This window comes from Bifidobacterium sp. LH_743, assembly GCF_056355775.1.
In genome coordinates this window covers 1-57,671 of the sequence record NZ_JBKESZ010000008.1, presented here as the reverse complement: position 1 = coordinate 57,671, position 57,671 = coordinate 1, and the positions used below count along the sequence as shown (strand labels likewise).

At 60.9% G+C, this 57,671-nt stretch carries 51 protein-coding genes (1 of these 51 running past the window's edge); 17 read left to right on the top strand and 34 right to left on the bottom strand.

Annotation, left to right across the window (positions count from 1 at the left end; translation table 11 throughout):
* Together AC1ATL_RS08920 and AC1ATL_RS08915 are read right to left on the bottom strand one after the other, a co-directional pair.
* Positions 1 to 186, bottom strand: partial view of a Bax inhibitor-1/YccA family protein gene (locus AC1ATL_RS08920; protein WP_432622744.1) — the 5' portion only. Its footprint begins 651 nt before the window's first position; 186 of the gene's 837 nt are visible here — the first part of the coding sequence; its start codon is at positions 184 to 186; the stop codon falls past the left edge of the window.
* A 105-nt stretch (positions 187 to 291) separates the two neighbouring features.
* Positions 292 to 858: an Ltp family lipoprotein gene (locus tag AC1ATL_RS08915; RefSeq protein ID WP_476569954.1), complete on the bottom strand. Its 567-nt coding sequence runs from the start codon at positions 856 to 858 to the stop codon at positions 292 to 294.
* A gap of 236 nt (positions 859 to 1,094) precedes the next feature.
* Here AC1ATL_RS08915 and AC1ATL_RS08910 point away from each other — a divergent pair, with 236 nt between their 5' ends.
* The 3 genes from AC1ATL_RS08910 (at position 1,095) to AC1ATL_RS08900 (ending at position 5,306) form a co-directional block, all read left to right on the top strand.
* On the top strand, positions 1,095 to 2,378 hold the full coding sequence (locus AC1ATL_RS08910; RefSeq protein WP_476569989.1) for a sensor histidine kinase: 1,284 nt from the start codon (positions 1,095 to 1,097) through the stop codon (positions 2,376 to 2,378).
* A complete protein-coding gene (locus AC1ATL_RS08905) occupies positions 2,375 to 3,067 on the top strand; it encodes a response regulator transcription factor (RefSeq protein WP_476569953.1) in 693 nt (230 codons plus the stop codon). The genes AC1ATL_RS08910 and AC1ATL_RS08905 overlap by 4 nt, the downstream gene beginning before the upstream one ends.
* Positions 3,068 to 3,197: 130 nt before the next feature.
* Positions 3,198 to 5,306: a GmrSD restriction endonuclease domain-containing protein gene (locus AC1ATL_RS08900; RefSeq protein ID WP_476569952.1), complete on the top strand. Its 2,109-nt coding sequence runs from the start codon at positions 3,198 to 3,200 to the stop codon at positions 5,304 to 5,306.
* Between the two features lie 58 nt (positions 5,307 to 5,364).
* On the opposite strand, the gene AC1ATL_RS08895 is transcribed toward AC1ATL_RS08900, so the two are convergent.
* Positions 5,365 to 6,024 (bottom strand): response regulator transcription factor, encoded by a 660-nt coding sequence (locus AC1ATL_RS08895; protein WP_476569988.1) that lies wholly within the window; start codon positions 6,022 to 6,024, stop codon positions 5,365 to 5,367.
* A complete protein-coding gene (locus tag AC1ATL_RS08890) occupies positions 6,024 to 7,244 on the bottom strand; it encodes a sensor histidine kinase (protein ID WP_476569951.1) in 1,221 nt (406 codons plus the stop codon). Before AC1ATL_RS08890 ends, AC1ATL_RS08895 begins: the two co-directional genes overlap by 1 nt.
* A 190-nt stretch (positions 7,245 to 7,434) precedes the next feature.
* Here AC1ATL_RS08890 and AC1ATL_RS08885 point away from each other — a divergent pair, with 190 nt between their 5' ends.
* The 4 genes from AC1ATL_RS08885 to AC1ATL_RS08870 all read left to right on the top strand — a co-directional run bounded on the left by AC1ATL_RS08885 (position 7,435) and on the right by AC1ATL_RS08870 (position 11,811).
* A complete protein-coding gene (locus AC1ATL_RS08885; protein WP_476569950.1) occupies positions 7,435 to 8,430 on the top strand; it encodes an ABC transporter ATP-binding protein in 996 nt (331 codons plus the stop codon).
* 45 nt (positions 8,431 to 8,475) lie between these two features.
* The gene (locus tag AC1ATL_RS08880) at positions 8,476 to 9,723 is read left to right on the top strand and encodes an ABC transporter permease (RefSeq protein ID WP_476569949.1); all 1,248 of its coding nucleotides are present in this window, start codon (positions 8,476 to 8,478) and stop codon (positions 9,721 to 9,723) included.
* Entirely contained in the window at positions 9,710 to 10,999 is a 1,290-nt protein-coding gene (locus AC1ATL_RS08875) for an ABC transporter permease (protein WP_432622730.1), read from the top strand. Before AC1ATL_RS08880 ends, AC1ATL_RS08875 begins: the two co-directional genes overlap by 14 nt.
* Before the next feature lie 137 nt (positions 11,000 to 11,136).
* Positions 11,137 to 11,811: a sugar O-acetyltransferase gene (locus tag AC1ATL_RS08870; RefSeq protein ID WP_432622727.1), complete on the top strand. Its 675-nt coding sequence runs from the start codon at positions 11,137 to 11,139 to the stop codon at positions 11,809 to 11,811.
* Here the strand turns inward: AC1ATL_RS08870 and AC1ATL_RS08865 are convergent.
* The 13 genes from AC1ATL_RS08865 to AC1ATL_RS08805 form a co-directional block, all read right to left on the bottom strand.
* Positions 11,801 to 12,193, bottom strand: coding sequence for a VOC family protein (locus AC1ATL_RS08865; protein WP_476569948.1), 393 nt, complete (start codon positions 12,191 to 12,193; stop codon positions 11,801 to 11,803). The two genes, AC1ATL_RS08870 and AC1ATL_RS08865, sit on opposite strands and share 11 nt — an antisense overlap.
* Before the next feature lie 392 nt (positions 12,194 to 12,585).
* On the bottom strand, positions 12,586 to 15,285 hold the full coding sequence (gene acnA / locus AC1ATL_RS08860) for an aconitate hydratase AcnA (RefSeq protein ID WP_476569947.1): 2,700 nt from the start codon (positions 15,283 to 15,285) through the stop codon (positions 12,586 to 12,588).
* Between the two features lie 78 nt (positions 15,286 to 15,363).
* A complete protein-coding gene (locus AC1ATL_RS08855) occupies positions 15,364 to 17,838 on the bottom strand; it encodes an HAD-IC family P-type ATPase (RefSeq protein WP_476569946.1) in 2,475 nt (824 codons plus the stop codon).
* A gap of 154 nt (positions 17,839 to 17,992) precedes the next feature.
* Positions 17,993 to 18,586 (bottom strand): sugar ABC transporter substrate-binding protein, encoded by a 594-nt coding sequence (locus AC1ATL_RS08850; RefSeq protein ID WP_476569945.1) that lies wholly within the window; start codon positions 18,584 to 18,586, stop codon positions 17,993 to 17,995.
* Positions 18,583 to 19,848 carry a class I SAM-dependent RNA methyltransferase gene (locus tag AC1ATL_RS08845; protein ID WP_476569944.1) on the bottom strand — a complete coding sequence of 422 codons (1,266 nt, stop codon included), beginning with the start codon at positions 19,846 to 19,848 and terminating at the stop codon, positions 18,583 to 18,585. The genes AC1ATL_RS08850 and AC1ATL_RS08845 overlap by 4 nt, the downstream gene beginning before the upstream one ends.
* Positions 19,848 to 20,591, bottom strand: a complete 744-nt coding sequence (locus tag AC1ATL_RS08840; RefSeq protein ID WP_476569943.1) for a DUF3159 domain-containing protein — start codon at positions 20,589 to 20,591, stop codon at positions 19,848 to 19,850. The genes AC1ATL_RS08845 and AC1ATL_RS08840 overlap by 1 nt, the downstream gene beginning before the upstream one ends.
* A 25-nt stretch (positions 20,592 to 20,616) precedes the next feature.
* Complete coding sequence (locus tag AC1ATL_RS08835; protein WP_476569942.1) at positions 20,617 to 21,477, bottom strand: DUF3710 domain-containing protein; 861 nt, start codon at positions 21,475 to 21,477, stop codon at positions 20,617 to 20,619.
* A 98-nt stretch (positions 21,478 to 21,575) separates the two neighbouring features.
* A complete protein-coding gene (locus tag AC1ATL_RS08830) occupies positions 21,576 to 22,436 on the bottom strand; it encodes an exodeoxyribonuclease III (RefSeq protein ID WP_476569941.1) in 861 nt (286 codons plus the stop codon).
* 71 nt (positions 22,437 to 22,507) lie between these two features.
* Positions 22,508 to 24,517, bottom strand: a complete 2,010-nt coding sequence (locus tag AC1ATL_RS08825) for a dipeptide ABC transporter ATP-binding protein (RefSeq protein ID WP_476569940.1) — start codon at positions 24,515 to 24,517, stop codon at positions 22,508 to 22,510.
* Positions 24,518 to 24,535: 18 nt separating this feature from the next.
* Complete coding sequence (locus tag AC1ATL_RS08820) at positions 24,536 to 25,495, bottom strand: ABC transporter permease (protein WP_476569939.1); 960 nt, start codon at positions 25,493 to 25,495, stop codon at positions 24,536 to 24,538.
* A 23-nt stretch (positions 25,496 to 25,518) separates the two neighbouring features.
* Positions 25,519 to 26,445, bottom strand: coding sequence for an ABC transporter permease (locus AC1ATL_RS08815; RefSeq protein WP_432622705.1), 927 nt, complete (start codon positions 26,443 to 26,445; stop codon positions 25,519 to 25,521).
* 261 nt (positions 26,446 to 26,706) lie between these two features.
* Complete coding sequence (locus AC1ATL_RS08810) at positions 26,707 to 28,341, bottom strand: peptide ABC transporter substrate-binding protein (RefSeq protein ID WP_476569938.1); 1,635 nt, start codon at positions 28,339 to 28,341, stop codon at positions 26,707 to 26,709.
* 300 nt (positions 28,342 to 28,641) lie between these two features.
* Positions 28,642 to 29,568 carry a tyrosine recombinase XerC gene (locus AC1ATL_RS08805; RefSeq protein WP_476569937.1) on the bottom strand — a complete coding sequence of 309 codons (927 nt, stop codon included), beginning with the start codon at positions 29,566 to 29,568 and terminating at the stop codon, positions 28,642 to 28,644.
* A 150-nt stretch (positions 29,569 to 29,718) separates the two neighbouring features.
* Here AC1ATL_RS08805 and AC1ATL_RS08800 point away from each other — a divergent pair, with 150 nt between their 5' ends.
* Genes AC1ATL_RS08800 through AC1ATL_RS08790 form a run of 3 tightly spaced genes read left to right on the top strand, consistent with a single transcriptional unit; the run spans position 29,719 to position 33,669 of the window.
* A complete protein-coding gene (locus AC1ATL_RS08800) occupies positions 29,719 to 30,540 on the top strand; it encodes an ABC transporter ATP-binding protein (RefSeq protein WP_432622699.1) in 822 nt (273 codons plus the stop codon).
* Positions 30,537 to 33,377 (top strand): ABC transporter permease, encoded by a 2,841-nt coding sequence (locus AC1ATL_RS08795; protein ID WP_476569936.1) that lies wholly within the window; start codon positions 30,537 to 30,539, stop codon positions 33,375 to 33,377. Before AC1ATL_RS08800 ends, AC1ATL_RS08795 begins: the two co-directional genes overlap by 4 nt.
* Before the next feature lie 34 nt (positions 33,378 to 33,411).
* Positions 33,412 to 33,669, top strand: a complete 258-nt coding sequence (locus AC1ATL_RS08790) for a DUF6725 family protein (protein ID WP_476569935.1) — start codon at positions 33,412 to 33,414, stop codon at positions 33,667 to 33,669.
* A 137-nt stretch (positions 33,670 to 33,806) separates the two neighbouring features.
* Here the strand turns inward: AC1ATL_RS08790 and AC1ATL_RS08785 are convergent, their stop codons facing one another.
* From AC1ATL_RS08785 to infC, 14 genes are all read right to left on the bottom strand, one after another.
* Positions 33,807 to 34,844, bottom strand: a complete 1,038-nt coding sequence (locus AC1ATL_RS08785; protein WP_476569934.1) for a prephenate dehydrogenase — start codon at positions 34,842 to 34,844, stop codon at positions 33,807 to 33,809.
* Positions 34,841 to 35,821, bottom strand: a complete 981-nt coding sequence (locus AC1ATL_RS08780; protein ID WP_476569933.1) for a prephenate dehydratase domain-containing protein — start codon at positions 35,819 to 35,821, stop codon at positions 34,841 to 34,843. The genes AC1ATL_RS08785 and AC1ATL_RS08780 overlap by 4 nt, the downstream gene beginning before the upstream one ends.
* 64 nt (positions 35,822 to 35,885) lie before the next feature.
* The gene (locus AC1ATL_RS08775; RefSeq protein ID WP_476569932.1) at positions 35,886 to 36,440 is read right to left on the bottom strand and encodes a hypothetical protein; all 555 of its coding nucleotides are present in this window, start codon (positions 36,438 to 36,440) and stop codon (positions 35,886 to 35,888) included.
* Positions 36,441 to 36,594: 154 nt separating this feature from the next.
* Positions 36,595 to 38,529: a translational GTPase TypA gene (gene typA / locus AC1ATL_RS08770; RefSeq protein ID WP_476569931.1), complete on the bottom strand. Its 1,935-nt coding sequence runs from the start codon at positions 38,527 to 38,529 to the stop codon at positions 36,595 to 36,597.
* A 134-nt stretch (positions 38,530 to 38,663) separates the two neighbouring features.
* Positions 38,664 to 39,944, bottom strand: a complete 1,281-nt coding sequence (locus AC1ATL_RS08765; RefSeq protein ID WP_476569930.1) for a cysteine desulfurase family protein — start codon at positions 39,942 to 39,944, stop codon at positions 38,664 to 38,666.
* 17 nt (positions 39,945 to 39,961) lie between these two features.
* Positions 39,962 to 40,846, bottom strand: a complete 885-nt coding sequence (nadC, locus tag AC1ATL_RS08760; RefSeq protein ID WP_476569929.1) for a carboxylating nicotinate-nucleotide diphosphorylase — start codon at positions 40,844 to 40,846, stop codon at positions 39,962 to 39,964.
* A gap of 27 nt (positions 40,847 to 40,873) precedes the next feature.
* Positions 40,874 to 42,598: an L-aspartate oxidase gene (gene nadB, locus AC1ATL_RS08755; RefSeq protein WP_476569928.1), complete on the bottom strand. Its 1,725-nt coding sequence runs from the start codon at positions 42,596 to 42,598 to the stop codon at positions 40,874 to 40,876.
* Positions 42,595 to 43,875, bottom strand: coding sequence for a quinolinate synthase NadA (gene nadA / locus AC1ATL_RS08750; RefSeq protein ID WP_432622681.1), 1,281 nt, complete (start codon positions 43,873 to 43,875; stop codon positions 42,595 to 42,597). The genes nadB and nadA overlap by 4 nt, the downstream gene beginning before the upstream one ends.
* A 120-nt stretch (positions 43,876 to 43,995) precedes the next feature.
* On the bottom strand, positions 43,996 to 44,808 hold the full coding sequence (locus tag AC1ATL_RS08745) for an NUDIX hydrolase (protein WP_476569927.1): 813 nt from the start codon (positions 44,806 to 44,808) through the stop codon (positions 43,996 to 43,998).
* A 183-nt stretch (positions 44,809 to 44,991) separates the two neighbouring features.
* Complete coding sequence (locus AC1ATL_RS08740; protein ID WP_011743425.1) at positions 44,992 to 45,831, bottom strand: ParA family protein; 840 nt, start codon at positions 45,829 to 45,831, stop codon at positions 44,992 to 44,994.
* 99 nt (positions 45,832 to 45,930) lie between these two features.
* Positions 45,931 to 46,884, bottom strand: coding sequence for a site-specific tyrosine recombinase XerD (gene xerD / locus AC1ATL_RS08735; protein WP_476569926.1), 954 nt, complete (start codon positions 46,882 to 46,884; stop codon positions 45,931 to 45,933).
* Positions 46,885 to 47,034: 150 nt separating this feature from the next.
* Positions 47,035 to 47,418: a 50S ribosomal protein L20 gene (gene rplT, locus AC1ATL_RS08730; protein ID WP_003810697.1), complete on the bottom strand. Its 384-nt coding sequence runs from the start codon at positions 47,416 to 47,418 to the stop codon at positions 47,035 to 47,037.
* A gap of 54 nt (positions 47,419 to 47,472) precedes the next feature.
* Entirely contained in the window at positions 47,473 to 47,667 is a 195-nt protein-coding gene (gene rpmI / locus AC1ATL_RS08725) for a 50S ribosomal protein L35 (RefSeq protein WP_003810699.1), read from the bottom strand.
* Positions 47,668 to 47,685: 18 nt separating this feature from the next.
* A complete protein-coding gene (gene infC / locus AC1ATL_RS08720) occupies positions 47,686 to 48,384 on the bottom strand; it encodes a translation initiation factor IF-3 (protein ID WP_026646166.1) in 699 nt (232 codons plus the stop codon).
* 356 nt (positions 48,385 to 48,740) lie between these two features.
* Between infC and AC1ATL_RS08715 the strand changes: the two genes are divergently transcribed.
* From AC1ATL_RS08715 to ybaK, 3 genes are all read left to right on the top strand, one after another.
* Positions 48,741 to 49,502 carry a thiamine diphosphokinase gene (locus tag AC1ATL_RS08715; protein WP_476569987.1) on the top strand — a complete coding sequence of 254 codons (762 nt, stop codon included), beginning with the start codon at positions 48,741 to 48,743 and terminating at the stop codon, positions 49,500 to 49,502.
* A 150-nt stretch (positions 49,503 to 49,652) separates the two neighbouring features.
* Positions 49,653 to 50,708 carry a type I glyceraldehyde-3-phosphate dehydrogenase gene (gap, locus tag AC1ATL_RS08710; protein ID WP_476569925.1) on the top strand — a complete coding sequence of 352 codons (1,056 nt, stop codon included), beginning with the start codon at positions 49,653 to 49,655 and terminating at the stop codon, positions 50,706 to 50,708.
* A gap of 161 nt (positions 50,709 to 50,869) precedes the next feature.
* Positions 50,870 to 51,376, top strand: coding sequence for a Cys-tRNA(Pro) deacylase (gene ybaK / locus AC1ATL_RS08705; protein WP_476569986.1), 507 nt, complete (start codon positions 50,870 to 50,872; stop codon positions 51,374 to 51,376).
* An 89-nt stretch (positions 51,377 to 51,465) separates the two neighbouring features.
* Here ybaK and AC1ATL_RS08700 read toward each other — a convergent pair whose 3' ends face one another.
* Positions 51,466 to 52,470 (bottom strand): 4-hydroxy-3-methylbut-2-enyl diphosphate reductase, encoded by a 1,005-nt coding sequence (locus AC1ATL_RS08700; RefSeq protein ID WP_476569924.1) that lies wholly within the window; start codon positions 52,468 to 52,470, stop codon positions 51,466 to 51,468.
* 184 nt (positions 52,471 to 52,654) lie between these two features.
* Here AC1ATL_RS08700 and AC1ATL_RS08695 point away from each other — a divergent pair, with 184 nt between their 5' ends.
* Positions 52,655 to 53,605 carry an aldose 1-epimerase family protein gene (locus AC1ATL_RS08695; RefSeq protein ID WP_476569923.1) on the top strand — a complete coding sequence of 317 codons (951 nt, stop codon included), beginning with the start codon at positions 52,655 to 52,657 and terminating at the stop codon, positions 53,603 to 53,605.
* A gap of 116 nt (positions 53,606 to 53,721) precedes the next feature.
* Positions 53,722 to 53,796 (top strand): 50S ribosomal protein bL37, encoded by a 75-nt coding sequence (locus AC1ATL_RS08690; protein ID WP_003817083.1) that lies wholly within the window; start codon positions 53,722 to 53,724, stop codon positions 53,794 to 53,796.
* Positions 53,797 to 53,898: 102 nt separating this feature from the next.
* Here AC1ATL_RS08690 and AC1ATL_RS08685 read toward each other — a convergent pair whose 3' ends face one another.
* Both AC1ATL_RS08685 and AC1ATL_RS08680 read right to left on the bottom strand, forming a co-directional pair.
* Positions 53,899 to 54,159 carry a hypothetical protein gene (locus AC1ATL_RS08685; RefSeq protein WP_476569922.1) on the bottom strand — a complete coding sequence of 87 codons (261 nt, stop codon included), beginning with the start codon at positions 54,157 to 54,159 and terminating at the stop codon, positions 53,899 to 53,901.
* On the bottom strand, positions 54,156 to 54,737 hold the full coding sequence (locus tag AC1ATL_RS08680; RefSeq protein WP_476569985.1) for a sigma-70 family RNA polymerase sigma factor: 582 nt from the start codon (positions 54,735 to 54,737) through the stop codon (positions 54,156 to 54,158). The genes AC1ATL_RS08685 and AC1ATL_RS08680 overlap by 4 nt, the downstream gene beginning before the upstream one ends.
* 130 nt (positions 54,738 to 54,867) lie before the next feature.
* Between AC1ATL_RS08680 and AC1ATL_RS08675 the strand changes: the two genes are divergently transcribed.
* Positions 54,868 to 56,421 (top strand): UDP-N-acetylmuramoyl-L-alanyl-D-glutamate--2,6-diaminopimelate ligase, encoded by a 1,554-nt coding sequence (locus AC1ATL_RS08675; protein WP_476569921.1) that lies wholly within the window; start codon positions 54,868 to 54,870, stop codon positions 56,419 to 56,421.
* Positions 56,422 to 56,484: 63 nt separating this feature from the next.
* Entirely contained in the window at positions 56,485 to 57,489 is a 1,005-nt protein-coding gene (locus tag AC1ATL_RS08670) for a lipid II:glycine glycyltransferase FemX (RefSeq protein ID WP_476569920.1), read from the top strand.
* The last annotated feature ends 182 nt before the right edge of the window (positions 57,490 to 57,671 follow it).

Here is a 57,671-nt window from a genome sequence, read left to right as displayed (position 1 = left end):
GGAAACTCGTTCGGCGTGCTCATAGGAATAGGTTGCCTGGGCCGGCACGGACTGCGCATAGGCCCCTTGCGGCGCATACTGATACTGGTTCTGGACGTACGAATTCTGGTTGTACTGGTTCTGGCCATACGGCTGGCCGTTGAATCCATTGGCGCTGTTGCCCTGGGGCTGCTGACCGAATGTCATAATCGCTCCTTAACTCGATTACGCACTATCGTACGGCATTTTTCTGACCGTTTCATGAAAGCCCCGAAAAAAGGTGCCGGACATGCGGCCGCCGGCACCATCTCGTCAATCGTTCAAATGCTGGATGGCGTAATCAGCTTCCTCCTGAGTGAACTGATCTCCGTATTCGCTGGTCAGCTGGTCATGAATCGCCTCGGGCGACATGGCCATATTCTCTTGATAAGACTTCGCCTTGGCGAGCGCGTTGGCATTCCAGTCGGTCTGGACGTTGTCGACAGCGTATTGGGCCGCTTCCTGCGAGAACTTCCCGCCGTATTCGCTGGTCAGCTGCTTCAACAGACCAGCCTTGGACATATGCATGATGTTGGCATAGGTGTCGGCTTGGCGAAGAGCCGACTTGTATTCCGGAGGAACCGAATCCTCCTGCTTCTTCTGCTCGTCCTTCTTCGTATCCGTCGTCTGTTGGGACTGCGTGGCCGTCGTTGTCTTGGCTCCATCCGCCGACGATCCGTTGCCTCCCATGGTTCCGGCAACTACCAGTATCGCCACCACGACAATTATCCAGAACCACACACGCTTGTACAGAGGCTTTTTCGCCTTCACCGTCGGCTGGACAGGCTGCATTGGGGCCTGGGGTTGGATGGGCTGTTGCGGGGCGATATAACCACTCATGATCGTTCCTTCTTCTCGAAGCGGTTGGGATATTTTCGAGAGTACGGAATTTCGCGCTTCGACGGTATTGGACGAAAGGACATTCAACACCGCCTTTTGGGGCATAGGGGAAACGCACGGAAGAACAATGGCGTATTCTCCGTGTGGGGCCGATAATGGGGACCATGAGCGAGACGACGAACGCACCAGACGCAATCGATGTGCCGGTACGCACCAAAACCTGGTGCACCGCGGTGATGGTGGTCTGCTCGGATTTCATGTGCATGGCGCAGACCGCGTTTGCCGCGCAACGATTCGACCAGGATTCCGCCGCATATGCGTGGATGGTGTTCTGCACGCTGCTGTCGTTCGCGGCGGGATTCCTGCTACTCGGCCGTTCCCGTTACCCGCGCGCCACGTTCGTCGCCGCCTGCATCGCCGTTCTGCTCCTCCCCTATGATCCCGCCATCGAATTGATGGCATTGGCCGCCTTGCTGGCCCGGCGCAACGATGCGCGAACGAGCATCCGCGCAATCACGGCAGGGGGAATCGTCGCCATCGTCTCTCAGGTGCGCGACGCGACGCAACCGCCGGAAGCGTCGCTATGGCATATGGTGTTCGCCAAGCCGAACACCGGCAGCCAATACGGCACCGATCTGGTCATGCTCGCCGACGAACGCACCATCGTCATCACCGCGGTAGTGGCGGCATTGCTTGAACTGATCATCGCGACTCTGGCGGGATTGCACATCCGATCGCGAGCTCTGGCAACACTGGCTTCGGCCAAGGCGGACGCGGCGGACGCGCGGGCGGCACAGCTTAGGACCACCATCGACAGCCAGCAGCTTGCCGATGCGATAGCGGCCGAGGCGCATGACACACTTGCCCATTCCCTCTCCCTACTGGCGTTGAATGCGGGTGCGCTGCAGGCCGAATCGAAAAAACTCGCCGCCGAGGCAAACGCCGTGGATGCCGGACAGCTGGCCGAACAAGCCGAACGGATCGCGGACAAGACGGATGAGATCAGAAAACAGGCCGCGGGAGCATTGGATGAGGCGCACAGCGTCATCGACATGCTGCGGCATCCGGAACAGGCACGGGAGCAGCTGGCGCCATCCGATGAGACCTCATTGACTCGCGAATCCTTGGAAGCGCTCATCGGCGACGCACGCGCGGCAGGTATGCGGCTCGACACATGGATCGACATCCAGCAACTGGGACGGCTCAGCAAGGAAACCGGCAAAATCGCATACCGCGCCCTTCAGGAGGGACTGACCAATGCGAGCCGTCACGCGCCGAACACGCCGGTATCGTTGGAACTTACCGTGAACCCGTCCCAGGGCGTGCACGCGCACGTCTCCAATCCGACGGTCACGTCCGACGTCACACCACCGGAGGAAAATTCCACGAAGACGGTCCGGACCGGCGCCGGATTGCCTGGACTGGCGGAACGCGTGCGACAGGCCGGCGGAACATGCCGGTTCGGTTTTGACTCACGACACACGTTCCACGTGGACGTGCGGCTACCATGGGTTGAGTGAGCAGCGAAGAGAGCAGGGACGACAAGCCGACGACAGTCGGCGTGATCGATGACGATCCGATGATATGCCAGGCCATGCGGCTGATTCTCGAAGACTATTCCAATGGCGGACTCAATGTCGTCTTCACCTGCACCGATGGATGCCAAGCAATCGACGAGACCGAAAAAACACATCCCGATGTGGTCCTGATGGATATCGCCATGCCAGGCATGGACGGCATCGAAACGACGCGAAGACTGCGCGCGCTGCCTCGCCCGCCGCACGTGCTGATACTGACGTCCCTGAGCCCGAATGGAACCGTGGAACGGGCCGTCGAGGCCGGAGCCGAAGGCTTCGTCTCCAAAACCGACGCGCCGGAGGACATCATCCGCCGTATCACAGCCGTATGCGACGGACTGCCCCAATTCAATCCGGCCAGTCAACGGCAACTCATCAGCGATCTCGGCGCACAGCAGCCGCAATCACGCCGCGATGAGGCCCGCGCCATGCTGGACGCGTTGCCCGAACGGGAACGTGAGGCGGTGGTTCTCGCAGCCGACGGATTCACCAATGCCGAAATCGCGGAACGCATGTTCATCTCAGAACGTACCGTCAAGGCGCATATCTCCTCGGCCGCGGACAGATTGTGCATGGGACGCGTGCAGATGGCGAGACTCGTGGAACGCGCGGATCTGCCGGAACGGCTGTGACTCGAAGACACGAATGAAGCCAGCGTCCGAGACTACGGCCGTAGAAAAGCCAGGGCACCCCCTATCATAAAGTGGAGGTGATGCGCCGCGAACAAGGCGCAAACGTTATCAACGAGGAATGGCGGTCGAAATGGCAATCAGCGCGACGGAAAAACCTTTGGGCAAGGTGTTCACCTCCGACTACCAGTTCACCATCCCCTCATTCCAACGCGCATACACCTGGCAGGCGGAGAACATAGAACAGCTCGTCAACGACCTGCAGGACGCCTGTGCCGACCCGGACACGCCCTACTTCCTCGGATCACTCATCCTCGTCAAGGACGGCCCCACCCAATACCAGGTCATCGACGGACAGCAACGCCTCATCTCCCTGTCGACCATCATCTCCATACTGCGCGAACTGGAGGACGACCCCGACCTCATCGACAGCCTCAACGACCTCATCCTGGAACCGGGAGACAAACTACGCGGCATCAAAGCCGAACCACGACTCAGACTACGCGAACGCGACACCGACTTCTTCCGCATGTACGTGCAGGAAGGCGATCTGGAAGGCCTGTTCGACCTGAGAGACAACGACATAGCCTCCCACGCGCAACGCAACATCGCCATCAACACCCGACGGGTATTCGACTCGCTCGCCGCCATGGAAACCAAGGACCGCCGCAGGTTCGCCTCATACCTGGTCAACGGCGTCACCCTCGTCATCGTCACCACCGATGACCTCGCCGGCGCGCACCGTATCTTCGACGTGATGAACATGCGCGGCGTTCCACTGACCGCATCCGACGTGTTCAAAGCGAAGACCATAGCGGAAATATCCCCGGCCGCACGCAACGCCTACGCCACCCGATGGGACGACATCATGGATCCGCTCGGCGACGACGCGCACACGCTCGAGGAATTCTTCGCCGACCTGCATCTGATTGTCTCGCACAAGGCCGTCTGCACGCAGCTGCTTGAGGAATTCCGCAAGGACGTGCTCAAACCCTACGTGAAACAGCAGAACGTCATCTCCTTCATCGACGACCTACTCGCCCCCTACGCCAACGCGTGGCTCATTCTCAGCCGTCCGACCGACGCCAATCTGCCCGATGGCATCGTGGCCCTGCTCGTCTCGCTCGCCGACTACCAGACCACTGACTGGAAACCCGTGGCCATGTGGGCGCTGGTCAACTCCATCCGCAATCTCGGCAGCGTCAACGCCCAAGTGTTCTCCACTCCAGGATTCCACGCGCCCGACAACGTCACCACGGACAAACGCGACGAGAAACTCCAACTGCACGACATCGACAGGCTCCACGACGTGCTCAGCGCGCTCGAACGCGTCACCGGCGTCGACAGCCTCAACAGGCAAAGCCCCCTCGCAAGACGGACCCGCGCCGCCAGCGCCATACGCGACCTCGACAAAGGACACACCCTCCAGCAAATCCGCGGCTTCCTCATCACCGACGAGGACCGCAGGTCGGCGCTCGCGCATCTGCGCGGCGAACTGCAAACCAGTCCCGCCATGAAGAAACTTCTGCTCATCCGAGCCAACGAACAGAAGGCCGGCCACCGTATCATCCGCCCACGTAGCCTCAAAGCCCTGCCGATCCTGCCCGAACAGGTTGTAGCGAAATCTGATTTCGCCGCCTGGCCGGAATCCGTGCGGGACCATTGGACCAATCGCATCGGCAATCTGGCACTCAGCCAAGCCAACGAAAACCAGGTCGCGCCGCTCGCCACCTTCGCGCAACGCCGCGACCGCATGCTGCTTTCAGCAAGCTCCAAACGATTCCCCTTGACCGCCGAGCTCGCCGACATCGCCGAATGCACGCCGCAGACCCTGCAATACCGACAGGACGAGACCGTACGGCTCATCGCCGACCATTGGAACATCCGATATGACGCCGACAACACGGACCTGTCGACGCTGAACGAGGAGACGCTCACCGCGAAAACCGCGGCACACTCCCCGACCTCCAAACGCGTCAGCATCGCCCAGGTGCTCGAAGCCGGACTGCTCATCCCCGGAGAGACCTTGGTATGGGAGCGGCCACGCAAGGGCGAACGCTGGGTGGCGACCGTCACCGCGGGAGGCAAACTACGCATGGACGACGGCAAGGAATACGCCACCCCCACCGCAGCGGCACGCGCGGTCGGAGGCTCCTCTGCGGGACTCACTGTATGGAAACGCACGTCGAACGGGCAAAGGCTCAGCGATGTCTGGAAGGCATACCGTCTGCGCAGACACTAGGGACGAACGCGCAACACAGTCCGCAATCAACCCCGGCCAGCCCAATCAACCCGACGAGTCAACGGCAGGCAAGCCATTCGACGGCGAGTTTGGTGCGATTGGAAATATTGGTTTTGGCAAGAATGCCACTGATGCGATTACGCACCGTGCCTTCGCTCAGAAACAGCCGCGCCGCGATCTCACGATTGTCCAATCCTTCGGCCACCAGGTCCAGCACCTCACGCTCGCGTTCGGTGAGGCTCTCGAAACGTTCAGCGATTCCACCGACGGCGATGTCGCTGGAATCCGGCGGCGTCTTCATTGCCGATGGCTGGATTCCAGCGCGCAGTTTGCCCAGCACTTCGGCACCCATGACAACCTGCCCCGCCATGACGGCCTGCACTGCGGGGATGACGGAGGAGACATCCTGTTTGATCAGGTAGCCTTTCGTGCCGATTTCCAACGCCTTGGCGATGTAGCTTTCATCGGCGAACGTGGTGAGCACAAGTATTCGCGCATCCGGATACGCGTTGAGAATCGATTCCGATGCCTCCAATCCGTTCATTCCGGGCATCTGCACATCGACCAGCAACACGTCGGGGACATCTTCCCGATACCGGATTACGGTGTCCGTGCCTGTATTGGCGGTCCACGCCACGTCGGCGGTGCCGGTGGCCTCGAGAATCGTGGACAATGACGAGCAGACGATCGGATCGTCATCGGCGATGGCCACGCGCATCATCGTTCTCCTTTCCTTGCCTGTTGCGCCTGTTTGCATGACTGCATACCTGTTCCCGCTGCCGTTCGAGACACTGTTTTGGGAATGGACACGAACACGCGCCAACCCTCATGGTATGGCCCGCACACCGCGGAGCCGCCCAGCGCACGAGCGCGTTCCTCGATGTCCGCGACGCCTATGCCTGTGGAATCGCCTGGACGCGCAGCCTCCGCAGTGGAGGTACCGCCGGCAGGGCTCCATCTGGCACCGTCATCCTGCACGCGCAGCTGCCACAGTGCGGGGAAATCACGCAATACGATCGAGACGTTCCTTGCCTGGCTGTGGCTGACCGTATTGTTCAATGCTTCGCGGATGGTGGTGGCAAAGCAGCGGGCCACCGCGGCCGGCGCCGTGGAAACACCGTTGTCGAGCTCCACACACAGCCGTCCTGTGTCATCCATGCTGTGCGCAGCCGCCGTGATCTGTGCGGTGAAATCCACGCCCTCGTCCTTGAGATCATGGACGGCGCGACGCACCAGGGTCATCGCCTCGTTCACCGTGCCATGGATTTCGGGAAAACGTCGGGCTGACTGCTCCTGTCCGGAAACCCGTGCCACCACCTGCGCCGCTTCGGTCTGCATGATGGCCCGCGTCAGCATATGGCCGACGTTGTCATGAATCTCACGGGCTATGCGTGTACGCTCGGCGAGCGTGGCCGTGCGCACCGCCAAAGCACGGTCCTCGTCATTCTCGGCGAGACGGGAACGCAACCTACGTATTTGGTCGCGTCGGGAATCCTGCAATCGCCGCACCTCGCCGGCGAGCCGTGTCTCGTGTGCGCAGAGCATACCTACCGCGAATCCCAGAATCGTCAGCAATGCCGTCATCGCGACGACCATTGCCGAAAAACCGGAACGCAACGGCGACACGACCATGGGAGCCAACCATAGCCAGCGTGACGCCACGAACAAAGGGCGTTCGCCGGCTTCGGGGAGCGAAGCCGCGGTGAACGCGAAAATCGGCAGCATCGGATACCAGGACGGCACGAGACATGCCATGCCATCGAATACTACAAGCATTGCCGCAGTGAGGCATGAGCCGCCGGCATATTCCCCCACCGCGGCGCAGCACACCGCCACAAGCGCCCCACACACCAGTCCGGGGCCGACATCGCCGGATGCATGCATGCCAACGATCATGCCCATGACCAGGAACACGGCTTGGAACAGCAGTCGTTGCATACCGCCTCCCGTCCGTCATATCGTTATGGTCTTCGTCTTTTTCAAGAGTAATGCACACGTGCTGCGCCCATACGACGGTATGGAAGAAAATGACATTTGTCATGCCTGGAAGCGGACTTGCCGAGGCAATCATGACTGCGGACACCATGTCGGGGGCACCGGACGACGGGACAATGGAAACATGACGCATATGGGAAAGGAGCAAGCCATGGATGGGCACACGAACGGCGTGGCGAGCGCGGTCACCGTCTCGAAACTGGTGAAACGCTATGGGGACATGGTGGCCCTCGACTATTTTGACCTCGACGTGAAGCAGGGTGAGATCTTCGGCCTGTTGGGCCCCAACGGTTCGGGCAAGACCACCGCCATCAACTGCATGCTCGCGCTGCTCACCTTCGACGAGGGCACCGTACGCGTGTTCGGCGAGCGCATCACTCCCACCAGCTATGCGTTGAAACGCCGTATCGGCATCGTGCCGCAGAACGTCGCCGTGTTCAATGAACTGACCGTCGAGGAGAACATCGATTACTTCTGCTCGCTGTATGTTCCGGACAAGGCGAAACGACGTGTGTTGGTTGAGGAGGCGTTGGATTTCGTGGGTTTGGCCGGTTATCGCAAGTACCGTCCGGCGAAGCTGTCCGGCGGTCTGCTGCGACGGCTCAACATCGCATGCGGCATCGCGCACCAGCCTGATCTGATCTTCTTCGACGAACCTACCGTCGCCGTCGATCCACAGAGCCGCAATGCGATTCTCGAAGGCATCCAACGGCTCAATCGGGAGGGTGCGACGGTGATCTACACCAGCCATTACATGGAGGAGGTCGAGCAGATCTGCGACCGAATCCTCATCATGGACCATGGCCGGCATCTGGCACTCGGCACCGCCGACGAGCTCAAGGCGATGATTGATACCGGCGAGCGCATCAGCATCGAAACCGACGACCTGGGAGGACATGCGGGCGCAGCCGACGCCACGCTTGAGCGGCTGCGTGCGTTGCCGTTCGTGATCGGCGCCGATTATGACGGGCATGAGTTGACGGTGAATTGCCGTAGAGGCGACCACAATCTCATCGATGTGCTGCAGCTGTTGGAACACGATGGCACGAATATCGGTCATCTTTCCAGTCGTCAGCCGACGCTCAATGACGTGTTCCTTGAGCTGACCGGCACCGCGTTGCGCGACTGAACCGCTTTCGGCATTTCCGAAAGCAATCGAAAGGCATGTGACATCATGTGGCAAACGTTCTTGGTCAATCTCAAACTGCATTTGCGGGAGAAGACGCAGCTGTTCTGGCTGTTCGCCTTTCCCATCATCCTGGCCACCATGTTCAACGGTATGTTCGGCAACATCGCGGAAAGTTTCGAGTTGCACACGCTTGACGTGGCTGTGGTCGAGGATACCGCGTGGAAGACGTCCTACGGCGCGCAAGTGCTGGTCGACGGCATTTCATCCGATTCGTCGGCGTCCGGCAGCAATGGATACGCGAAAGTGGATCCGGATGGCGGTTCGAAGCTCGTCAATGCGACGAAGATGGATTCGGTCGCACAGGCGAAACGGCTTTTGGCGGATGGCACCGTGCAGGGCATGCTGCAGGTCGTCGACGGCAGGCTGAGGTTCTCCGTATCGCAGTCGACGCAGTCGTCCGCGTCGGATGTGATGGCGTCGAGTAGCGGATTGGATATCTCGCTGACCGTGTTGGGCAATATCGTGGATATGTACAACCGCAACGCCGATGTCGTCACGGACATCGCCAGGCGCAATCCGGCCGCGCTTATGGATGGCGCGTTGACCGGCAGCATCGGCTCGGCGAGCGGCTATACGAAGGAGATTCAGCTGACGAATTTCAAGCCGAGCGGCACCGCGCGCTATTATTACGCGCTGCTGGGCTTGGCCGCGTTGATGGCCATGAGCTTCGCCATCAATGCGGTGACGATGACGCAGGCGAATCTTTCCGCCTTGGGTATCCGTCGTTCCGTTTCGCCTTTGCCGAAGCTGGAACAATTGTTGGCCGGATTCTTGTCGAGCTGGCTGTGCTCGTTCCTGAGTCTGACCGTGGCGATGCTCTACATCCGCTTCGGCTGCCGGATTTCTCTGGGTGGACGGGAATGGGCCGCGGTCGGCGCATGCATGGTGGCATCGTTCGCCGCGAGCGCGTTCGGCACGCTGCTGGGAGCGTTGCCGAAGATTCCTACGGGTGCCAAACATGGCCTGTGCACGGCTCTTGCCTGCATCCTGTCCTTGTTCTCCGGACTTTATGGACAGTTCGCCATGCAGCTCAGCGACCGGATCGCCCGGCAGGCGCCCGTGCTGAGCCTCATCAATCCGGCGCAGCAGATCACGAACCTGTTCTACGACATCCTGTATTACGACAATCTCAAACCTTTCTTCACCACCGCCGGCATTCTCACCGCGATGAGCTTGGTCTGCCTTGCCGTGGCGACCGTTCTGTTGAGGAGGCAACGCTATGAATACCTGTAGGACCGCGCTGAGGATCCTGAAATCACGCAAGATGTACCTGGTCATCTATCTGGGGCTCATCGGCATCATGATGTTCGCCATCAGCTGGCAGATCATGCGTGGCTCGGCCATGAGCGGCGATGCGGTGTTCCGTCCCGATACGGCGCGGGTGGCGGTGATCGACCGCGATGGCGATGCCGATGGCGTCTCGTCGGCGCTGCGTTCCTATCTTGCGTTGGATGGCGAGATGGTGGACGTCGAGGACGATTCCGAGGCACTGCAGCAGGCGGTCGCATCGAATTACGTCGATTTGATAGCGATTGTGCCGCATGGTTTCGCTTCGGATTACCAGAAGTATCTGGATGACTCGTCGGAGAGCCAGCCGACGGTCGAGACCGTCGTCAGCTACACTTCCGGCGCGGGTTCGCTTTCCCAGTTGGAAGTCAATGAATTCCTGTCGCTGACGCGCACCGCATATCTGGGTCAGGCGGGTATGCGACAGTCACTGGGCACGGCCATGCGGACGGTATTGGAAACCGCGGAAACCGATGCCAAATCATCGAAGATCGCGGTGGTGCAGTCGCCTTCCGATGGTGACGGAAACGTGACGCCGGCCGCTTCCGCGTTCGCCGGCACCATCAAAACAGGCCTGTATCCGCTGCTGCTGGTCATGCCGATCTGCACGTTCCTGGTGGTCGGCGCGTTCAACGACGGTGAGATCCGTCGGCGTCTGTATTCGTCGCCCGCACGGCTGGTATCGACGGGAATGCAGGAGCTGCTCGCCTGCGCAACGCTCGGTCTGGTGGTGTGCGTCGGATACACCGCGGCCACGTTGGCATTGCTGGCGATGGCCGGAGTGCCGTTCGACGGGTTGACGCCTGTGAATGTGGGATTGTCGTTCATCTCGCTGTTCGTCTACACCTTGATGTCGGTCGCCTGCGGATTCCTGCTGGGGTCGGTCGGATGCTCCGAAATGGCGGTCAACGCGTTTGCCAACGTATTCGGCCTGTTGTGCATGTTCACGTCCGGCATGGCGTTCCCCGTGGATATGATGCCCGAACCGATGATCATGATTGGCAAGCTGCTGCCCGGTTGGTGGCTGTGCGCGTCCATCGATGATGTGTTCGGGCTTGGTACAGCGTCTGTGACCGGAGTGGATTACGGCTCTTGGGCGTCGTCGATCGGTCTGGTCGCGTTGTTCGGTGTCGCGTTCATCTGCCTGGGCTTGGCATTGGGGCGCATTCGCCGCATGCGTCCGACGTTGGCCTCCCCCGCCACCACACAGTTGGCCAAGTGAATCGTATGCCGATTCCGATGAACGGCGTGCGGCACAGGAGGCAAATCGTATAATAGGGCTCGCCCCGTTTCCTTTCCGCGGACGCCGTTCATAAAAACCGGCGCATCGCGATCGACGGTTCCATAAAAGGAGTCCATATGACGGAAGACCGTGAAAATCCCATTGCACAAACCCCTGCCGAGACTCCCGCGAACGAGTGGGAGCGTATGCTGTCCGGCGAGCTGTATGTGGCGGACAGCCCGAAGCAACGCGAGATGAACATGCGCAAGCGTCGCCTGGTGCAGGCCATCAACACGTCGGCATACGACGCTTTTGAGGAACGTGACCGTCTCTTCCGCGAACTGTTCGGCTCGCTCGGCAAGGGAGCGTTCTTGGAGCCGCCATTCAACTGCGACTACGGCTGCAACACGTACATCGGCGACAATTTCTACGCCAACATGGATTGCATCTTCCTCGACGTGGCCAGAATCACCATCGGCGACCGTGTGTTCTTCGGTCCGCGCGTGGGACTGTACACCCCTTACCATCCGATCGACGCCGAGGTACGGGCTTCCGGACCGGAAGGCGCACGTCCCATCACCATCGGCAATGATGTGTGGTTCGGCGGCAATGTGGTGGTCGGCCCTGGCGTGACCATCGGCGATGACGTGGTGATTGGTGCCGGTTCCGTGGTGGTCAAGGACATCCCGTCGCATTCGGTGGCCGTGGGCAATCCGTGCCATGTGATCCGTCCGATCACGAACGACGACCGCAACTACTGGCAGGCCAAGGCCGCTGAATACCACGCTTGGAAGGATTCGCTTACCGACTGACGGCGTGCGACCAGTCGGTGACGGCTTCGATGTTGTTGCCGTCCGGGTCGAGCACGAAAGCGGCGTAATAGCCGGGATGGTAGGCGCGTGATCCCGGCTTGCCGTTGTCGGTTCCACCGGCGGCGAGTGCCGCTTCGTGGAAGTCGCGTACGGTCTGCTCGCTGTCGGCACGGAATGCGATATGCGTGGGAACGGGAGTTTGGCCGGGCTTGTCCATCGGCGAGACGTAGAAGTCGGATCGCGGCGTGCCGTCATCGACGCCGAATCCGATGGTCGGCTCGTGATGCGCTTTGGGAATGTAGCCGAGTGGCGCTAGGGCCTTGGTATAGAACGCGATGCTCCGCTTCGCGTCCGAAGCATGAAGAGTGATGTGATCAAGCATGCCTCTACCCTAGCGCTGATACGAGAGTGGGCCGGAACCTCGCGATTCCGGCCCACTCATCATTGCGTCGAATTCTGCCTCACGCGCTGATCTGCTAAGCGGATCAGCGCAGAAAACGCTCCTCTGGAAATAGTCGAAGGACGTGTGCGGTTTCAAGGCGCACCGAAGGAAGGCGTACTCAGTACGCCGACTGAGGAGCTGGCTACGCCAGCCTTCGCGGCATAGCCGCTCACTTCGCCTACGGTCAGCCCATTGGGCTGACCGTTTAACGGCTCAGCGCAAGCCCCCTCTGGAAATAGTCGAAGGACGTGTGCGTCGGCAAGGCGCACGGAACGAAGGCGTACGAAGGTACGTCGAGTTCCGAGCAACGCAGCCGACGCTCCGTCCTTCGGCTATTTCATCAGGTTGCGCAGGACGTACTGGAGAATACCTCCGTTACGGTAGTAGTCGGCTTCGCCCGGCGTATCGATGCGCACGACCGCGTCGAATTCGGTCTTGGAACCGTCATCATGGGTGGCGGTGACGTGGACGGTCTTCGGGGTGGATCCGCTGTTGAGCGCTTCGATGCCGGAGATGTCGTAGGTTTCGGTGCCGTTCAATCCGAGGCTTTCGTAGGATTCGCCTTCGGGGAACTGCAGCGGGAGCACACCCATGCCGATGAGGTTGGAGCGGTGGATGCGTTCGAAGCTTTCGGTGATGACGGCTTTGACGCCCAGCATGACGGTGCCCTTGGCGGCCCAGTCACGGGAGGAGCCGGTGCCGTATTCCTTGCCGGCGAGCACGACGAGCGGCACGTCATGGTCGATGTAGTCGCGGGATGCTTCGAAGATGGTGGTCGGCTTCTTGCTGAGGAAGTCGTAGGTGAAGCCGCCAGGGGTGACTTCCTCGCCGACGGAGGCGAGCAGCTGATTGCGCAGGCGGATGTTGCCGAACGTGCCGCGGACCATGACTTCGTGGTTGCCTCGGCGGGAACCGTAGGAGTTGAAGTTCTTCGGTTCGACGCCGTGCTCGGTGAGGTACTTGCCTGCCGGACTGGAGGCCTTGAACGCGCCTGCCGGGGAGATGTGGTCGGTGGTCACGGAGTCGCCAAGCAATGCGAGCACGCGGGCGCCGTGGATGTCCTTGACCGGATCCGGGGTGGCTTTCATGCCGTCGAAGAAGGTCTGCTTGCGCACGTAGGTGGAGTTCTCGTCCCAGGCGAACAGTTCGCCTTCCGGTACATCGAGTCCTTTCCAACGGCGGTCGCCTTCGAATACGGAGGCATAGTCCTTGAGGAACATCTCGCGGCTGACGGTGCCGTCGACGACCGCAGCGACCTCCTCGTTGGTCGGCCAGATGTCCTTGAGGTACACGTCGTTGCCTTCGTTGTCCTTGCCAAGCGGCTGGGTTTCGAAGTCGAAGTCCATGGTGCCGGCGAGCGCGTAGACGATGACGAGCGGCGGGGATGCCAGATAGTTCATCTTGACGTCGGGGCTGATGCGGCCTTCGAAGTTGCGGTTGCCGCTCAACACGGAGGTGACGGTCAAGTCGTTGGCGTTGATGGCTTCGGAGATTTCGGGCAGCAGCGGGCCGGAGTTGCCGATGCAGGTGGCGCAGCCGAAGCCGACGAGCTGGTAGCCAAGCGCGTCGAGGTCATCCTGCAGGCCGGCGGCCTTGAGGTAGTCGGCCACGACCTGGGAACCTGGTGCAAGCGAGGTCTTGACCCACGGCTTGGGCTTGAGTCCCTTGGCGTGCGCGTTGCGGGCGATGAGGCCGGCCGCGATCATGACGGACGGGTTGGAGGTGTTGGTGCAGGAGGTGATGGATGCGATGGCCACATCACCGTTCTTGATGTCGAAGTCGCCACGGAAGTCGGTGGAGACGGCGACTGGCTTCTGCACGGTCTTGTCGGTCTCGTAATCCGGCAGGGTGGCTTCGAACTTCGTCTTGGATTCGCTCAGCTTGATGCGGTCCTGCGGACGCTTCGGGCCTGCGATGGACGGCACGACGGTGCCGAGGTCGAGTTCGAGGTATTCGGAATACTGCGGTTCCACGTAGTTCGGGTCGGTGGTGTCGCCCCACAGCTTGTTGGCCTTGGCATAGGCTTCGACGAGGGCGATCTGCTCTTCGGAGCGACCGGTCAGACGCAGGTAGTCGAGCGTGACGCCGTCGATCGGGAAGATGCCGCAGGTGGAACCGAATTCCGGACCCATGTTGCCGATGGTCGCACGGTTGGCCAGCGGTACGGAGGCGATGCCTTCGCCGTAGAATTCGACGAACTTGCCGACCACGCCGTGCTGACGCAGCATGTCGGTGATGGTGAGCACCACGTCGGTGGCGGTGACGCCTTCGGGGATGGAGCCGGTGAGCTTGAAGCCGACGACGCGCGGCACGAGCATGGAAATCGGTTGTCCGAGCATGGCGGCTTCGGCTTCGATGCCGCCCACACCCCATCCGAGCACGCCCAGACCGTTGACGGTGGTGGTGTGCGAGTCGGTGCCGACGCAGGAGTCGAGGTATGCGAGGATGTTGCCGTTCTGTTCCGCCTTGGTCATGACGACCTTGGCGAGGTATTCGATGTTGACCTGGTGGATGATGCCGGTTCCCGGCGGTACCACGCGGAAGTTGCGGAAGGCCTGCTGGCCCCAACGCAGGAACTGGTAGCGTTCGCCGTTGCGCTGGTATTCGATGTCCATGTTCTGCTCGACGGCATCGGCGACGCCATACTTGTCGATCTGCACGGAGTGATCGATCACCATATCCGACTGGACCTGAGGGTTGATGACCTCCGGGTCTCCCCCAAGCTCCTTGACCGCGTCACGCATGGTAGCAAGGTCGACGATGCACGGCACGCCGGTGAAGTCCTGCATCACCACTCGGGACGGCGTGAACTGAATCTCGTGGCTCGGCTGCGCAGCCGGATCCCAATCCAACAGTGCCTTGACATGATCATCCGTGATGTTGGCGCCATCAATGTTGCGCACCAGATTCTCGACGAGAACCTTCAACGAATACGGAAGATGATCGATGCCCGGCAAATCCGCGATACGGTAATAGTCGTAATCCTTGCCGCCCACCTTCAGGGTGTCGAGCTGGTCATCGCGCACAGACATGCTACCTCCGAGCTTTATGGCTGCTTGAACTGCTTTGCAACAGTCGATTATCCGTTTCAACGATACCGCGACGTCGTATCAGCTCTGGCGTGTCTTCTTGAAACGTGAGAAAATACCGACCATTTTCGGAACGCACCATAGGCACAGCACGAAGACGATGGCGGACAGGACAAGCGCGGCGAACGTCGCCATAAGCATTTCACCGGACGGCACCACGAGCGCGAAGAACCTCGCGACGAACGGAACGAACATGCCCGCCACACCTGCCGCCGCGAACGCCAGCACAAGCCCACCCCTCCACGAGTTGAGCGGCCGGGCCACTCGCGCCAGCACGAAGATGCCCATCATCAGCAGGATGATTGCGTTGACTCCGCGGAGCATGCCCAACTGCGAGGCGGACCGGCGGACGTCCCAACCCATGATCATCGGCAGAATCCAAGAATCGGCGAGAATCGCCAACGCCGTGGCTATGCCTCCGGGCAACGCGAACCGCACCACTCGTCCGAGGAATCCCGGAATGTAACGGCGTGTATTCGGCGCGAGCGCCAGAATGAACGCCGGCATGCCGATGGTCAGGGCGCCGATGTACGTGATATGGCGGGGCAGATACGGGAATGGGATCTGAGTCAGGACCACGCCGAGCGAAATCAGTGCGGAGTAGACGGTTTTGACGAGGAACAGGCTGGCCACACGTTCCATGTTGGCCATGACCTGACGTCCACGTGCCACCACGTCGGGAAGGTGCGAGAACTTCGAGTCGACAAGCACCACCTGCGCCACGGCTTTGGTGGCGGGTGCCGCGTTGCCCATCGCGATGCCCAGGTCGGCCTCTTTGATGGCGAGCGCGTCGTTCACGCCGTCGCCGGTCATCGCCACGACATGCTCCCCCAAGTGCAACGCTTGGACAATCGCCTTTTTCTGGTCCGGCAGCACGCGGCCGAGCACATCCACGTCCTCCAGCGTCCTCGCCAGCTCCGTGATATCGGATGGCAGTTCGCGCGCGTCCATGAAACGCGGCTCCACGTCTCCGGTAAGCCGCACTTTTCTTGCGATCGCGCCGACGGTGACGGGATTGTCGCCGGAGATGATGCGGCAGCGTACGCCCTGCTCGCGGAACCATGCGAGCGTCGCCTCGGCATCGTCTCGGATATGTTCGGAGCACAGCACCAGCGCGATCGGCCGCGAATCGGGGTCGATCGTGGGATCGCTTTCGTAATCGGCCGGAGCGGATCCGTCATGCCGTGCGATCAGCAGGACGCGGTTCCCGTCATTCGCGAAATCGTTGACCTGCTTGAGAACATCGGCGTAATCGCCCTGCAGATGGGATATGACGACTTCCGGCGCGCCCATCGTCCATACCGCGCTCCCGTCAAAAATCGAACTCCATTTGCGGGCCGACGAGAACGGCACACGCCCCCTGACAGCGCCCGCCGTGAAGCCCTGTTCGCCGAGTCCGGCGAGAATCGCCTGTCCTGTGCCGTTCGGCTGGCCTTCGTTCGACAGGTCGTACAGCGCCTGCTTTGTGGCGCGTGCGGCAGCCGTGCCGGCATCGGAACCATCCAGCATGCGCACTTCGTTGAGCATGATGCCACCGTCGGTGACGGTGCCGGTCTTGTCGAGGTTCAGACAGTCCACGCGTGCGAGGGTCTCCACGGATTCGAGCTCCTGCACGAGCGTGTTCTTGCGTGCCAGGCGGATGGCGGCGAGGGCGAAGTTGAGCGAGGTGAGCAGCACGAGGCCTTCGGGGATCATGCCGACCACGCCGGCCACCGCGGACACGACCGCGGAACGCCATTGTCCGGTGGCGACGGCGACGTTCCAGCCTCCGACGGCGTGCACCTGCGACCATATGAGCAGCACGCACAACGGCACGACGAGGAAGGTCATGAATTTGAGGATGGTGTTGATGCCCTTGTTGATGTCGGAGACGGTCTTCTTGTAGACCTTCGCCTGCGCGGTCAGGGTAGCGGCGTAGCTGTGGGCGCCGACCGCCGTGACGCGTGCCAAGGCCATGCCGGAAACCGCGGTGGAACCGGAGTAGATGTCATCGCCTTCGTTTTTGCGGACGGTGCGTGATTCGCCGGTGAGCATGGATTCGTCAAGTTCCAGCCCCCATGTGCGTATGATTTGCGCATCGGCGGGCACCTGTTCGCCGGAGCGGATCCACATGAGGTCGCCAAGCACGATCTCGTTGTGTGGAATCTCGACGTTTTCGCCGTCGCGCCGCACCAGATAGTCGGATGCGACGAGGATCGACAGCTTGTCGAGCGTATGCTTGGCCTTCAATTCGGTGACGATGCCGATTCCGGTGTTGATGAGTATGACGAAGCCGAAGACGGCGTCCTTCCATGAGCCGGTGATGAGCACCATGATCATGGCGGCGAAGATGATGCCGTTGAACAGAGTGAAGACGTTGGCCCGCACGATGTCGGCGAGCGAACGCGATGTGGAGGATTTGACGGCGTTGGTCTGCCCGCTTTCCGTAAGGACGGCGACTTCGGCGGCGGTGAGTCCCGTTTCGGCGGTCTCGGGCATGGATTGGCTTTCACTCATGTTGCCAGCCTACCGCCTTGGATTCCGCGTCCATGGGGTTTTCGCGCAACGCTCCGGCAAAATTCAGGGTTTTTTCAGGGAACATACAGCACCACGGCCTGAAACGATTGGTGGAGCGGTGGAATCGGACGGGACGAATCCCGCGTATATCAGTTCATTCGCGGGTTTTGCGATTCACGCTGGTGACGATGATCTCCCGGTCATGCGGATCGTTGTTGGCGATGGCGGCCACCACGTCGGCGAGCGGCTTGGCGTCCGTCATACGGTCGTTGGTTTTGAGCGTCGCCGCGAACAACGTGCTGTCGGTCGGTACGGAGATGGGGTCGAGTAATACGACCGGTATGCCGGCCTGCCTCGGCGCATCCAGCATCTCATACCAGCCGTCGTGGTTCGCGCCGGACGCGTCGATTCCTGCGATGACGATGATGTCGGCCATGCGTTGCGTCATGTCCTTGACGCTCTGCCGGGCGGTGTCCTGCGCGTCGACGGTTCCGGAGACGGGCAGGTAAATCGGTTTGAGACCGCCCGTCTTCAAAGCCTCCATGGCCATGCGGTCAGATTGGACGTCCTGCGACCCGACCACCGCCACGTTGAGACTGTTGCGATCCTTCGTGATATGGGATACCGCGTCATCTGCGGACTGCGTGTCCCCCACCGCCGCGTTGTACGGCGTGCAGGCGGACAGCGTGGAGGCGATGAAGACGGCCACGATGAGACCGGCGGCCGCACGTCTCACGGAACCGTTCACCGCGCGTCTTTCCTGAACAAAGCCACCGTCTCGACATGATGGGTGGACGGGTAGATATCGAAGGCCCGAATGTCGGCTAGAGCATACCCGAGTCGCGTCAGCGTGGCGGTGTCGCGTGCCAGCGAGGCCGGGTCGCAGGCGATGTACACGACTGCGCGTGCGCCGGAATCGGCGATCTGCCCGCATACCTTCGCACGTGCGCCGGCGCGTGGCGGATCGAGCACCACGACATCTGGTCTGGACAGGTCGCTGCGCACGTTGGCAAGCGTTTTGGCGACGTCGCCCGTGCGGGCGTCGACATTGCCCATATGAATGGCCCTGAGGTTGCGCTGCGCGTGTTTGACCGCGGTTTTTCCACCTTCGACGCTCAGCATGCGTACGCGTTCGGCGCTCAACGTGGCCAGCGGCAACGTGAACAGACCGGAGCCGGAATACAGGTCCCACAGGCATGCGGACGCAGCGCCGTCAAGCTCGCCGCGGACCAGGGACATCACGTGATTGGTCAATGCGATCGGCGCATGGCGGTGCATCTGCCAGAATCCGCCTGCGTCCACGCCGTATTCGAATTCGCGTCCGCAGACCGTGACCTTTTCGACGAGCTCGCGATTCCCCGAGGTCACCTCTCCGTTGACGAGAACGGCATAGTTTCCGGCGATTTCGGCACCGTTCCGCGGTTCGGGGACCGACAGACGAATCTGGGATCCGGGCGTGAAGCCGCCGTCCCACACGTGTTCCTTTTCGGCCACCTCAAGCAACGCCCGGCTGGCCAACGGCATGGTATCGATGGGCACACGCACGTGGGTGCCCCGCCTGCGCATGGATGGACGGCCTTCGTCGTCGGCGATCATCTCGATACGGGTACGCCAGTGCAAACCCCGCTCCGCCTCGTCCTCGGGCATACGCTCGATCGGCACCTCAACATCGACATGGCCAAGTCTTTTCATCTGATCGGCGATGGACGCGGCCTTCCATTTCAACTGGCCGGGAAGGGACACATGAACCAGATCGGCGCCGCCGACGCCGCCACCCATGGCAAGCGGGCCGGCTAACGGCCAGACCGGGTCGACACGGTCGTCACTGGCCTCCAGCACTTCCGCCACTTCGCCCGTCCAGAAACGATCCTCGCGGTCATGCGGCTCGTCCAACACCACACGGACCAACTCGCCAGGCAAAGCGAATCGCACGAACACAACCCGCCCATCGATGTGGCCGACGCAACGGCCCTGATCTGCATACCGTTCAATGCGGATGGTCGATTCCATCAGTGTCGTTCCTCCGTTTCGGATGTCTTCTCCGGCATGTTTTCGGACCGTTCCGCGGTCATCGCCTTATGCCGGTGCATGGGGGTGGCGACAATCAGATACGACACCCAAATCGCCAAAGCCCAGAACGGGATCCCCATCAGCAGACGCGCGGTGCCAAGCCAACCGACGTGGTTGCCCAGATACAACGGCACCTGCACCACCAATCGCAGGGAGAACACCCCTATCCACAATGCGGTGATGATCGTGTACGCGCGGTTCAGCGCCCGATCGCCCCGCCAATCGGCGAGCCATGCGCGGAAATGCTCGGTCGGCAACGTGCGGATGAATTCGATCACCAGACCAAGCCCCGGCACCCGGGCGATCAACGAGATCGTGAGCAACACGATGTAGAAGGCGTTGGTCAAGAAGCCGAACATATAGTAGTTGCGCGCCTCATGGCTGTTCCACGCCCAAATCAAGCAGATGCCGACGGCCAGCAGTCCGGAGACGGCTCCCATGACGGACTGCCGCTGACACAGGCGGACAATCACCTGCAATACGGCGAGCGCGGCGGATACGCCGATGGTCAGCTGCAGGTTGGATGTGATGACGAACATCACCACGAACACCACGCCCGGCAGCATCGATTCGACGACGCCGCGAGGACCGCCGATGGCGTCAATCACGGAGAAGTCGTCGGTGCCGCCGGCATCGGCGAGCGCACCGATGCCAGTGCGTTTTTTTGTGTCGGTTTCGCTCATGCTGTCGATTCCGTCGGTGCCGCCGTCAGCGTACTTCGGAGAACATCGGTCCACGGGACAGCGTGGTCTTGACCTCCACCTGCTGGTCGGAGTCGAACGGTCCCTTCGGCTGGCCCGGAATGTCCATCTTCTTGTCCGCGTTCTCGGCTTCGGTGGCTTCCTTGGCAGCCCTGCGTTCGGCGGGGGCGACCGGCGGATGCATCGGGATGAGGTCACGCGGGGCGAGCGGGTCCTCGCCGCGTTCCACGACGATGTTGGAGAAGAGCTGGTTCAGCGCCTTGGCCTCGTCGCCGTCCGGATCGGTGGCGGCCTTGCCGGAGAAGATGCCTCGCAGCATCCATCGCGGTCCGTCGACGCCGACGATTCGGGTGACCACTTTGCGGCCGCCTTTGACCACGACGGGCAGCGTCAGCTCGGTGCCGAACACGCCGTCGGCTTCTTTGGCGTCCTTGTTGGCTTCCAGCAGGTCGGCGCGGACATCGTCCCACAGACCGAGTGTCTTCGGTGCCGCGAAGGCTTCGATCTCCACGCTGGAGGAACCATAGGTGATGGTGGTGCCGAGGACCTGCTGGGTGGCGCGGTTGGCTTTCACGCGCAGTTCGATGCCCTGCAGGAACGGCAGATAGTAGGCGCCCATGTCGAGGTATTCGTCGTAATCGGGCACGTTCTCATCGTCGACGTCCCAAGGACCGCGCTCGTCGCCACGGCCGACATATTCGTCGGACGGTTCCGGCAGGACGATGTCACGAACGTCGATGGCGGTGGTCTCCGCTTCCCCTGCGGACGTTCCGTTGGCCTTGTCGTTCTCTTCGGCGGCGGTTTCAGCAGCTTCCTCGCGCTGACGCTTCTTCTTGCCGAATCCAAACAGTCCCATGATGTTCCTCATTTCATTACGGTTGCAACCGTGACTAGCCTAGCACCCATGCTTAATATGGGCTGGGAGCCGGGGTGTGATGTTCCGCATGCGTATCCCGACCCGTCCGCTCACACGTCGTAGGTGATGCTCAGCGGCGCATGGTCCGACCAGCGCGAATCGTAGGTCGGCGCCTTGTCGATGACGAATCCGCGGGCCGATTCGGCGAGTTCGGGCGTGGCGAACTGGTAATCGATCCTCCATCCGACGTTGTTGTCGAAGGCACGTCCACGCTGGCTCCACCACGTGTACGGACCCTGGATGTCACCGGACAGCGAACGCATCACGTCCACGAATTCCAATTCACCCAGCCATTTGTCCACGTAGGCGCGTTCCTCGGGAAGAAACCCAGCGTGTTTCTCGTTGGCTTTCGCGTTTTTGATGTCGAGCGGCGTGTGCGCGATGTTGAAATCGCCACACAATACAGACTGTCGTCCGCCGTGGGCGGCCTCGTCGCGCAATTCTCCCATGCGGTCCAGCATGGTGTCGAGGAAGCGGTACTTCTGCCTCATTTTCTCCGGATCGTCGGTGTTGCCCGCATGCACGTACACGCATACGACGGTGATGACATAGCCTTGCGGCGTTTTGACGTCCGCCTCGATCCACCGTCCGGAATCGACGTCTTCCTCGAGGCCCGGAAGACCGTATCGTTTGTTGACCACGGGCAGGGCCGACAGCAGGCCGACGCCGGCGCGCCCCTTGATGCGGCAGATCTCATTCATGCGGTCAAGTCCGCTTTGGTCATCGATACGGCCGGCAGCCGCGTATTCAAAGCCGAATTCGTCAAAGATGGGGTCGATCTCGCTTTGCGGGGCGCGCACCTCCTGCATGCACCACACGTCCGGCGTGTTCTTCGCGGCCCACTGCTCGATACCTTTACGTTTCGCCGCGCGGATTCCATTCACATTCGAAGTCGTGATCGTGATCGTCATAGCGTCCTAGCCTAGCCCGAATACAAGAGAACCTCCCTCATGACGAGGGAGGTTCTCCGGATGGCAAACGGTCAGTCGAGTCCGAGCTGCAGTTTGCCGCCCGGGATGGCGTCCAGCAGATCGCGGGTGTATTGCTTCTTCGGATGGTCGAAGACCTCGTCGGTGGTGGCATGTTCCACGAGTTTGCCGTGCTGCATGACCACAACCTCATCGGCGATCTGGCGGACGACCGCCAGATCATGGGTGATGAACAGGTAGCTCAGTCCACGTTCGGCCTGCAGGTCGTTGAGCAGGCGAAGCACCTGATCCTGGACAAGCACGTCCAATGCCGAAACGGCCTCGTCGCAGACAATCACATCCGGGTCAAGCGCCATGGCTCGCGCGATGGCGATGCGCTGACGCTGGCCGCCGGATAGCTCGTTCGGATAACGGCCCATCACGGATTCCGGAAGTTCCACCATGTCGATCAGCTCACGCACGCGCTTGGCACGGCTCTTCTTGTCACCGATGCCGTGGATGCGCAGCGGCTCCTCGATGGAACGGTAGATGGAGTACATCGGGTCGAGCGAACCATAGGGGTTCTGGAACACCGGCTGCACGTGGCGGCGGAAGTCCAGCAGGTCCTTCGCCTTGAACTCGGAGGTGTCGCGGCCCTGATAGAACACTTTGCCGGAGGTGGGCTCCAACAGGTGGAGCACCATGTTCGCCACGGTGGATTTGCCCGAACCGGACTCGCCCACGATGGCCAGCGTCGTGCCCTTCTTCAGTGAGAAGCTCACGTCGTCGACGGCCTTGAACATCTCCTTCTTGCGCGGCAGCTTGAATTCCTTGGTGAGATGGTCCACGGTGATGATGGGCTCGCCCTTCTTGAGCGAGGCCTCGTTGACCGTATGCTCCATCACGGTCTTGGCGTCACCGCCATGCTCCTTGACGGAGATGATGCGCTGCGACGCAAGGGACGGCGCGGCGGCCACCAGACGCTTCGTGTATGGATGCTGCGGATGCTGCAGCACCTCCAACGACGGACCGGACTCGACGACCTGGCCCTTGTACATCACGACGATGTGCTGGGCGCGCTCGGCGGCGAGGCCCAGATCATGGGTGATGAACAGCACTGCGGTGCCTAGGGAGTCGGTGAGCATGTGCAGATGGTCGAGGATCTTCTTCTGCACGGTCACGTCGAGAGCCGACGTAGGCTCATCGGCGATCAGCAGTTCCGGGCGGCATGCCAAGCCGATGGCAATCAGCGCACGCTGACGCATACCACCGGAGAATTCATGCGGGAACTGGCGCGCACGAGTGGCGGCATCGGGCAGACCGGCCTCGGACAGCAGCCCGGCGATACGATCGTCCATGGTGGAGCCGACCACGTACTTCTTGGCGATGCTCCACGCGTCATCGTCCTTCACCCCAGCCTTGATCAGGCCGTCGGCCACGCGCCAACGGGTTTCGGATCCCGGGACCCACTCATCGCTGAAGCGCGCCATGGCCGCATCGAGATCGTCACCGGACAGGCCAACACCGCTCAGCGCCTCCTTGGCCGCCGCAAGCAGCTCCGGAAGCTCCTTGGAACAGAGGAAGGTCTCATCGTCGTTGCCTTTGAGCTCGACCTCATCACCGGCCAAAGCCTTGGCCAACGACGAACGCTTCTCATGGTCGATGTCCATGTTGTTGGCGACCAGAGCCTCCTTCACCTGGGTGCCGATACGCCACACCGGATTGAGGTTGCTCATGGGGTCCTGCGGCACCAAACCCATCTTGGAGCCGCGCAGCTTGTCGTATTCCTTCTGCTTGAGGCCGGAAATCTCCTGACCATTGAGCTTGATGGAACCGCCGACCACATGGCCGGTTCCGGGCAGCAAGCCGAGCACGGCCATGGCGGAAGTGGATTTGCCTGAACCGGACTCACCCACGATGGCCACCCACTGTCCCGGGTAGACGCTGAAGGAGGAGTTGCGCACGGCATGCACCGCGTGACCGGTATCGGTCGTGAAATCGACTTGGAGGTTCTTGACCTCCAGAAGCGGCCCTTGGGCGCGCTGCATGGCTTCGAGCTTATCTTCGGTATTCATTTCAGTCATCGAATTCCTCACTTACTCTCAGGCCGTGCGGCTCTTCGGATCAAGCGCGTCCTTGACAGCATCACCCATCATGATGAATGCCAGAACGGTGATTGCCAACGCGACGGACGGGTAGAACAACACCATCGGGTCGGAACGCAGCAGGGACTGCGCGCTGGAAATGTCACCGCCCCAGCTGACGGTGGTGGTCGGCAGACCGATGCCAAGGAAGCTCAGCGTGGCCTCAGACACGATGTAGGAACCGAGGGAGGTGGTGCCCACCACAATGATGGGGGCCAGCGAATTCGGCAGGATGTGACGGAACAGGTTACGCATCGGAGTCGATCCCAACGCGGTCGAGGCGGTGTTGAACTCCAAGTTCTTCGATTCCATCACCGCGCCGCGAGCGATACGCGCCGTGCTGACCCAACCGAACAGAGCCAGCACCAGAACGACCTTCCAGATAGAGGAATTGGTGCGGAACATCTGCAGCACGACGATGGCGCCCAGCAGCATCGGCAACGCCATGAAGATATCGATGATGCGGCTCAGCAGCGCATCCACCCAACCGCCGAAGAAGCCGGCGATCGCACCGATCAGCGTGCCTACCAACACCACCAGCAGGGTGGACAGGATGCCCACGCTCAACGATGTACGCGTGCCATAGACCACGCGGGTGTACACGTCGCAGCCCTGCACGTCGAATCCGAACGGGTGGCCGGCGGACGCCGGTTCGAGGGAATGCTCCAACGTGCAGTAATTCGGGTCCTGCTTGGTGAACACGCCGGGGAACAACGCCACGAACACGATGAACACGATCAGCAAGCCGGAAATGATGAACAACGGATTCCTCCGCAGCGTTCGCCACGCGTCCGCCCACATGCTTGTGGCGGGCACGGAATCGTCGACGTTGTCGACGGTCTGCAACGGCGTCTCCTCAATGGGAGCGACATAACGTTCCTGCCCTGGAAGGGCGGTCATCTTGGTCTCATCAGTCATGATAGTTTACGACTCCTCCCCCGTCACGCGTAACGGATGCGCGGATCAAGCGCGGCGTACAGCAAATCGACCAGCAGGTTGCAGACCACGAAAATCAGCGTCAGCAACGTCACGACGGACACCACGACATTGGCCTCGCCCTTGAGAATGCTCTGATAGGTCAGGAATCCCACGCCGTGGATGTTGAAGATCTGCTCCGTGATCATGGCGCCGCCCATCAGCGCGCCCAAATCCTGGCCGAGGTACGTGACGACGGGGATCATCGAATTACGCAGGACGTGGCGCAGCATGACGGATTTGTTGCTCATGCCCTTGGCACGCGCGGTACGCACGTAGTCCTCGGAGATATTGGAAGAGATCTCGGTACGGGACAGTCTGATGATGTAGGCCATGGAAACCGAGCCAAGCACCATCGCGGGCATCAGCAAATCGAAGAATCCGGGATTGGCGCCGGCGGTGACCGGCAGAATGCGCCACTTGACACCAAGGAAATACTGTCCAAGGAAACCGGTGACGAAGGTCGGAACGGAAATCAGCAGCAACGAGACAATCAGGATCACGGAATCGTACCACTTGCCCTTTTTCAGGCCGGCGATCACACCGAATACGACACCGAACACGGCCTCGAACACGAAAGCCATCAAACCGAGCTTGATGGTGACCGGGAACGCGCTTGCGATCTCGTCGATGACCGGCTGGCCGGAGAACGTCTGACCGAAGTTCAGCGTCAACGCGTTCTTCAGAAACAGCAGGTACTGGATGATGAACGGTTTGTCGAGATTGTACTCGGCACGAATCTGCATCTCCACAGCATGGTTGACGGGCTTGTCTCCGAACATGGCCTTGACCGGGTCTCCCGGAAGGGCGAAAACAAGAGCATACACCAACAACGTTGTGCCGAGAACCACTGGAATCATCTGCAGAATGCGGCGCAGAAGATATTTGCCCATTTCTGGTTGCTCCTTATTCCATTCCATATTCCGGCCGGACGCCAGCTCTTACTGGCATGAGTAGAGGAACCCCACCGGAATCAAATACACGTAAGTTTACCGCAATGACGGACTTATGTGTTGCGGTAGCCTAGACGAAAGGCTGAAATTCATTTCTTTTTCTGAAACTTTAAGGCGATTTGCCCAATAAAAAAGGGAAACGGGACGAGCCCGTCTCCCTTATCCAGAATCCTTACGATTGGTCGAAACCTATCGCAGCACTCACTTGGTGAGTTCGGTGTAGACCGGCAGGTTCTGCCAATCCATCTCGAAGCCCTTCACACCAGTGGCAGCGACACCATTGGCGTTGGAGTAATACAGCGGGAAGGCAGGAAGCTCCTTGAGCAGGAGCTCCTGGGCCTGCTGGTAGATCTTGTTGGCCTCATCGGTGCTCTTCGCGGCGGAAGCCTCGGAGCACAGCTTGTCGAACTCGGCGTTCTTGTAGTCGCCATCGTTCGAACCATTGCCGTCGGCCGCGGCGGAGTCGTACAGCTGGTAGAGGTAGTTCTCCGGGGACGGATAGTCCGGCTGCCAGCCAGTACGGAACGCGCCCTTGATGGAACGGTTGGTGATATCGTCACGGAATTCCTGGAAGGTCGGAATCGGGTTGGTGGCCACGTCGATGCCCAAGGTGTTCTTCACGGAGTTCACCACGGCATCGTAGATCGGCTTCGCACCGCCATCGGCGTTGTATGCGAAGGTGAGCTTGCCGTCATAGTGGGAGATGGCCTCAGCCTTGGCCCACAGTTCCTTGGCCTTCTTCGGATTGTACTTCAGGTTCTCGCTGCCCTTGAGGGAAGCGGAGTAGCCCGGGGTGAGCGGGGAGGTGAATTCGACGGCCGGGGTGCCCAGACCATTGAGCACCTTCTTGCAGATGGCGCTGCGGTCGATGGCCATGGACAGCGCCTGGCGACGGAGCTGGCCTTCCTCGGTGTTGGTCTGCCAGTGCTCCAGCGATGCCGGGATGGTGAACGTCTGGCTCACGGAGCCGGCCTTGTTGTAAGACTGGACGGAGGAATCGGACTTGAAGGTCTTGGACGCGGAAGCCGGGATGGTGTGCATCACGTCGAGGTTGCCGGCCTGGATGTCGGCGTATGCGGCCTCGTCATCGGTGTAGACCTTGAAGGTCACGCCGTCGTTCTTGGCCACGTCGTTGCCCTTGTAGTCGGGGTTCTTGACGAGCTGGATCTCCTTGTTGTGGCTCCAGGACTGGAACTTGTACGGACCGTTGCTGACCGGCTTCTCACCAAAGGCCTTCGGATCCTTGTAGAAGGATTCCGGCAGCGGAGCGAAAGCGAGGTAGCCGATCTTGATGGCGAACACGGAGTCAGACTGGTTCAGATCGACGGTGAACTCGTGGTCGTTGACGACTTTGAGACCCTCGAGTTGTTCGTCACCCTTGAGGCTCTTGGCGTCCTGCAGCTTGTCATAGCCCTTGATGGTGGAGAAGAACGAGGTGCACTTCTGCGCGTTCTTGGCGTTGGCCACATAGCTCCAGGCCTTGGTGAAGGATTCGGCGGTCACCGGAGTACCATCGGTGAACTTCCAGCCGTCCTTGAGCTTGATGTCGAAGTGGGTGGCATCGTCATTGGACTTGATGGAATCGGCCACTTCATTCTTCGCGTTGCCCTTCGCGTCGAAGGAAATCAGACGTGCGAACAGCAGGTCTCCAGGAATACCGCCGCCGGTTTCATTGGTGCTGCCCGGGATGAGCGGGTTCTGCGGTTCGGAATTGTAGGCGGTGATGATGTCCTTGCCGCCATCCGAAGAAGCAGAATTGTTCGAGGAGCCGCAGCCGCTGAGCAGCATGCCGAATGCGCATGCCGTGGCGACGAGAGCCAACGCTTTCCTCTTCATAGAATCATTCTCCTTATTCATTGAAATACTGGGGCGCATGCCCCTGCGCACAGCAGAAGTGGGTTGGATGCCGCAGCACCAATACCCCCTTATGTCTGCTCACGGAGTATCATTATCACTTATTTGAGGGACAAAGGCAATTCGTCACAAAAAATGGCTCCAAACGATGACGCGACGGAACATCATCAGCCGCGATATTTTCGTGCCACTGCATTCCGTATATCCCGCGAAAATCACCCCGGTGTACGGGGATGCATGACGTCTGTTCGCGGATGGCGAAAATACTGGATGGCATCATCATCAAGCCCGGGGGAACGCCTGCCCATACCGTGCCTTCAGCTGTTCGATGGAGACATGTGTGTATCGTTGCGTGGTTTTAAGCGAGGAATGTCCCAGCATCTCCTGCACCTCACGCAAATCGGCGCCACCGTCGAGCATGTGTGTCGCGGCGCTGTGACGCAACGCATGGGGAGCAATGTCCGGAACGCCCGCCTCACTGGCCCGGTCATGCACCACATCACGCACCATGCGCTGGCCAATCCGGCCGCCCCGCAATCCCAAGAAAAGCGCTTCGGCGGAACCTTTTCCGGCCAATGCCGGACGACCATGCTCCAACCAAGCGCGCAACGCCCTGTCCGCCGGCGCGCCGAACGGCATGACGCGCTGCTTGCTCCCCTTGCCCATAACCTTCACCGTACGGTTGCCGAACGCGACATCAGCCACGTCAAGCCCGACCAATTCCGCCACACGCATGCCGGTGGCATACAGCAATTCCAGCATGGCCGCATCCCGCAGCTCGACGGCCCGCCGCTTCGCGTCCGGTTCCTGCGACAGCGCCTCCGCGCCATCCTCGTCCACACGTTCCATCAGACGCTCCGCCTGCGATTCGTTCAGCACAGTTGGAAGCACGTCGGGAATTTTCGGCGTCCGCAGCATCGCCGCGGGATCGACAGCCGTCACACCATGATCATGAGCCCATGCGAAGAACCCCCGAACCGCCACTGTCTTACGTGCCATGCTGCTGCGAGCATGGTCTTTGGAGGAATCAGACAGCCATACGCGCAGGTCCTCGATGGAGACCTCGTTCAAATCCTCGCAACCATGCTTTTCCAGCGTGGACAGGCATTCATTGATATCGCTCCTATATGCTTTGCGCGTATTCTCGCTCAGCCCACGATTGGCCCTCAGATACGCATCGAACCCGTCCAACGCCTCTTCGAAACGCATGACGCATCAACCTTCCAGCCAACGGAACCAGGCATCGTCCGTAATACCGCGAGCATTACGAGGACGATGATCTTGGAACAATCCGCTTCCATTATGCCCCGAACCGATAGACTTACATTGATTAGGCATTCCTTATGAATAGGCGGTAGCATGGCTCGTCATACCTTCCATGACACACAGCACACGACGGACAAGACCCCCGATGATGGGATTGTGGCCCGCGCCATCGACCTGACCAAGGTCTATGGCTCCAAAGACAACGAAGTGACGGCATTGAACCACGTGAACGTTGAGTTCAAACGTGGCGAAATGACCGCCATCATGGGCCCGTCCGGTTCGGGCAAATCGACGCTCATGCATTGCATGGCCGGGCTCGACACCCCCTCTTCCGGCAGGGTAATCGTGGAGGGACTTGAGGTCTCCTCGATGAACCAGAAGCAGCTGACGGACCTGCGACGGAACCAGATCGGGTTCATCTTCCAATCGTTCAATCTGGTGCCGACGCTGTCCGCCGAGGAGAACATCCTCCTGCCGCTGCAGATCGCCAAACGACCGATCGACCGCGACTGGTTCAACCAAGTGGTCAAGGTGGTCGGCTTGGAGAAGCGTCTCTCCCACCGTCCTAGTCAGCTTTCCGGCGGCCAGCAGCAGCGCGTGGCCTGCGCCCGCGCCATCATGGCGCGTCCATCCGTGATCTTCGCCGACGAGCCGACCGGCAACCTCGATTCCCGTTCCAGCCGGGAGGTGCTCGGCTTCCTGCGCGACTCGGTGCGCGACTATGGACAGTCGATCGTCATGGTCACCCACGACCCGCGAGCGGCCTCCTTCGCTGACCGTGTGCTGGTGCTCGCCGACGGCAACATCACCCGTGATATGCCACATCCGACGTACGACGAGATTCTCGAGGTGTTCGCGGGCGACGATGACGCGGATGCCGTCTCCCCGACGGAGACGGAGGGCAAGCAGGCATGATTCGCATAGGATTGCGCGACGCGCGCAGCCATTTCGGCCGCTTCATCATGTCGATCGTGGCCATCGCGCTCGGCGTGAGCTTCGTGGTCGGCTCGTTCTGCTTCCGAGAAATGCTCGACAACCAGGTCTCGCAGATGATGTCCACCAATGCGGACCACGACGTGTACGTACGGGGCTCGCAGGAGAAGAAAAGCTCATCGGCGATGTCCATGGGCTCCACGAAAAGCTACAACGCCATCGACGCCGATCTGGCGGACGACATAGCCAAAATCGACGGCGTCTCCTCGGCGCACGTGATGTATGGACTGTCCGGTGTGGTGCTTCTTGACAAGCACGGCGATGCTGTGACCACCGTCGGATCCCCCACCGTGGCCATGGGCATGGGCAAGTCAGAGCCTTGGCGGTCCGCGAAATTCACCGCCGGAACCTGGCCGAAGAACGGCGATGAGATCGCCTTGCATTCCTTCGCCGCCGAACAGTCGAAGCTGAAAGTCGGCGACAAGACGAAAATCGTTTACGCCGACGGAGCACGTGACGTGACCGTCAGCGGCATCTTCACCACCGATGCCAGCCAAGCGGGCGCCATCATCATCGCCATCAACCCGGCCACGGCCAAGGAGAAGGCGAATCAGCAATCCGATGACCCCGACAAGGCGTCCCTCATCAGCGTCTACGGCAACACCACCACGCCGTTGACCGCCGAACAGCAGCAACAGCTGGCCGACCGCATCAACCGGAAGCTGCCGAAATCGGCGAAGGCCCATGCCGTCACCGGCGACGCATACCGTGATGAATCCACCAAATCCACGCAGGACGCGCTTGGCTTCATCCAGCCGCTGATCCTCATATTCGCGGTGATCGCGCTGTTTGTAGGCTCGTTCATCATCGCCAACACCTTCTCGATGATCGTCCGTGAATCGATGCGCGGCTACGCGCTGCTGCGCTCCATCGGCGCCTCTCCTCTGCAAGTGTTCACCACGGTGATCGTACAGGCGGTCCTGCTGGGACTGGTCGGATCGGTCGCGGGAATCGCGCTCGGCTGGGGCATGGTCAAACTCATCGCATCGGGCCTGTCAAACATGGGAATGCCATTGACGGGAGCCACCGACCCATCCGTCTCCGACATGCTCATCGGACTGCTGGTCGGACTCGTGGTGACACTGATCGGAGCGGCACTGCCGGCACGCAACGCGGCGCTCGCACCGCCCATCCAAGCGATGAACGAGACCGTGAATCCGGAGAAACCGGTGCGCGCCCGTGGCATCATCGGCACCGTCATGGTGATCCTCGGATTCCTGTGCTGGGCGTTCACCTGCGCTCTGGCGGGATCCGACGGCAATGGCCCCACGCCATGGAAGGCCGTCAACGACATCTCCGTGGGCTGGCCGCTTGGCATCGGCGCCGCCTTGGCCGTGATCGGCGTGATCGTGGCTGGACCGGCGTACGTGTCCCCCGCGGGCACGGTGCTTGGCTGGCTGCCGTCGAAGATTTTCACGGTGACGGGACGTCTCGCCCAGCGCAACATCTCCCGGTCGAAGAGGCGCACGTCCAACACCGCGGCCGCGCTGTTCGTGGGCGTGGCGATCGTGAGCTGTCTGGGCGTGGTGGCCACGTCGGCGAAGGCATCGGTCAATTCGCTGATCGATACCGGACTCAAAGCCGATTTCGCCATATCGTCGGCATCGGGCGGACGCATTCCCGACCAGGCGATCAAGGACATCGAAAACGTCGACGGCGTCAAACACGTGGTGTCGAACCGTGTGGTACTTGGCGTGAAATACGATGGCAAGTCCATTTCCGGGTTCACGTTCGCGACGCAACCGGAACTGTTCACCAAGATATTCGCCGCCGAAACCACCGAAGGCGACGCCGTATCCGCGTTGAAGGACGGCAAGCTGCTTGTCGGCAAAACCATCGCGGACGACCGCGGATGGCATGTGGGGCAGAAGGTCAAGGTCACCGCAGAAAACACGGTAGTCGACGAGCAGGCCACCGCCAAGGCGCAGGCCGATTACCAGGCCAAGGTGAAGGCGCATGCGCAGGAACTGCAGACGCAGGCCCAACAGCTGGCAGCCTCCGGCGATCTGGCCGGAGCGCAGGCCAAGGCCAAGGAAATCGAGCAATACACGGCCAAGGCCAAGAACGTCGACCCGAAGACACTGATCAAAACGAAGAAGGTCAATACCAAGAAGACATTGACCATCGGCGCGATCGTGTCGAATTCCGTGTACCGCGATTTCGCGATCATCAACGACGACCTGGCCGAACAGATCGGCAACAAGCAGACCATGTTCGTCATGCAGGCTTATGTCACCGACAGGAAGGGCTCCGACACGGCCCAGGTGAAGAAGGCCATCAAGAAGGCCGTCAAGAAGTACTACACGATCTCCGTGTTCGATCGAGACGAGTACAAATCCACCATGAGCTCGATGATCAACCAGATGCTCATGATCCTGTACGCGCTGTTGGCGCTGTCGATCATCATCGCGATCTTCGGCATCGTCAACACTTTGGCGTTGAGCGTTTCGGAACGCACCAAGGAGATAGGCCTTCTGCGTGCCATCGGCACATCCCGCGGACAGGTGCGTGGCATGCTGGGCATCGAGGCTGCGATCATCTCCGTGTTTGGCACGGTGATGGGACTTGTCGTCGGCGTCGCGGCGGGCGTGGTGATCCGCGCGGTCTACGCTTCCGAAGGATTGGAGACGTTGGCCATTCCTTGGCAGCAGCTTCTGGTGTTCCTGCTGCTTTCGATTGTGGTGGGCCTGGTTTCCAGCATCTCCCCCGCCTCCCGTGCGTTGAGGCAACCCGTGCTTGACGCCGTGGCGAGCGAGTGAGACAGTTGGAACGGAACACCGAAAGGAGGCGGCAATGCCCATTCCCCATGAGATTCCAGTAGGAGCACGCATCGTGGCGCGTACTCTGGAAGGCGTCGATCCGGTCGACCACCGCATGAAATTCCGCGATTACGTGGGACACGTGCGTTCCTGGGACGGCCAGAAGCTGGAAATGATGCGTGATGCGGCGGCGAACGGCTCGCGACCCGAACAACGCGTCACCATCCCGGCCGACGCGATCGTGACGATCAAGCCGGTGCCGGAACGCTCCATGACACGTCCACGGCCATAGCGGAAACGCCGTGGAGACAAAAGACGGACGCTGCCGATCACAGCATTTCCAGTGATTGGCAGCGTCCGTCTTTTTTATATGATTCCTACGATTCTTCTATGAAACGTCGGTTGCAAAACGTTGTCGTGGAATCGCCGTCACACGGCGGAACGCACTTCGACGATGACGTCATGATCCCCTTCGAACCGCACGATATGCTCGCCTCTGCGAGCGGATTCCAGCAGCGTGCGCCGCCAATCGTCTTCGGGAATCGCAAACCTGATCTTTTCGCACCGTTCGGCGTAATCCGGTTGCTTGACGGCTGCCTTGTAATCGCGGAACGGCTGTCCTTGCGCGAAGAAGCGGTCCATCTGCCTCACGTCGCCTTCGGTCGGTCTGACATTGGCGTCGGCCATGTCATGCAGCACATTGGCCACCAACGTCAGTCTATTGGCCATGTCGCGCAGCAGTGTTTCCACGTTGGCCGCGTCCTCCTCGACCATCGCACGCGTACGGTTCGGGTCGGTCAACGCCACACGGGTCATGTCGCGCCAGGATCCAGCGGCGAGCGCCGCCGCAATGTTGCGGTTCGGATTGGCCACCAGCTCGTTGATCATGGCGGTGGCGACGACGTGCGGCATATGCGAGATGAGCGCGGCGCACCGGTCATGCGTGGCGTCGTCGAGCACGATGAGCCGGTTACCGCATCTGTTCACGATCATGTCGGCTACGGCGAGGAATCGGCGGTATTCGGTGTTGTCGTCCACGGTGATGGCCCAGAGGGCGCCGTCGTACAGCTTGGGATCGGACGCCTCCCATCCCGACAGTTCATTGCCGGCCATAGGATGCGCGCCGACATAGCATCCGTCGAGTCCCACTGCCTTGACCTGGTCGCGGACCATGCCTTTGACGCTGCCCACGTCGGTGAGCGTGGTCGTTTCTGGATCGATGAGCGGTTTCAACGCGCCGAGGATCTGGGGCATGGCTTTGAGTGGATTGCACAATACCAGCACGTCCGGATTCGCTCCGGCGAGCGCCGCCAACGTGGGTTTGCATATGATGCCATCGGCTTCGGCCGTGGCATAGGGGCGATCGTTGTGGTTCCATGCGATCACTTCGCAGCCGGCGTTCACAAGCCGACGTGCCAGCGATCCTCCGATCAGGCCGAGTCCTACGATTGCGATGCGCGGCTTCACCACATCAGCTCCCTTCCAGCGGTTTCACTATTCTGCCAATGGTCCGGCAGATGCCTGTCATCCAGCCGCACGCCGCCTTGGGGCAGCATCCATGATGTGACAGGCGGGTTGGGTCGTTCCCTGCGCGGGTATACGGCAAGCGTCTTGGCCCAGTCTCCATGTTCCGCGATTTCCACGAGCGCGTCACGGAAACGCCGCTCCCAAGGGGCCGCATCGAGGGTCGCGATGAAGCTGTATGTGCCGGTACGCCCTTTGATGGGCCGTGAGATGAAACTGGTCATGTTGAGTCCCGCGTCGCGAATCACGTCGAGCAAGTCGGCGAGCACGCCCGGACCGGTGGCCAGTGGGATGAGGGCAAGCACTGATTCGTATTCGATATCCGATTCGGCGCGCGATTCATCGAGCAGGCGTGCGGCTTCCGCACGCGGCGCGAGCACAAGGAAGTCCGTGGCTGCGCCTTGGTAGTCCTGAACGGAGGTCCCGATGCGGGTGATATCGTACAGTTCTCCGCAGATGGCCGGTCCGAAGGCGATTTCGCCCGCTTTGAGATCCCTGCAGGCGGCCGCGTTGGATGAGGCCGGGCGTGCCGTGAGATGGCGGTCGGCGATGAACCGCTTGCATTGCGCAAGCCCGTGCGGATGGGCGGTGGCCACATGAGCCGTATCGGAATCGGACCCTTGCGCCACGTAGGCGTCGAACGATACGTTCACGCCGATGCGGGCGAATCCGACGAGGTCCCTCGCGTCGATCAGCGCATCGAGGTTGGGCACGACATAGCCTTCGACGTTGTTCTCCCATGCCACGACACCCCAACCGTCGCCACGTTGCGCGGCGTCGAGAATCTGTGGCACGTCGTCCATGGGCACCAGCTCGAAGCCGTGCGGCTCAAGACGGGCCAGCAATTCGGAGGCATCGACCGCCGCCTGATGCGTGAAAGTGCCCTGAGGGCCCAGATAGAACAGCTTTCGTGCGCTCATTGACGCCTTCGCCTCCTTGTAGGTCATCTATGCACCTTACCGCATCCTTGGGGCGTGCGACGCGTTAGTCCACCGGTTGGTCGGCCGCGTTGTCCGTTTCCTGCGATTCGTCCGACACATTTTCCGGAGCGTCGTCCGCTTCGCGTGGCGGCATCGTGAACCACCGTTTCGGCAATGCGAGCATGACCAGTGGAATCAGCACCACGCCATACAGCCAGAAATAGCCGACGTTGTTGCTGAAATACGGCAGCGACGCCGAATCGCCGAAGCCGACGGGAATCATGGCGTCTCCGCCGGGACCGTAGCCAGCCATGACGGTCCAGACCATCAGCGACGAGCCGATTAGATGCAGGGCGAGTCCCGTCACTCCGTCACGGGAGCGGGCGGACCATGTCGCGATGGCCACCAAAACGTAAGCAAGCACGAGTCCGTAGGGAATATTCGCCGACGCGCCCATGCGGTGCGCCATGGTGCCGATCATGCCGACCACGACACCGACGATCAGGTCGATCAGAAGACGGGCCCACGCCGGCAGACGATGTGACCATGGCATCAGCGTGCGATCGTCGTTTTTCCGCGGCCGCGTCTTCGATTGCGATTCCTGCATATGTTGCGTCATGTCCTCCACTATGCCTCAGGTTCCTTACAAACGTTTCCTTCGCCACGTAAAAGAAAAGAGATACGTGTGAAATGCACGTATCTCTTTGTCTCATACCCTCAGCCAAACATACGGACACCGCCGTGTCTGCGAAGCGTCAGAACAACGATTGGAATCACTTGTTGTTCTGCTGAGCGTTGTTCTGGCGACGCTGCTTGGCGCGCCACTTGTACCAGTCCTCACGGCTCAGGATGATCTTGCGCACACGGATGGATTCCGGGGTAACTTCCACGCACTCGTCCTCGTTGGCGAAGTCCAGCGACTCCTCGAGGCTCATCTTGATCGGCGGGGTCAGGGTCTCCAGCACGTCTGCGGTGGCGGAGCGCATGTTGGTCATATGCTTGGCCAGCGTGATGTTCACGTCCAGCTCGTCAGGCTTGTTGTTGATGCCGACGACCTGACCCTCATACACCGGAGACTGCGGCTCGACGAAGAAGTTGCCACGGGCCTGCAGACGCTGCATGGCGTACGGGGTGGCGATGCCCTGACGGTCACAGACCATGGAGCCGTTCTGACGGGTCACGATCTGTCCGGCCCACGGAGCGTAGCCGGCGGAGATGGAGGAGGCGATACCGGTGCCGCGAGTGGCGGACAGCAGCGCGGTGCGGAAACCAATCAGGCCACGGGACGGGACAGTGAACTGCAGACGGACCCAGCCGGTGCCGTGGTTGGTCATGTTGTCCATACGGCCCTTACGGTCGGCGAGCAGCTGGGTGACGGCGCCCATGTACTCCTCCGGCACGTCGATGGTGGTGTTCTCCATCGGCTCGTTGACCACGCCGTCGATGGTCTTGGTGACCACCTGAGGACGGCCGACGGTCAGTTCGAAGCCTTCACGGCGCATCTCCTCGGCGAGCACGGCCAGCGCGAGTTCGCCACGGCCCTGGACCTCCCAGGCGTCCGGACGGTCGGTCGGCAGCACCTTGATTGACACGTTGCCGATGAGTTCGCGGTCAAGGCGGTCCTTGATCATGCGGGCGGTGAGCTTGTGCCCCTTGCCCTCGGTGCCCGCGAGCGGGGAATCGTTGATGCCGAAGGTCATGGAGATGGCCGGATCGTCGACGTGGATGAGCGGCAGCGGCTTCGGGTCGTTCGGGTCGACGATGGTTTCGCCGATCATGATGTCGTTCACACCCGCGACGGCGACGATGTCGCCCGGACCCGCGGATTCGACCGGAGTGCGCTCCAAGCCCTGCGTACGCAGCAGTTCGGAAACGCGGAAGTTCTCGATGGAACCATCCACACGGCTCAGGCCGTAGGTCTTGCCCTTCTCCAGGGTGCCGTTGTAGATGCGGACCAGGCCAAGTCGGCCGAGGAAGTCGGAGGAGTCGATGTTGGCGACGTGCGCCTGCAACGGCGCGCCTTCCTCGTATTCCGGAGCCGGAATGTTCTTGATGATGGCCTCGAACAGCGGCTCGAGGTTGTCGTTGTCCGGCAGACCGCCGTCCTCCGGCTGGTTCTCGGACGCGTAACCGGCCTTCGCCGCGCAGTAGATGACCGGCAGGTCGAACAGGGAGTCCTCGTCGAGGTCGACGCCTTCCTCGATGACGTCCTGGGCCAAGCCGAGCAGCAGATCGGAGGATTCGCCGACGACTTCGGAGATACGCGCATCCGGACGATCGGTCTTGTTCACGCACAGGATGACCGGCAGCTTGGCCTCGAGGGCCTTGCGCAGCACGAAACGGGTCTGCGGCAGCGGGCCTTCGGACGCGTCGACAAGCAACACGACACCGTCGACCATGGAGATGCCGCGTTCCACCTCGCCACCGAAATCGGCGTGGCCAGGGGTATCGATGATGTTGAGGGTGATGCCTTCCGGATGACCGTACTTGGCCGCCAGCGGGCCGGTGTACTGCACCGCGGTGTTCTTGGCGAGGATGGTGATGCCCTTTTCACGTTCCAGATCATTGGAGTCCATCACACGATCCGGGACTTCCTCACGCTCGTTGAACACATGGGACTGGGCCAGCATCGCGTTGACCAGGGTGGTCTTACCGTGATCGACGTGTGCCACAATCGCTACATTTCGAATATCGCCGCGAACCGCCATCGAAACCTCTCTTAGTATTACTGTTCTCTTGCGTAATCGTTCGGTACGTACATGTTGTCGGTACTTGGAAAATCGACCTTACACACAAACCGAACCAATGGTAGCGGAGCGTTGCGACACCTCGCCATCCATGTTCAGGCGGTGGCCCGTTGCGCCTGTATGTTGATTGACGGATCGTTGACCTCCGAAGCCCCTCGCAACGTGGCGCAGGATTCCTCCACCACCGATGCGACCCAATTGATCTGTTCCGGTGTGAGCGGCTCGCGGAAGGTCATGCGGATGGCCGATTTCGCGACCGCCGGTTTATACCCCATAGCCAATAGCGTGCCAGGCGCCTCATGCCGACCGACGGCGCAGGCCGAACCGGATGAGCAGGCGATGCCCCGCGCGTCCAGGTCGACCAGCAACGCCTCGCCGGACAGTCCAGGAAACACGAACGACGCATGCCCCGGCAGCCGGCGTTGCGGATCCCCCGTAAGCTGCGCCCGGGGTTCGACGCGCAGCACCGCATCTATGAGACGGTCTCTGGAGGCGGCAAGACGCCGCCACGCGTCCCGCATTTTCACGTCCGCGTCACGCAGCGCGACGGCCAATGCGACGGCTCCGGCCACATTCTGCGTGCCGGACCGTAGGGAGCGTTCCTGTCCACCACCGCTCATCAACGGCTCCACAGGGACCCTGGATCGAAGCAGCAAAGCGCCCAATCCTTTCGGAGCGCCGAATTTGTGCCCGGACAGGCTCAACGCGTCCACATCCCACTCGCGCATACGGATGGGGATGAGACCGACGGCCTGCACCGCATCCACATGCAGCGGCACGCCGTATTCGTGCGCGATGCGTGCGATCTCATCGACTGGTTCCACAGTGCCCACCTCGTTGTTGGCGAGCATCGCCGACACCAGCAAGGCGCTGTTGCGCGGCTTCGCGGACATTCCTGCGGCCCCGTCGGATCCGTCAGCAAGAATCCCCTGCGCCAGTTCCTCACGCAGGGCGTCCACATCGATATGCGCCTGATGGTCGACGGGAATCTCCACCACTTCGCATCCGAACCAACGTTCCATCCAACGGGCTGATTCCAACACCGCGGGGTGCTCTATCGACGACACGATGACACGCGGACGCACCTGTTCGCCATAGGCTTCGCGCAGCAGCCGCATGCGGGCCATCGCTATGCCTTTGATCGCAAGATTGTCCGCTTCGGTACCGCCGGAGGTGAGGATCACGTCATCCGGACGCGCCCCCAGGTCCGCCGCAATCGACCCGCGTGCGGCCTCAAGCGCCCGAGCCGCGGTCTTCCCAGCGCCATGCACGCTCATCGGATTCGCGTATGCCTCGGTCAGGAACGGCATCATCGCGTTGATGACGTCGGTTCCGACCGGTTCGGCCGAAGCCGCGTCCAGATACAGATGTTCCATCAGTCCTCCGGTGCCCGTCAGTCCCAATCCAGACCAAGATCGATGCTGCTCACGCTGTGGGTGAGCGCGCCGACGGAAATCACATCCACGCCGGTGGCGGCCACCTGTGGCACACGTTCCAACGTCATGTTGCCGCTGGCTTCCACAATGGCACGTCCCGCGATGGCGTCCACTCCCCTGCGGGTGTCCTCCAGGGAGAAATTGTCGAGCATGATGGTATCGGCGCCGCCCTCGAGCGCGGCCTCGATCTGTTCCAACCGGTCCGTCTCCACTTCGATATGCGTGGTGTGCCCAACCTGTTCGCGTATGTGACGGATGGCCCCGGCCATGTCGATGCCCTGCTCGGCAAGCGCCGCGAGATGGTTGTCCTTGACCATCACGGCATCGGACAGGCCATAGCGGTGGTTATGGCCGCCACCGCAGGTGACGGCGTATTTTTCGAACGGGCGCAGGCCCGGAGTCGTCTTGCGTGTGTCGACGATGCGGGTGCGCGCATAGGTGCGCGGGGCTCGATATCCGTCCGTTCCGACGGCTTCGGCCGCGGCTTTGACGAAATCCGAGGTCATGGTGGCGATTCCGCACATGCGCTGCGTGAAATTCAGCGCCACGCGTTCCGCCGTGAGCAGGTCACGCACGGGACCAGCGACTTCAGCAAGGGTCTGTCCCGCTTCGAACCGTTCGCTGTCCTTGATATTCGCGCGCACGACGATTTCGGGATTCTGCGCGGCGAACACGGCTTCGAACACGGCGAGGCCGCTCATCACGCCTGGTTGCCTGGCCACAAGCCTCGCAGCGCCCCGAGCTTCGGCTGGAATGGTGGTTTCACAGGTGATGTCGCCGTTGGGCGCATCCTCCTCAAGCGCGGCTTCGACGGCCGCGCGAATGACCTGGCGGGTCAGCATGGCTATGGTCCTTTCGATATTTCGCCGTCACGCCATCCGATAGGCGATGGAATGCGCGATCGTCGGATTGGCGGTCGGATAATCCTGCCGCGTGTGCGCGCCACGCGATTCGCAGCGGTTGCCGGCCGCAACGGCCGCAACGTATCCGACGGTGAGCAGGTTGCGGTTCTCCCACGTGGTGACCCGTTGCGCGTATGTCGTCTGCCGTGTGGCGTTTTCCGCCGTGTCCGCAGCGTCTTTCGCGTTCGCAGCGGCAAGCGCGGCGCCAAGTTCGCGCACGCCTTGGGACAGGCTTTCGCCGTCACGGATCACGCCGACATGCTTCCACATGGTTTCTTCGATTCGTGCACGGTCCCATACCTGCGGTCGCACATCATGCGCCCGTGTCTCGGCGACCGGCATGCGCAGCTCCATCGGGCGTTGGCAGACCGGCATGCCCTCGATCGCGCTGTTGTCGAAATCCTGCGGTTGCCACACGGCATCATCGACGTCATTCGCGGCTGCGAGACCGGCGCGATATCCGTAGACCATGCCTTCGAGCAGCGAGTTCGAAGCGAGTCTGTTGGCTCCCTGAACGCCGGTTCGGGCGCATTCGCCGGCCGCGTACAGGCCTGGAATGCTGGATCGTCCGAACAGGTCGGTGCGGATGCCTCCCATCCAGTAATGGGCGGCCGGAGCCACGGGAATGGGCTCTTTGCTCCAGTCGAAGCCAAGGGATCGTGTGTACGCGTCGATGGTCGGGAAGCGGTGGCGTAGGAATTCCGCCAAATCGGGATTCTCCTTGGCCATCGGAGAGACGTCAAGCATGATCGGTTTGCCACCCTGCGCCTGCATGGTGCGGAAGTTGGCGCGAGCCACCACATCGCGCGGCGCGAGTTCGGCTTTGGGATCGATGTCGGTCATGAAACGGTGTCCATGCTCGTCGAGCAGCACCGCACCTTCGCCGCGGACGGCTTCAGAGACGAGGAAATGCTCGCCCACGGCCATGGCCGTGGGATGGAACTGGTAGAACTCCAGATCGGCCACCTGGGCTCCGGCGCGGATCGCCGCGGCCAGTCCGTCACCCGTCGCTACAGACGGATTGGTGGTGTACGGGTACAGACGTCCGGCGCCGCCGGTGGCGAGCACCACACGGTCCGCATCCACGACACGCGTCTCGACGCCGTTTTGGTCGTCCCGCACCGCCAGACGCACACCGGCAACGTGACCGTCGCGCACCAGCACGTCGTTCAGGAACGCGTGCTCGAGCACGGTGATGTTCGGATTGGCTTTTACCATGGCGGAAACGTCGAGTTCCAAGACCTTTCCGGTGGCATCCCCTCCGGCGTGCACCACACGGGAGCGGCAGTGCGCGGCTTCGAGGCCGCGCAGCACGTGGCCTTCACCATCACGGTCCACATGCCATCCGTCCCCGATGAGTTCGCGCACGCGGCGAGCGCCTTCGTCGGTCAGTATGCCGACGGCGGTGCGGTCGCACAATCCATGGCCCGCTGCCATGGTGTCGGCCGCATGCAGCGCCGGCGAATCATCATCGAAGATCGCGGTGGCCACGCCTCCCTGGGCGTGGTACGTGTTTGATTCGACGAACTCGTCCTTGCATACGAGCAGCACCTCCTGGGAATGACGTCCGCCGTTCCCGGCGATAGACGCGCGGCCGCCGTCGGCCAGTCCCTCGCCGCCGAGACGTTCGTCACCCGCCGCCGCGAGCGCCGCGCACAAGCCTGCGATGCCCGCTCCGACCACAACGATCATGGGTGCACCTCCAGCATGCGCTGCAATGCGATTTTGGCGTCGCGTGCAGTGTCCTCGTCCACGGTGATGCGGTTGACGATGTTGCCCTGTTCGATGTTCTCCAACGCCCACGCCAGATAGGCCGGATGGATGCGGTACATCGTGGAGCACGGGCAGACCACCGGGTCGAGGCAGAACACGGTTTTGTCCGGATACTGCGCGGCCAAACGGTTGACGAGGTTGATTTCCGTGCCGACAGCGATGGCGGAGCCGGCCGGAGCGTTGGCGATCTGCTTGACGATGTACGCGGTGGAGCCAGTGCCGTCCGCCGCGTTGACGACGTCCATCGAGCATTCGGGATGCACGATGACCTTGACGCCCGGATATGCCTTGCGGGCTCGTTCAATCTGATCGACGGTGAAGCGCTGATGCACCGAGCAGAAGCCCTTCCACAGGATCATCTTCGCGTCCGCGTACACGGATGGGTCCTCGGCGCCGCCAGCCGGCTTGTACGGGTTCCATACCGGCATCTGGTCAAGGCTCATGCCCATGGCGAGCGCGGTGTTGCGGCCCAGATGCTGGTCCGGGAAGAACAGCACTCGCTTGCCACGCGCGAACGCCCATTCGAGTACGGCATGCGCGTTGGATGACGTGCAGACGATGCCGCCGTGGCGTCCACAGAACGCCTTCAAGGCGGCGGACGAGTTCATGTACGTGACCGGCACGATCTGCTGCCTGCCGTCTGCGTCGGGTTTGTCGCCGCAGATCTCGCCGAGCTGCTCCCAACAATCCTCGACCTGTTCGATGTTCGCCATATCGGCCATCGAACAGCCTGCGGACAGGTTCGGCAGCGTCACGGTCTGTTCCGGAGTGGACAGGATATCGGCGGTTTCGGCCATGAAATGCACACCGCAGAACACGATGTGATCGGCGTCGGGACGTTCGGTCGCATTCTTGGCGAGCTGGAAGGAGTCCCCCACGAAATCGGCGTGCACGATGATCTCGTCGCGCTGGTAGAAGTGGCCGAGGATGAGAAGCTTGTCGCCGAGGCGGGATTTGGCCGCCTTGATACGTTCCTGCAGTTCCTCGTCGGAGGCGTCCCGGTATTCCTGGGGCAGCACCTGCTGCCGGGGAGCGTTGTTCGGCAACGGGTCGAACATGGAGGCGCCCGGCCCGTAGCTCGGCTTGGTGGTGTCGAAGTGCCATGGATCCTGCGTCAGTCCGGCGTCGCATGTGCTTTGCGCGCCCAGTCGGGCGATGATTTCGTCTACGGATGGCGATGACAGAGTAGCGGCCATACCGCACCTTCCCTTCATTTGGTTTGTTGTTGTCGTCCGTTTGCCATGGAGGTACCCCCATGGATTGATGAAATATAGATGATGGATGTCCGGCGGTTTTCGCATCCGCCGCACCCGGTTTCAGATGGTCGTCAACGCCGTCAGCGCGTCATCGCCGTCCTTCTGTTCCTTGAGGTCGGAGTGGTCGGCATCGCAATCCCACGGCGTGGGCCGCCGAAGAGCGCTTCGCACGTATCGATACACGGCGGCCGGACGGTTGCGGCCGACTCGCAGCTTCTCACCGGTGTCCTCCAATTGGCCCGACGCGAGCATCTTCCGACGGAAATTCGCCAGATCGATGGCTTCGCCGGTGACCGCCTCGTACACGTCATGCAGCTGGCTCAAGGTGAATCGTTCACCGACCAGACGCGTGACGACCTGCGGATATTCGATTTTCCCGCGCAACCGGCTCATGGCGTAGTCGATGATGGCGCGATGATCGAAGGCGAGTTCCGGCAGGTCATCGACGGGAAACCATTTGACGTTGTTTCCTTCGATGGGTTCCGTCTGCGCGTCCGATCCGCCGACCAAGGCCCAATAGACGATGGACACCATGGGCAGACCTCCATGCGAACGCGCGGGGTCGCCGAAGGTGTACAGCTGTTCGAGATACCTTGGATGCAGCGATGTGGTCGATTCCAACGCGGCATACGCCGACTGTTCCAACGAGTGGTCGGCACGCAGGTCTCCGCCGGGCAGGGCCCATTGGCCGAGGAACGGTTGACGCACACGTTTGACCAGCGGCATCCACAACGTCGATCCCGCACCGGACGGTCTGGTTTCGGCACGCCCGCCGTCATCGGACCGCGGCATCGGTCCTAAGGCGAGGATGACTACGGACACGCCGATCTGCGGCGGCTGCTTGCGCCGTTCCGAGACATTGCCCATCATCATGGAATACCCCTGTTCCAATCGCTTCCGAATATCGACAGGGCATGAGTGTATCACTTATGGTCAACTTGACCATAAGTCTCTTGCGTGTCCTGTCCGCATCCACCTGCGAAAGCGAAACACAGTGGAACTAAGGCCTCGGAAAAACAAAAAAAGCTCCCCTACGCGGGGAGCCTGGGACGGGATTTAGGCCACGATGTCGTTGGCGATTAGCTCGCGGGCCACTTCACGGTATTCCTTCGCCGTCTTGTGGTTCGGCGCGTAGATGGTAATCGGAGCGGCCGCCACCGTGGAATCGGGCAACTTGATGGAACGCGATATCACGGAATGGAACACCTTGCCTTGGAACGCTTCGTAGATGCGCTGCAGCACCTCTTCGCAATGCAGCGTCCTGGTGTACATGGTCACCAGCACGCCATACACCTCAAGGCTCGGGTTGATGCGCGACTGGACCTTCTCGATGGATTGCATGAGCAATGCGACGCCGCGCAGCGCGAAGAATTCGGCGGCCACGGGAATGATCACTCCGTCCGCCGCGGTCAGCGCATTCACCGTCAACAAGCCCAGCGACGGCTGGCAGTCGATGATGATCACGTCGTATTCGTCCTTGACCTGGCGCAGCACGCCGGCAAGCACCTGCTCGCGTCCGACTTCGGTGACCAGCTGCACTTCGGCCGCGGACAGGTCGATGTTGGCCGGCATGATATCGAGATTCTCGAAATCGGTGTGGTGGATGACGCTATGCACATCCATGCGCGGATTGAACAGCGCCGTGTACACGGTGTCCTCCACCGCGTTGGCATTGATGCCGAGCCCCACCGTGGCGGCACCCTGCGGATCGAAATCGACGATCAGCACACGTCTGCCGTATTGGCTCAACGCACCGCCGATATTGATGGAACTGGTGGTCTTGCCGACCCCGCCCTTCTGGTTGCACATGGCGATGACCCTCGCCGGACCGTGCGTCTGCAGCGGCTCCGGAGCGGGAAACGTCTCATAATCACGTCCAAGCAAATCCGTAGGCATACCGTTTACCTTACCAACATCCTCGTGTCAAAGATTTCACTGTGTTCCATGCTAACCCATCATCGCCTATGAAACCGGCAACAACACATTCCGCAACGCCTATCTCGCCCTCGGATGCGATGTCAGATACGTTTCGATGAGATTCTCCGGGCTCACGTGTGTGTAGATCTGCGTGGTGGTGACGCTGGCATGTCCGAGCAGCTCCTGCACGGTGCGCACGTCGGCTCCGCCCTGAATCAGATGGGTGGCGAAGGAATGACGCAACGTGTGCGGGTGCAGAGGCTTGTCGATGTGCGCGCGCTGCCCCGCCACGCGGATAATCTCCCACACCGACTGCCTGGACAATCGTTTGCCGCGTTTGTTGAGAAACAGCGCGCGCCGTTCGGCTGGCCCTTTCGCCTTCGCCTCAAGTTGCGGTCGTCCGCCGCGCAAATACCGCGCAATCGCCTCACACGCGTAGCCGCCGACCGGCACCAAACGTTGCTTGGAACCTTTGCCCATCAATCGGGCGACCTTCTCATCCAGGTCGACATCGTCAAGGTTTGAGCCACAGGCCTCCGAGACTCGCGCTCCGGTCGCATACAGGAACTCCAGCAGCGCCTTGTCGCGCAGCATCACCGGATCGTCCGGCTCCTCCGGCGAATCCATGCCGGACGGATAGCTCTGCGACACGGGAATCGCGTCCAGCAGTCTCGCCACCTCATCCACGGTAAGCACGTCGGGCAGGGTTTCCGCGCTCTTCGGCGCCTTGACGCATGCCGAAACATCCTCCATGACCACATGCTCGCCCAAGGCGAAGCGATGGAGCTCGTGGATGCTCGAGAGCCGACGAGCCTTGCTGCGCGCGGATTCGCCGGAATCGTCAAGAAAAGCGATGTACCGTTCCACGTCGTGCGTGCCTACCTCGCCAAGGCTGTGGATGTCCTGCGCGTCGAGCCAATCACGATACTTATGCAGATCGGCGCCGTATGCGGATACCGTGGCCTTCGCCAGTCCCCGTTCCACATCGATATGCACGAGGAACTGTGTGATCAGCCGATCGATGTCGCCCATCGAAGACCCCCCCATATATTGGCCTATGCCACTCTCATCTATCCAAGCCCATCCGAACCAAGACGGCGATTCGGCGTCTTATACGTGAGAACCCCCGGTCCGACGCGCGGACGGGGGTTCTCGAACATATAAGGCGGAACGCCGGGAGACTCAGGCTTCCTTCGGGGCGTTCACATCAGCCGGAAGAGCGGCCTTGGCCTGCTCAACGATGGCCTTGAAAGCCTCCGGATCGGAGACGGCCAGCTCGGCGAGGGCGCGACGATCCAGTTCGATGCCGGCGAGGTGCAGGCCCTGGATGAAGCGGTTGTAGGTAATGCCTTCGGCGCGGACGGCAGCGTTGATGCGCTGAATCCACAGCTTGCGGAAATCGCCCTTGCGAGCCTTGCGGTCGCGGAAGTTGTAGGTAAAGGAGTGCAGCAGCTGCTCCTTGGCCTTGCGGTAGAGACGGGAGCGCTGGCCGCGGTAGCCGGAAGCCCTCTCGAGAACGACGCGACGCTTCTTGTGGGCGTTTACTGCGCGCTTGACACGTGCCATATTTGATTCCTCAGCTTTCTTGTTAAGTCTTTGTTATATGAGCTCTCGCTATGCTCAGCGACCGAGCAGCTTCTTCATGTTCTTGCTCTGGGAAGTGGCCAGAACACCGTCGGCCTTCAGCTCGCGGCGCTTACGAGCGGACTTGTGCTCGAGGTTGTGGCGCATTGCGGAGCCAGCGTGCATCAGCTTGCCGGAACCGGTCACTCGGACGCGCTTGGAAGCGGCGGAATTAGTTTTCATCTTCGGCATTGCTGCCCTCCTTGTTTGTTACTTCGATTCGGAAGTCTTCGTTTTGTCGGACGCCACGGCTGCCTTGGCTGCGGCTGCCGCCTGTGCCTGGGCCTCCTGCTTGGCGGCCAGACGCGCGGCCTGACGGGCCTGACGTTCGGCACGGGACTGATCGCCACGACGGCGCTGCTCGGACTGGGTGTGAACCTTCTTGCCCTTCGGCGCGAGCGTCATGATGATGTTGCGGCCTTCCTGCTTCGGGGCGAATTCGACGGTGCCGTACTCCTCCACCTCGCTGGCAAGACGCCTCAGCAGCTCGACGCCGCCGATAGGACGGGACTGCTCGCGGCCGCGCAGCATGATGGTGACCTTGACCTTGTCTCCGCCGTTCAGGAAGCGCACAACGTGGCCCTTCTTGACCTCGAAGTCATGGTCGTCGATCTTCAGGCGGAAGCGGATTTCCTTGATTTCCGCGGTGCTCTGGTTGCGGCGCGCCTCACGAGCCTTGATCTTCTCGTTGTACTTGTACTTGCCGTAATCGATGAGCTTGGCGACCGGAGGCTTCGCGTTGGGCGCCACCTCGACGAGATCGAGGTTCGCTTCCTTTGCCAGGTTCAGTGCGACGGAAGTCGCGATGACTCCCACCTGCTCGCCGTTCGGGCCGATCAGACGCACCTGGGAGACGCGAATCTCGTCGTTAATACGTGGTTCGTCGCTGATGATGACTCCAATCCTCATGTTCCATGCAACGGAACGTCCCTAGATTGGCAGTATTCCAAAATCCCGAATGTCCATGAACCGCCAAGGCGCAACAAAGCGCACGCGAAAACCGCATACGCGGCCAACGTATCTCACCGTTGAATCGGTGGAAAGGCGATTGCCTGAACCCGAGACCATGAAAGGCTTCCAGGTGGGGATATCCCGCTTTCTTGATTTCTCAAGCCTTGAAGATAATACCACACACCCGGACATCGCGTGTCGTGTTTCGGGAGCCATCATTGCAGGCCGGACCTGGACGGCAGCGCCGGATAAGCCATATATGCGCCATGCCGGAAAAGCGTATGGGCGCGCACGTACACTATCTTCGCATGACCATGAATTCCAAAACATGTGTGATTTTCGGCGCAGGTGATTATTACGATGAGGTCCCCGCCGTCCCGTCCGAAGCCCTCATCATCGCCGCGGACGGCGGTTACGACCATGCCCAGGACTCCGGCATCGACGTCGACTTCCTGGTGGGCGATTTCGATTCGATCGCCGACACACGACCAACGAATAACGACCGCACCATCAAGCTACCGACGGAGAAGGACGATCCCGATCTGCTGTCCGCGATGAAGATTGGATGGCGGCATGGTGCACGCACATTCCATATATACGGTGCGCTGGGCGGACGAATCGACCACACAATCGCCAATATCCAGCTTGTGGCGCTGTTGGCCGACCATGGCGCAATCGGCTACCTGCACGGCGACGGCATGATCGTCACCGCCATCCACGACGGCGCGCTCGATTTCCCGGCGAATGACGTCGCGCCGGGACGTATGGTGTCCGTATTCTCCCACAGCGATATTTCGACCGGAGTGAGCGAGACGGGACTGAAATACGAGCTCGACCACGCTTCGATGTCCAGCGTGCGCGTCAACGGCCTGAGCAACGAGTTCCTCAGCGGCAAGCCATCTCGCATCGAGGTGGAACATGGCACGCTCATCGTCACGCTCCCCATCGAGGCTCCCCTGCCACGCGTGTCATGGTCGCACGGTTTCACCGGCGATCTGGGAGCGCTCGACACGGACGTCTCCTCCGCTCTGGCCCAACCGGATGACCGGCGATCAGGCACGCCGGCAAAAATGTGAGCGCTCACTGAAAAACGCGTCTCTTTTTCCGGGACACGCGTCGGAAACGTTGCCCTAAGTACAGGTGACGCACTACAGTGGACCATGTTGGTAAACAATGGCTTCTGTGTGCCTTGGCACACGCGTGGCCTACCCTAAAGGGAGAATTACATGACAGTTAAGATTGGTATTAACGGCTTTGGTCGTATCGGTCGTCTGGCTTTCCGCCGTATCTTCGAGCTTCAGGCCCGTGGCGGCCAGGCTGGTGACATCGAGGTCGCTGCAATCAACGATCTGACCACCCCGTCCATGCTGGCCTACCTGCTGAAGTACGACAGCACCCATGGCACCTTCCGTCATGACGATGGCACCCCGGTCGAGGTCACCTCCACCGATGACTCCATCGTGGTCGACGGCAAGGAATACAAGGTCTATGCCGAGAAGGACGCCAACAACATCCCGTGGGTCAAGAACGACGGTGTCGAGTTCGTGCTCGAGTGCACCGGCTTCTACACCTCCGCCGAGAAGTCCCAGGCCCACATCAACGCCGGCGCCAAGAAGGTCCTGATCTCCGCCCCGGCCAAGGACGATGTCACCCCGACCGTCGTGTTCGGCGTGAACCACGAGATCCTGAAGCCGTCCGACGTGATCGTGTCCGCCGGCTCCTGCACCACCAACTCCATGGCCGCCATGGTCAAGCTGCTGGATGAGAAGTGGGGCATCAAGGCTGGCTTCATGACCACCATCCACGCCTACACCGGCACCCAGATGATCCTCGACGGCCCGCGCTTCCCGAAGGCTCGCAACAACCGCGCCGCCGCTATCAACACCATTCCTCATTCCACCGGCGCCGCCAAGGCCATCGGCAAGGTCGTTCCGTCCGTGAACGGCAAGCTGCAGGGCCATGCCCAGCGCATCCAGGTTCCGGATGGATCCGTCACCGAGCTGACCACCGTCCTGAACAAGGAAGTCACCGCCGATGAGATCAACGCCGCCTTCAAGGAAGCGTTCTCCTCCACCGACTTCTACGGCTACAACGAAGACGGCATCGTGTCCTCCGATATCATCGGCGACACCCACGGTGGCGTGTTCGATCCGACCCAGACCGATGTCAACACCGTTGACGGCGTGACCATGGCTCGCACCGTCTCCTGGTACGACAACGAGTACGGCTTCACCTGCAACATGGTGCGTACCCTGCTGTACTTCGCCGAGATCTCCGAGTGAGCCATCGCGGAATAAGACCGCGTGGTTCGGCTCTGAGCCTCAACTGAAAAAGGCTTTCCACTTCGTGTGGAAAGCCTTTTTTCGTATCATCTCCATCATCCTTGTCTCCCCGCGCGGCCAAACCGCCGGAAACGGTCATACGAAGGCCTATCATGGGCGGCATGGCAAAGAAAAAACACGAGAAGGGCGCCGGATCCACACCAGCGACAGTGCAATTGGAAAAGGCCGGCATTCCATTCAAAACCTACGAGTACGCGCATTCGAACGACCATATGGATGACGGCTACGGAGTGGAGGCCGCGACCAAGCTTGGCTTCGACGAGCATCAGGTGTTCAAGACGCTGATGGCGGACACCGGTTCCGAGCGCGTGGTCGGCGTGGTGCCGGTCAGCGGCCATATGGATCTGAAGGCGCTGGCGGCGGCTGTCGGCGCGAAGAAGGCGACAATGGCCGATCCGAAGGTCGCCATGCGTGAATCAGGCTACGTCGTCGGCGGCATCTCACCGCTTGGACAGCGCACGCACCACAAAACGGTGCTCGATGAAAGCGCGCTGCAGTATGAGGAGATTCTGCTGTCCGGAGGCAAGCGCGGCTTTTCGATCGGTATCGACCCCAACGATCTGCTGAAGGTGCTTGACGCGGTCGCAGCGCCCATCGGCACCTGGTGACGGAATGTGACCGTCAGAACGATCCGCCGATTTCGGAAACGGCCGGACGGATGCGGATGCGTCCGTCCGGCCGTTCCGTCACATGCCGGTCATTTGCGCAGTTCCGCCGGTAGTACGAAGTGCATGTTCTCCTTGATGGTTTCGATGGTGCTCACATCGCGGTAGCCCATTGCATTGAGTGCGGAAATGACACCGGAGACCAGCTCATCAGGTACGGAGGCGCCTGAGGAAATGCCCACGGATTCGACGCCTTCGAACCATGCGGGATCAAGTTCCGAGGCGTCGTCCACACGATGGGCGAGGCCAGCGGCCCCGACAGCCGTTCCCGACGGGAACCGTGTCCTGAGTCCCTCCTGGGCGACTTCCACCAACCGTACGGAATTCGACGAATTCGCCGATCCGACGATGACCACGCAATCGGATTGCTCGGCGACAAGTTTGACCGCCGACTGGCGATTCGACGTGGCATAGCAGATATCGGAATTCGGCGGCATCCGCAGCCATGGGAAACGCGCCTTCAGCGCGGCGATCGTATCGGCGGTCTCATCGACGCTCAGCGTGGTCTGCGTGAGCAGCACTAATTTGGTTTCCGGCTGGAAATCCAACGAATCGACGTCGTCGGCGTGTTCGATCAGATGCACATGTTCCGGCGACTCCCCCACCACGCCGACGGCTTCGTCATGTCCCTTGTGCCCGATGTAGATGATCTCGTAGCCTTCCTTGACGAAGCGCAGCACCTCGCGATGCACCTTGCTCACCAACGGGCATGTGGCATCGACCACATGCATGCCGCGTGACGAGGCTTCGGCCTTCACCGCGGGCGAAACCCCATGCGCGGAGAACACGATGGGGATGCCGGCAGCAGCCGCGGCATCGGGAATCTCCGACAGCTCCTGCACGAACACCGCGCCCTGCGCGGCCAGATCCTCGACGACATGCCTGTTGTGCACGATCTGACGACGCACGTACACCGGCGGCAGTCCATCCACACGCGGCGCATCCGCGGATTTGAGAATCGTCCGCACCGTAAGGATCGCCCTGTCCACGCCGGCGCAGAACCCACGAGGATCCGCCAAAACGATGCGTTTGCCCATACCAGCCGCCTTTCATCCTATGCCAATCGAAATGACAACCATCAATACTAAGACATGCCGTTCGCCAAAACGGCGGAATCGAAAGATCTGAATGGAAGTGAATCGTGTGCGGCGGATTCCCAAGTCCCGAGCGTTAGCGGTAACATGGTATCGACATATCATCAACGACACTATGGAGTGATTCATGACCTGCACAACTCTGCCTCCACGCACCGGACAGCAATTTTCCATCTCACACGGCGATTACCGAGCCGTCATCACCGAACTTGGCGCCACCTTGCGCAAACTGACGTATCGCGGCGAGGACCTGATCGTCTCCCTCGGCCCGAATGACGTCGTGTCCTGCTGCCATGGCCAGATTCTTGTTCCGTTCCCGAACCGCATCGAAGCCGGCGAATACACGTTCGAGGGCAAGACCTACACACTGCCCATCGACGAGCATGAGCGCAACAACGCCATCCACGGCTACGGCTACCGCTCCTACTGGAAGCTCGTCTCGCTCGCCGAAGATGCCGTGACGCTGACCTGGCGCTCCCCCAACATGGCCGGCTATCCGTTCGACATCGTGGTGACCGCCACCTACAGCCTTGCCGACGATGGCCTGCACCTGACCGTCAGCGCCTTCAACAACGGCGATGTGGACGCACCGTGGGCCTTGGCCATCCATCCGTGGCTCGCCAACGGCCTGAACGGTTACGGCGATGAGATCGACGGCCACAACGCCAAGTGCAGCCTGACGCTGCCCGGCCGCACGCATGTCACCGTCAACGAGAACCTCATTCCGACCGGCACCGAACCGGTGGACGGCACCAAGTACGACCTGTGCAAGGACACACTGCTCACCGAGCAGCCGTTCGACGACGCCTGGACCGATCTGGAGCATGACGCGGACGGCACCGTCACCGCGGTGTTCACGCGGGCGGATGGCAAGAAAGTGCGCGTGGGCGGCGACAAGACCGTCACCTCGTTCCAGGTGTGCACCGGAACCGGCTTCCCGGCGTTCAAGCATCCGGCGGGCGTGGCGGTCGAACCGCAGACGGCGTACGCGAACGCGTTCAACACGGGCAAGGACCTCATCGTCATCAAGCCGAAGGAGACGTCGAGCACGTCACTGTTCATCGGCGCGCTCGACTGATATAATCGCACGTTGGAATAAGCCGGAGCCACACAGCGGACACCCGATTTGGCAAACGTCTCGCTTGTGTGCGATAATCCCGTAGGCTTATTAATCGCAAGTAAAGGAGTCCAATCATGGGCATGCGCGGACGTAAGCGCAAGGATCGTCGTAAGAAGGCCGCCAATCACGGCAAGCGCCCGAACGCCTGATCCCTGCCAACGCGAATAGCGTTACAGAGCATCGAGAACCCCGTAGAATCGTTATGATTCTACGGGGTTCTCCTATATCCGAAGCCGCGATCAGCGCTTCGTTCATTCGTCGCAGCAATGATCCAATGTCGCTTCAAGCCTGTCGATCAAGCTCTGCGGCGCATGTTTGGGCCGCAGATAGGCACGCAATGCCGCGATCAGCGCGCGTTCCCGCTCGTCGCAGCAGGTTTCCGGATCGAAACAGTCTCCGGAAGCCACGACATGCACGCTGGTATGCGTCACCTGTGTCACCACGCTGTTTCCACCGGCTGTGGTGGTTCTGGTCGAAGTGATGGAAATATGCCGTTCCATTGGTTCGCTCATGGTCGATCCTTCCCGGCAGTGGCATAGCCACGTTCCTTCGCGTAATTGGCGAGCTCACGCTTCAGCTGCGTTCTGGCGCGGTTGAGGCGGCTCATCACCGTACCGATTTTCACACCTTGCTCCTCGGCCACCTGGCTGTATGACTTGCCGTCGATGGCGGCATCGATGAACACCTGCCGGCGCTCCGGGGAAAGCTTGTTCAACGCGGTCATGATCTCCTCGGGCGCGTACGCGTCCAGATACTCCTCTTCGGCGGATTTGAGCTGTTCTGAGGAATGCTCGGACGCCGAATACAGGTCCCAATCGTCGTATTCGCCGGTGGAATCGTTGGCGCGTTGCGGTCGTCGCTTGGCTTTGGCGTATTGGTTGAAGTAGGCATTGCGCTCGATGGTGGTCATCCAGGCCGCGAAATTCGTCCCCTCCTTGAAGGAATCGAACGCCTTGAATCCACGCTCGAAGGTGTCCTGCACCAGATCCTGCGCGTCATCCGGATTGTTGGTCAACCTCATCGCCTGCCGGTACAACGAGTCCACAACGGGCATGGCGAGCCTCTCGAACCGCGCGCGGCGGCTCGCCATGGTTTCCGTCTGTTGTTCAGTCACACCCTCATTGTATCTTCCCCGGCGTCACACGTCGTGCACATGGATGCCGGTACAATATCTGTTCGGTATCCCGCTCGACGTCTCATGCATGAGGAGAACACGAAACATGGCTTTGACTTTGGAATCGGCCGCACGGCTGCTTGACAGGCATGGACTGCTCCGAGAAATCATCCGCGGCGAGGTCTGGACGATCGACGCGAGCGACATCGAGAATGCCGACAGGCCGTTCTCCGCGATCACCTATGACACCCGTAAGGTGGAGCCGGGCGCCCTCCTGTGCTGTAAAGGCCGTTTCAAGGCGGAATATCTGAACGATGTGGACGAGCATGGTCTTGCGGCCTATGTGGCGGAAGATGACTTCTCCGCCGCCACCCAGGCTCCGGGCCTCATCGTGGATGATGTGCGGAAGGCCATGGCTTTGCTGTCGGCTGAATTCTACGACCGTCCACAGGACCGGCTGAAGGTCATCGGCATTACCGGTACCAAGGGCAAGACCACCACCGCGTATCTCACCCAGGCCATGCTGAACGGATGCTCCGGCGGAAAATGCGCGCTGTTCTCCTCGGTGGACAACTGTCTTGACGGCCACACCTATGTCGAATCGGACCTGACCACTCCGGAATCCATGGACGCGTTCCGTATGATGCGCAAAGCCATGGATAACGGCATGGAGTACCTCGTCATGGAGGTCTCCTCCCAGGCGTACAAGGTGGACCGCGTATACGGACTCACCTTCGACGTGGCCGCCTTCCTCAATATCAGCCCTGACCACATCAGCCCGATCGAACACCCGACTTTCGAGGATTACTTCCACTGCAAACGGCAGATCGTCAGGAACTGCCGTTCCCTTGTACTCGGCGCCGACTGCGCGCATGTCGACCTCATCCGGCAGGATGCACGGCACGCGGGAGTCGACGTCACCACGTTCGCGCTCGACGGCGCGGCTGCGGCGGACGTCGTCGCAAAACCGGCGGATGCCGAACACAGCCGCTTCTCCATCGCCATCGACGGCGCGACCATCGGGGAGCTGAGTCTGACATTGGATGGCGATTTCAATTACGCGAACGCCGCCGCCGCGGTCGCCATCGCCCGTGCTGCCGGTTTCGATTTCGATTCATCGCAGGCACGGGAGGCGCTGCACGATATGGAGCCGGTGCGCATCGCGGGCCGTATGGAGCATTTCAAGGACACCCGTTCCGACACGATCGCCATCGTCGACTACGCGCACAACTACGCTTCCGTCACCGCGCTGCTCGACTATGTGGACCAGCGTTACGGCAGCAGGAACCCGGAAATCACGCTCATCACCGGTTCCGCGGGCAACAAGGCGTACGACCGCCGTTCGGAAATCGTCAAGGCCGCTCAGGACCGCATCGACCATCTCGTGCTCACCTTCGAGGACACCGACGACGAACCGGTTGAACAGGTGTGCGAGGATATGCGTGGCAGTGTCACCAATCCGCAGCTTGACGTGAAGATCATCCTCAATCGCGCCGAAGCCGTGGAGTCCACGGTGGGAGCCGATCGGAAGAACTCCCAACGACCGCATATCATCCTCATCATCGGCAAAGGCAATGAACGCTGGTTCAAAGACCACGGCAAGCATATCCCCTATGAGGGCGACGACCGTATCGTAGAGCGTGTGTTCCATCTCAAATAGCTGCTTCTTCCCAATATCCCATCCCATATCACGCCATCACAAAAAAAGGAATCCCGATCGAACATGATCACTCTTGAATCCACCGACGCGGCAGGCATCGAGCAGCAGGCCGCGGAACTCGACTTCACCCTGCCAATCGAACAGACCGACGCTTGGGCGAAATACCAGAACACCGTGGACGGCCGCAGACCATGGGGCGCGTACGTCATCAAACAGGATGGCCGAACGGTCGCCTTCATCTCGCTGATCGACTATGAGACCCACGGCTACCATTATCTGAGGTCCGTGCATGGTCCAGCATGGATTGACAAGCCATCCCGCGAATCGGAGGCCGAAGTCCGTCAGGCTCTGGTCAAGGCCGTGCACGACAAAGACAAAAGCATCGCCTTCCTGCGCATCGATTTCTGGGATTACGAAGAAACATTCCCCGTGCTTTCCACCGTCCCCTACAACGAAACGGTGGTCGTGGACCTGACAGGCGGGGATGACGAGATTCTGGCCCGCATGAAGAAGCGCGGCCGTCGTGACGTACGCAAGTCGCTTCGCGAAAGCCCGGCCATCTGCGCGGACGAAACGGATCAAGCCATCGCGGATTTCTCCGAATATTACGAGATCATGGTCGAGACGGCGCAGCGCGACGGCTTCTCCCCCGCTCCCATGCGCGATTACGTGGACATGCTTTCCAGCTTGGGTTCCGACCATGCGCGCGTGTTCGCCGCACGTATCGATGGCAAAGTGGTGGCATGGTCGATTGTCGCGCTGAATCGAAACCACGCCGTCTATTACTATGCCTGCATGCGCACGGAGGTTATGAGGCAGCTTGTCCCCGATAAACTGCTGTACACCATCTGCTGCACTTTGGGACAGCGCGGTTGCACGCAAATCGATTTGATGGGCATCGGCAACGATTTCGCGCCTTCGCTGAAGAGCCTGAACACCTTCAAGACGAAATTCGCCGAGGACACCGTGCAGACATCCGCAGGACGCGATGTTCCAATCAAGAAGGGCTTCTACCGCGCGCTGACGATGCTGCAGTCCGTCCGTCGCTCGCTCCGACACAGGAAGTGACGTCAGATAGCGGACTTTCATGACGCACGCCATCGCATGACCATGAAACGTTTGTGGGCTGGATTCCAGGATTGAACCGCACCCCGATTGTTGGACTGAAGAAATTCAGATTCAATGATCGGAGGTGCGGTTCTTTCGTATGCGCGAGGATCGAAGGAAACACTACGACGACGGGTTCCGGC

Coding starts and splice junctions, on each gene's coding strand:
- AC1ATL_RS08900 (WP_476569952.1), top strand. CDS start 3,198: ATGGCAATCAGCGCGACGGAAAAACCTTTGGGCAAGGTGTTCACCTCC.
- AC1ATL_RS08695 (WP_476569923.1), top strand. CDS start 52,655: ATGACCTGCACAACTCTGCCTCCACGCACCGGACAGCAATTTTCCATC.
- AC1ATL_RS08805 (WP_476569937.1), bottom strand. CDS start 29,568: ATGCGTTTCGAAGAGGCGTTGGACGGGTTCGATGCGTATCTGAGGGCC.
- AC1ATL_RS08885 (WP_476569950.1), top strand. CDS start 7,435: ATGGGAAAGGAGCAAGCCATGGATGGGCACACGAACGGCGTGGCGAGC.
- AC1ATL_RS08685 (WP_476569922.1), bottom strand. CDS start 54,159: ATGAGCGAACCAATGGAACGGCATATTTCCATCACTTCGACCAGAACC.
- AC1ATL_RS08815 (WP_432622705.1), bottom strand. CDS start 26,445: ATGGGCAAATATCTTCTGCGCCGCATTCTGCAGATGATTCCAGTGGTT.
- AC1ATL_RS08740 (WP_011743425.1), bottom strand. CDS start 45,831: ATGCCTACGGATTTGCTTGGACGTGATTATGAGACGTTTCCCGCTCCG.
- xerD (WP_476569926.1), bottom strand. CDS start 46,884: ATGGGCGACATCGATCGGCTGATCACACAGTTCCTCGTGCATATCGAT.
- AC1ATL_RS08820 (WP_476569939.1), bottom strand. CDS start 25,495: ATGACTGATGAGACCAAGATGACCGCCCTTCCAGGGCAGGAACGTTAT.
- AC1ATL_RS08675 (WP_476569921.1), top strand. CDS start 54,868: ATGGCTTTGACTTTGGAATCGGCCGCACGGCTGCTTGACAGGCATGGA.
- AC1ATL_RS08880 (WP_476569949.1), top strand. CDS start 8,476: ATGTGGCAAACGTTCTTGGTCAATCTCAAACTGCATTTGCGGGAGAAG.
- AC1ATL_RS08790 (WP_476569935.1), top strand. CDS start 33,412: ATGCCCATTCCCCATGAGATTCCAGTAGGAGCACGCATCGTGGCGCGT.
- AC1ATL_RS08835 (WP_476569942.1), bottom strand. CDS start 21,477: ATGAGGAACATCATGGGACTGTTTGGATTCGGCAAGAAGAAGCGTCAG.
- AC1ATL_RS08865 (WP_476569948.1), bottom strand. CDS start 12,193: ATGCTTGATCACATCACTCTTCATGCTTCGGACGCGAAGCGGAGCATC.
- AC1ATL_RS08845 (WP_476569944.1), bottom strand. CDS start 19,848: ATGGAATCGACCATCCGCATTGAACGGTATGCAGATCAGGGCCGTTGC.
- AC1ATL_RS08915 (WP_476569954.1), bottom strand. CDS start 858: ATGAGTGGTTATATCGCCCCGCAACAGCCCATCCAACCCCAGGCCCCA.
- AC1ATL_RS08670 (WP_476569920.1), top strand. CDS start 56,485: ATGATCACTCTTGAATCCACCGACGCGGCAGGCATCGAGCAGCAGGCC.
- AC1ATL_RS08890 (WP_476569951.1), bottom strand. CDS start 7,244: ATGCAACGACTGCTGTTCCAAGCCGTGTTCCTGGTCATGGGCATGATC.
- AC1ATL_RS08830 (WP_476569941.1), bottom strand. CDS start 22,436: ATGACGATCACGATCACGACTTCGAATGTGAATGGAATCCGCGCGGCG.
- AC1ATL_RS08680 (WP_476569985.1), bottom strand. CDS start 54,737: ATGGCGAGCCGCCGCGCGCGGTTCGAGAGGCTCGCCATGCCCGTTGTG.
- AC1ATL_RS08825 (WP_476569940.1), bottom strand. CDS start 24,517: ATGACTGAAATGAATACCGAAGATAAGCTCGAAGCCATGCAGCGCGCC.
- infC (WP_026646166.1), bottom strand. CDS start 48,384: ATGAGGATTGGAGTCATCATCAGCGACGAACCACGTATTAACGACGAG.
- AC1ATL_RS08870 (WP_432622727.1), top strand. CDS start 11,137: ATGACGGAAGACCGTGAAAATCCCATTGCACAAACCCCTGCCGAGACT.
- nadB (WP_476569928.1), bottom strand. CDS start 42,598: ATGATCGTTGTGGTCGGAGCGGGCATCGCAGGCTTGTGCGCGGCGCTC.
- gap (WP_476569925.1), top strand. CDS start 49,653: ATGACAGTTAAGATTGGTATTAACGGCTTTGGTCGTATCGGTCGTCTG.
- acnA (WP_476569947.1), bottom strand. CDS start 15,285: ATGTCTGTGCGCGATGACCAGCTCGACACCCTGAAGGTGGGCGGCAAG.
- AC1ATL_RS08840 (WP_476569943.1), bottom strand. CDS start 20,591: ATGAGCGAAACCGACACAAAAAAACGCACTGGCATCGGTGCGCTCGCC.
- rplT (WP_003810697.1), bottom strand. CDS start 47,418: ATGGCACGTGTCAAGCGCGCAGTAAACGCCCACAAGAAGCGTCGCGTC.
- AC1ATL_RS08875 (WP_432622730.1), top strand. CDS start 9,710: ATGAATACCTGTAGGACCGCGCTGAGGATCCTGAAATCACGCAAGATG.
- AC1ATL_RS08910 (WP_476569989.1), top strand. CDS start 1,095: ATGGTGGTCTGCTCGGATTTCATGTGCATGGCGCAGACCGCGTTTGCC.
- AC1ATL_RS08715 (WP_476569987.1), top strand. CDS start 48,741: ATGAATTCCAAAACATGTGTGATTTTCGGCGCAGGTGATTATTACGAT.
- AC1ATL_RS08745 (WP_476569927.1), bottom strand. CDS start 44,808: ATGATGATGGGCAATGTCTCGGAACGGCGCAAGCAGCCGCCGCAGATC.
- AC1ATL_RS08795 (WP_476569936.1), top strand. CDS start 30,537: ATGATTCGCATAGGATTGCGCGACGCGCGCAGCCATTTCGGCCGCTTC.
- AC1ATL_RS08775 (WP_476569932.1), bottom strand. CDS start 36,440: ATGACGCAACATATGCAGGAATCGCAATCGAAGACGCGGCCGCGGAAA.
- AC1ATL_RS08765 (WP_476569930.1), bottom strand. CDS start 39,944: ATGGAACATCTGTATCTGGACGCGGCTTCGGCCGAACCGGTCGGAACC.
- AC1ATL_RS08800 (WP_432622699.1), top strand. CDS start 29,719: ATGGCTCGTCATACCTTCCATGACACACAGCACACGACGGACAAGACC.
- AC1ATL_RS08895 (WP_476569988.1), bottom strand. CDS start 6,024: ATGCGCGTGGCCATCGCCGATGACGATCCGATCGTCTGCTCGTCATTG.
- AC1ATL_RS08700 (WP_476569924.1), bottom strand. CDS start 52,470: ATGGGCAAACGCATCGTTTTGGCGGATCCTCGTGGGTTCTGCGCCGGC.
- AC1ATL_RS08780 (WP_476569933.1), bottom strand. CDS start 35,821: ATGAGCGCACGAAAGCTGTTCTATCTGGGCCCTCAGGGCACTTTCACG.
- rpmI (WP_003810699.1), bottom strand. CDS start 47,667: ATGCCGAAGATGAAAACTAATTCCGCCGCTTCCAAGCGCGTCCGAGTG.
- typA (WP_476569931.1), bottom strand. CDS start 38,529: ATGGCGGTTCGCGGCGATATTCGAAATGTAGCGATTGTGGCACACGTC.
- AC1ATL_RS08810 (WP_476569938.1), bottom strand. CDS start 28,341: ATGAAGAGGAAAGCGTTGGCTCTCGTCGCCACGGCATGCGCATTCGGC.
- ybaK (WP_476569986.1), top strand. CDS start 50,870: ATGGCAAAGAAAAAACACGAGAAGGGCGCCGGATCCACACCAGCGACA.
- nadC (WP_476569929.1), bottom strand. CDS start 40,846: ATGCTGACCCGCCAGGTCATTCGCGCGGCCGTCGAAGCCGCGCTTGAG.
- nadA (WP_432622681.1), bottom strand. CDS start 43,875: ATGGCCGCTACTCTGTCATCGCCATCCGTAGACGAAATCATCGCCCGA.
- AC1ATL_RS08855 (WP_476569946.1), bottom strand. CDS start 17,838: ATGAGTGAAAGCCAATCCATGCCCGAGACCGCCGAAACGGGACTCACC.